At 70.6% G+C, this 57,383-nt stretch carries 53 protein-coding genes, 1 pseudogene and 1 riboswitch (2 of these 55 only partly in view); of the genes and pseudogenes, 33 read left to right on the forward strand and 21 right to left on the reverse strand.

Annotated elements, in window-relative coordinates; all coding sequences use genetic code 11:
- Positions 1-1,334: the 5' portion of a transglycosylase family protein gene (locus ACH4XV_RS36630; protein WP_395796894.1), read on the reverse strand. Its footprint begins 16 nt before the window's first position; the window shows 1,334 of its 1,350 coding nt (coding positions 1-1,334); its start codon is at positions 1,332-1,334; its stop codon lies off the left edge, out of view.
- Positions 1,335-1,338: 4 nt separating this feature from the next.
- Positions 1,339-1,560, reverse strand: a riboswitch (cyclic di-AMP (ydaO/yuaA leader).
- Between the two features lie 520 nt (positions 1,561-2,080).
- Complete coding sequence (gene galE, locus ACH4XV_RS36635; protein ID WP_395796896.1) at positions 2,081-3,049, reverse strand: UDP-glucose 4-epimerase GalE; 969 nt, start codon at positions 3,047-3,049, stop codon at positions 2,081-2,083.
- A gap of 212 nt (positions 3,050-3,261) precedes the next feature.
- Between galE and ACH4XV_RS36640 the strand changes: the two genes are divergently transcribed.
- The gene (locus ACH4XV_RS36640; protein WP_395796898.1) at positions 3,262-4,524 is read left to right on the forward strand and encodes an acyltransferase family protein; all 1,263 of its coding nucleotides are present in this window, start codon (positions 3,262-3,264) and stop codon (positions 4,522-4,524) included.
- A 28-nt stretch (positions 4,525-4,552) separates the two neighbouring features.
- Here the strand turns inward: ACH4XV_RS36640 and ACH4XV_RS36645 are convergent, their stop codons facing one another.
- From ACH4XV_RS36645 to rfbA, 3 genes are all read right to left on the reverse strand, one after another.
- Complete coding sequence (locus tag ACH4XV_RS36645; protein WP_395796900.1) at positions 4,553-6,268, reverse strand: hypothetical protein; 1,716 nt, start codon at positions 6,266-6,268, stop codon at positions 4,553-4,555.
- Positions 6,269-6,398: 130 nt separating this feature from the next.
- Positions 6,399-7,004, reverse strand: a complete 606-nt coding sequence (locus tag ACH4XV_RS36650) for a dTDP-4-dehydrorhamnose 3,5-epimerase family protein (protein WP_395796902.1) — start codon at positions 7,002-7,004, stop codon at positions 6,399-6,401.
- 10 nt (positions 7,005-7,014) lie between these two features.
- Positions 7,015-7,914: a glucose-1-phosphate thymidylyltransferase RfbA gene (gene rfbA, locus ACH4XV_RS36655; RefSeq protein WP_395796904.1), complete on the reverse strand. Its 900-nt coding sequence runs from the start codon at positions 7,912-7,914 to the stop codon at positions 7,015-7,017.
- A 108-nt stretch (positions 7,915-8,022) separates the two neighbouring features.
- Between rfbA and rfbB the strand changes: the two genes are divergently transcribed.
- From rfbB to ACH4XV_RS36670, 3 genes are all read left to right on the forward strand, one after another.
- Complete coding sequence (gene rfbB, locus ACH4XV_RS36660) at positions 8,023-9,000, forward strand: dTDP-glucose 4,6-dehydratase (RefSeq protein ID WP_395796906.1); 978 nt, start codon at positions 8,023-8,025, stop codon at positions 8,998-9,000.
- Between the two features lie 62 nt (positions 9,001-9,062).
- Positions 9,063-9,965 carry a glycosyltransferase family 2 protein gene (locus ACH4XV_RS36665; RefSeq protein WP_395796908.1) on the forward strand — a complete coding sequence of 301 codons (903 nt, stop codon included), beginning with the start codon at positions 9,063-9,065 and terminating at the stop codon, positions 9,963-9,965.
- A 57-nt stretch (positions 9,966-10,022) separates the two neighbouring features.
- Positions 10,023-11,018: an NAD-dependent epimerase/dehydratase family protein gene (locus ACH4XV_RS36670; RefSeq protein WP_395796910.1), complete on the forward strand. Its 996-nt coding sequence runs from the start codon at positions 10,023-10,025 to the stop codon at positions 11,016-11,018.
- 24 nt (positions 11,019-11,042) lie between these two features.
- Here the strand turns inward: ACH4XV_RS36670 and ACH4XV_RS36675 are convergent, their stop codons facing one another.
- Positions 11,043-11,942: a glycosyltransferase family 2 protein gene (locus tag ACH4XV_RS36675; protein WP_395796912.1), complete on the reverse strand. Its 900-nt coding sequence runs from the start codon at positions 11,940-11,942 to the stop codon at positions 11,043-11,045.
- A 37-nt stretch (positions 11,943-11,979) separates the two neighbouring features.
- Complete coding sequence (locus tag ACH4XV_RS36680) at positions 11,980-13,140, reverse strand: lipopolysaccharide biosynthesis protein (RefSeq protein ID WP_395796914.1); 1,161 nt, start codon at positions 13,138-13,140, stop codon at positions 11,980-11,982.
- A gap of 499 nt (positions 13,141-13,639) precedes the next feature.
- On the opposite strand from ACH4XV_RS36680, the gene ACH4XV_RS36685 reads away from it, so the two are divergent.
- The 5 genes from ACH4XV_RS36685 to ACH4XV_RS36705 all read left to right on the forward strand — a co-directional run bounded on the left by ACH4XV_RS36685 (position 13,640) and on the right by ACH4XV_RS36705 (position 20,022).
- A complete protein-coding gene (locus ACH4XV_RS36685) occupies positions 13,640-14,326 on the forward strand; it encodes a glycosyltransferase family 2 protein (RefSeq protein ID WP_395796916.1) in 687 nt (228 codons plus the stop codon).
- A gap of 4 nt (positions 14,327-14,330) precedes the next feature.
- Complete coding sequence (locus ACH4XV_RS36690; RefSeq protein WP_395796918.1) at positions 14,331-14,759, forward strand: DUF2304 domain-containing protein; 429 nt, start codon at positions 14,331-14,333, stop codon at positions 14,757-14,759.
- A 145-nt stretch (positions 14,760-14,904) separates the two neighbouring features.
- The gene (locus tag ACH4XV_RS36695) at positions 14,905-16,227 is read left to right on the forward strand and encodes a PIG-L family deacetylase (protein ID WP_395796920.1); all 1,323 of its coding nucleotides are present in this window, start codon (positions 14,905-14,907) and stop codon (positions 16,225-16,227) included.
- A gap of 74 nt (positions 16,228-16,301) precedes the next feature.
- The gene (locus ACH4XV_RS36700; protein ID WP_395796922.1) at positions 16,302-18,422 is read left to right on the forward strand and encodes a hypothetical protein; all 2,121 of its coding nucleotides are present in this window, start codon (positions 16,302-16,304) and stop codon (positions 18,420-18,422) included.
- A gap of 1 nt (position 18,423) precedes the next feature.
- A complete protein-coding gene (locus ACH4XV_RS36705; protein WP_395796924.1) occupies positions 18,424-20,022 on the forward strand; it encodes a glycosyltransferase family 2 protein in 1,599 nt (532 codons plus the stop codon).
- Between the two features lie 38 nt (positions 20,023-20,060).
- Here the strand turns inward: ACH4XV_RS36705 and ACH4XV_RS36710 are convergent, their stop codons facing one another.
- Both ACH4XV_RS36710 and ACH4XV_RS36715 read right to left on the reverse strand, forming a co-directional pair.
- Entirely contained in the window at positions 20,061-21,227 is a 1,167-nt protein-coding gene (locus tag ACH4XV_RS36710; RefSeq protein WP_395796926.1) for a glycosyltransferase, read from the reverse strand.
- Entirely contained in the window at positions 21,224-24,067 is a 2,844-nt protein-coding gene (locus ACH4XV_RS36715; protein WP_395796928.1) for a CDP-glycerol glycerophosphotransferase family protein, read from the reverse strand. Before ACH4XV_RS36715 ends, ACH4XV_RS36710 begins: the two co-directional genes overlap by 4 nt.
- A gap of 431 nt (positions 24,068-24,498) precedes the next feature.
- Between ACH4XV_RS36715 and ACH4XV_RS36720 the strand changes: the two genes are divergently transcribed.
- From ACH4XV_RS36720 to ACH4XV_RS36765, 10 genes are all read left to right on the forward strand, one after another.
- Positions 24,499-26,298, forward strand: a complete 1,800-nt coding sequence (locus ACH4XV_RS36720) for a DUF5941 domain-containing protein (protein ID WP_395796930.1) — start codon at positions 24,499-24,501, stop codon at positions 26,296-26,298.
- Positions 26,295-27,062 (forward strand): NTP transferase domain-containing protein, encoded by a 768-nt coding sequence (locus tag ACH4XV_RS36725; RefSeq protein ID WP_380008765.1) that lies wholly within the window; start codon positions 26,295-26,297, stop codon positions 27,060-27,062. Before ACH4XV_RS36720 ends, ACH4XV_RS36725 begins: the two co-directional genes overlap by 4 nt.
- Positions 27,050-28,120: an iron-containing alcohol dehydrogenase family protein gene (locus ACH4XV_RS36730; protein ID WP_395796932.1), complete on the forward strand. Its 1,071-nt coding sequence runs from the start codon at positions 27,050-27,052 to the stop codon at positions 28,118-28,120. Before ACH4XV_RS36725 ends, ACH4XV_RS36730 begins: the two co-directional genes overlap by 13 nt.
- The gene (locus ACH4XV_RS36735; RefSeq protein ID WP_395796934.1) at positions 28,098-28,880 is read left to right on the forward strand and encodes a CDP-alcohol phosphatidyltransferase family protein; all 783 of its coding nucleotides are present in this window, start codon (positions 28,098-28,100) and stop codon (positions 28,878-28,880) included. The genes ACH4XV_RS36730 and ACH4XV_RS36735 overlap by 23 nt, the downstream gene beginning before the upstream one ends.
- A gap of 53 nt (positions 28,881-28,933) precedes the next feature.
- Complete coding sequence (locus tag ACH4XV_RS36740; protein WP_395797067.1) at positions 28,934-29,797, forward strand: glycosyltransferase family 2 protein; 864 nt, start codon at positions 28,934-28,936, stop codon at positions 29,795-29,797.
- A gap of 58 nt (positions 29,798-29,855) precedes the next feature.
- Complete coding sequence (locus tag ACH4XV_RS36745) at positions 29,856-30,776, forward strand: ABC transporter permease (RefSeq protein ID WP_126636473.1); 921 nt, start codon at positions 29,856-29,858, stop codon at positions 30,774-30,776.
- A 112-nt stretch (positions 30,777-30,888) separates the two neighbouring features.
- On the forward strand, positions 30,889-31,641 hold the full coding sequence (locus tag ACH4XV_RS36750; RefSeq protein ID WP_395797069.1) for an ABC transporter ATP-binding protein: 753 nt from the start codon (positions 30,889-30,891) through the stop codon (positions 31,639-31,641).
- A 102-nt stretch (positions 31,642-31,743) separates the two neighbouring features.
- Positions 31,744-32,379, forward strand: coding sequence for a phosphatase PAP2 family protein (locus ACH4XV_RS36755; RefSeq protein WP_395796936.1), 636 nt, complete (start codon positions 31,744-31,746; stop codon positions 32,377-32,379).
- A gap of 28 nt (positions 32,380-32,407) precedes the next feature.
- Entirely contained in the window at positions 32,408-33,115 is a 708-nt protein-coding gene (locus ACH4XV_RS36760) for a GntR family transcriptional regulator (RefSeq protein ID WP_395796938.1), read from the forward strand.
- Between the two features lie 89 nt (positions 33,116-33,204).
- Positions 33,205-34,092 carry a hypothetical protein gene (locus ACH4XV_RS36765; RefSeq protein ID WP_395796940.1) on the forward strand — a complete coding sequence of 296 codons (888 nt, stop codon included), beginning with the start codon at positions 33,205-33,207 and terminating at the stop codon, positions 34,090-34,092.
- 374 nt (positions 34,093-34,466) lie between these two features.
- On the opposite strand, the gene ACH4XV_RS36770 is transcribed toward ACH4XV_RS36765, so the two are convergent.
- On the reverse strand, positions 34,467-34,871 hold the full coding sequence (locus tag ACH4XV_RS36770) for a metal-sensitive transcriptional regulator (RefSeq protein WP_395796942.1): 405 nt from the start codon (positions 34,869-34,871) through the stop codon (positions 34,467-34,469).
- A 386-nt stretch (positions 34,872-35,257) separates the two neighbouring features.
- Between ACH4XV_RS36770 and ACH4XV_RS36775 the strand changes: the two genes are divergently transcribed.
- On the forward strand, positions 35,258-35,878 hold the full coding sequence (locus ACH4XV_RS36775) for a DUF47 domain-containing protein (RefSeq protein ID WP_395796944.1): 621 nt from the start codon (positions 35,258-35,260) through the stop codon (positions 35,876-35,878).
- Between the two features lie 4 nt (positions 35,879-35,882).
- Entirely contained in the window at positions 35,883-36,878 is a 996-nt protein-coding gene (locus ACH4XV_RS36780; protein ID WP_380008791.1) for an anion permease, read from the forward strand.
- A 193-nt stretch (positions 36,879-37,071) separates the two neighbouring features.
- On the opposite strand, the gene pstB is transcribed toward ACH4XV_RS36780, so the two are convergent.
- The 10 genes and pseudogenes from pstB to ACH4XV_RS36830 all read right to left on the reverse strand — a co-directional run.
- Positions 37,072-37,848 (reverse strand): phosphate ABC transporter ATP-binding protein PstB, encoded by a 777-nt coding sequence (pstB, locus tag ACH4XV_RS36785; RefSeq protein ID WP_078976006.1) that lies wholly within the window; start codon positions 37,846-37,848, stop codon positions 37,072-37,074.
- A gap of 65 nt (positions 37,849-37,913) precedes the next feature.
- Positions 37,914-39,023, reverse strand: a complete 1,110-nt coding sequence (pstA, locus tag ACH4XV_RS36790; RefSeq protein ID WP_395796946.1) for a phosphate ABC transporter permease PstA — start codon at positions 39,021-39,023, stop codon at positions 37,914-37,916.
- Positions 39,020-40,015, reverse strand: coding sequence for a phosphate ABC transporter permease subunit PstC (gene pstC / locus ACH4XV_RS36795; RefSeq protein WP_395796948.1), 996 nt, complete (start codon positions 40,013-40,015; stop codon positions 39,020-39,022). Before pstC ends, pstA begins: the two co-directional genes overlap by 4 nt.
- A 37-nt stretch (positions 40,016-40,052) precedes the next feature.
- Positions 40,053-41,198, reverse strand: a complete 1,146-nt coding sequence (gene pstS / locus ACH4XV_RS36800; protein WP_395796950.1) for a phosphate ABC transporter substrate-binding protein PstS — start codon at positions 41,196-41,198, stop codon at positions 40,053-40,055.
- Positions 41,199-41,487: 289 nt separating this feature from the next.
- Positions 41,488-42,300, reverse strand: a complete 813-nt coding sequence (locus tag ACH4XV_RS36805; RefSeq protein WP_395796952.1) for an NUDIX hydrolase — start codon at positions 42,298-42,300, stop codon at positions 41,488-41,490.
- Complete coding sequence (locus tag ACH4XV_RS36810; RefSeq protein ID WP_395796954.1) at positions 42,293-43,285, reverse strand: CHAD domain-containing protein; 993 nt, start codon at positions 43,283-43,285, stop codon at positions 42,293-42,295. The genes ACH4XV_RS36805 and ACH4XV_RS36810 overlap by 8 nt, the downstream gene beginning before the upstream one ends.
- Entirely contained in the window at positions 43,272-45,446 is a 2,175-nt protein-coding gene (locus ACH4XV_RS36815) for an RNA degradosome polyphosphate kinase (protein WP_395796956.1), read from the reverse strand. Before ACH4XV_RS36815 ends, ACH4XV_RS36810 begins: the two co-directional genes overlap by 14 nt.
- An 84-nt stretch (positions 45,447-45,530) precedes the next feature.
- Entirely contained in the window at positions 45,531-46,472 is a 942-nt protein-coding gene (mshD, locus tag ACH4XV_RS36820; protein ID WP_395796958.1) for a mycothiol synthase, read from the reverse strand.
- Positions 46,473-46,541: 69 nt separating this feature from the next.
- Entirely contained in the window at positions 46,542-47,561 is a 1,020-nt protein-coding gene (locus ACH4XV_RS36825; protein ID WP_078976000.1) for a LacI family DNA-binding transcriptional regulator, read from the reverse strand.
- A gap of 268 nt (positions 47,562-47,829) precedes the next feature.
- Positions 47,830-48,507, reverse strand: a pseudogene (locus ACH4XV_RS36830) (winged helix-turn-helix domain-containing protein); the annotation flags it as partial.
- Positions 48,508-48,763: 256 nt separating this feature from the next.
- Here ACH4XV_RS36830 and ACH4XV_RS36835 point away from each other — a divergent pair.
- The 9 genes from ACH4XV_RS36835 to ACH4XV_RS36875 all read left to right on the forward strand — a co-directional run bounded on the left by ACH4XV_RS36835 (position 48,764) and on the right by ACH4XV_RS36875 (position 55,399).
- Positions 48,764-49,546: an alpha/beta hydrolase gene (locus ACH4XV_RS36835; protein ID WP_395797070.1), complete on the forward strand. Its 783-nt coding sequence runs from the start codon at positions 48,764-48,766 to the stop codon at positions 49,544-49,546.
- A 186-nt stretch (positions 49,547-49,732) separates the two neighbouring features.
- A complete protein-coding gene (locus tag ACH4XV_RS36840) occupies positions 49,733-49,993 on the forward strand; it encodes a MoaD/ThiS family protein (protein WP_078975997.1) in 261 nt (86 codons plus the stop codon).
- Positions 49,990-51,555, forward strand: a complete 1,566-nt coding sequence (locus ACH4XV_RS36845) for a hypothetical protein (RefSeq protein ID WP_395796960.1) — start codon at positions 49,990-49,992, stop codon at positions 51,553-51,555. The genes ACH4XV_RS36840 and ACH4XV_RS36845 overlap by 4 nt, the downstream gene beginning before the upstream one ends.
- Before the next feature lie 116 nt (positions 51,556-51,671).
- Positions 51,672-52,394, forward strand: coding sequence for a sigma-70 family RNA polymerase sigma factor (locus ACH4XV_RS36850; RefSeq protein WP_395796962.1), 723 nt, complete (start codon positions 51,672-51,674; stop codon positions 52,392-52,394).
- On the forward strand, positions 52,391-53,242 hold the full coding sequence (locus ACH4XV_RS36855) for an anti-sigma factor family protein (protein WP_395796964.1): 852 nt from the start codon (positions 52,391-52,393) through the stop codon (positions 53,240-53,242). Before ACH4XV_RS36850 ends, ACH4XV_RS36855 begins: the two co-directional genes overlap by 4 nt.
- Positions 53,243-53,309: 67 nt before the next feature.
- Positions 53,310-53,429, forward strand: a complete 120-nt coding sequence (locus tag ACH4XV_RS36860; protein WP_395796966.1) for a putative leader peptide — start codon at positions 53,310-53,312, stop codon at positions 53,427-53,429.
- A gap of 246 nt (positions 53,430-53,675) precedes the next feature.
- Entirely contained in the window at positions 53,676-54,515 is an 840-nt protein-coding gene (locus tag ACH4XV_RS36865; RefSeq protein ID WP_395796968.1) for a sulfurtransferase, read from the forward strand.
- Positions 54,516-54,554: 39 nt separating this feature from the next.
- Positions 54,555-54,848, forward strand: coding sequence for a DUF1416 domain-containing protein (locus ACH4XV_RS36870; protein WP_020552259.1), 294 nt, complete (start codon positions 54,555-54,557; stop codon positions 54,846-54,848).
- A gap of 227 nt (positions 54,849-55,075) precedes the next feature.
- Positions 55,076-55,399 (forward strand): DMT family transporter, encoded by a 324-nt coding sequence (locus tag ACH4XV_RS36875; protein ID WP_380008830.1) that lies wholly within the window; start codon positions 55,076-55,078, stop codon positions 55,397-55,399.
- A 25-nt stretch (positions 55,400-55,424) separates the two neighbouring features.
- Here ACH4XV_RS36875 and ACH4XV_RS36880 read toward each other — a convergent pair whose 3' ends face one another.
- A complete protein-coding gene (locus ACH4XV_RS36880) occupies positions 55,425-55,787 on the reverse strand; it encodes a DsrE family protein (protein WP_380030116.1) in 363 nt (120 codons plus the stop codon).
- Positions 55,788-56,030: 243 nt separating this feature from the next.
- Between ACH4XV_RS36880 and ACH4XV_RS36885 the strand changes: the two genes are divergently transcribed.
- The 3 genes in view from ACH4XV_RS36885 to ACH4XV_RS36895 are tightly spaced (at most 51 nt apart) and all read left to right on the forward strand, a layout consistent with a single transcriptional unit that may run on beyond the window.
- On the forward strand, positions 56,031-56,546 hold the full coding sequence (locus ACH4XV_RS36885; RefSeq protein WP_078975990.1) for an FABP family protein: 516 nt from the start codon (positions 56,031-56,033) through the stop codon (positions 56,544-56,546).
- A 51-nt stretch (positions 56,547-56,597) separates the two neighbouring features.
- Complete coding sequence (locus ACH4XV_RS36890) at positions 56,598-57,023, forward strand: Fur family transcriptional regulator (protein WP_078975989.1); 426 nt, start codon at positions 56,598-56,600, stop codon at positions 57,021-57,023.
- Positions 57,024-57,055: 32 nt separating this feature from the next.
- On the forward strand, positions 57,056-57,383 hold the start of the coding sequence (locus ACH4XV_RS36895) for a YgfZ/GcvT domain-containing protein (protein ID WP_395796971.1). Its footprint extends 617 nt past the window's final position; 328 of the gene's 945 nt are visible here — the first part of the coding sequence; the start codon lies at positions 57,056-57,058; its stop codon lies off the right edge, out of view.

Genomic DNA, 57,383 nt, shown 5'->3' on the forward strand with positions numbered 1-57,383 from the left:
TGGCTGCGCAGCCACGTCATCGGGTTGACCGCGGAGCCGTAGTTCGGCGTGGTGCGGACCTCGAAGTGCAGGTGCGGGCCGGTGACGTTGCCGGTCGCGCCGGAGAGCGCGATCTTCTGGCCGGTCTGCACCTTCATCCCGGCCTTGACCGAGATCGAGGACAGGTGCGCGTACTGGGTGTACTTGCCGTCCGCGTGCCGGATCACGACCTCGTTGCCGTACGCGCCGCCCCAGCCGGCCGAGACGACCGTGCCGGAGGTGACCGCGCGCACCGTGGTGCCGGTCGAGACGGCGAAGTCCTGGCCGGTGTGGTGGCCGCTGGACCAGCGCGACCCGCCCGAGCCGAAGCTCGCGGTCAGGGTGGCGCCGGAGACCGGGGCGACATACGAACCGGAGGCCTGCTCGGAGCCCTTGGCCGAGGAGTCGGCCTTGGTGCTCTCGGACTTGACCGTGGTCTTCGGCGCGGCGGCCGGCTTGACCTCGGTCTTGGTCTCGGCCTTGGGCGTCTCCGCCTTCGGCGCCTCGGCCTTGGGGTCGGTCTTGGTTTCGGTCTTGGTCTCGGCGGCCGGCGCGGCCTTGCCGTCGACCGTGAGCTGCTGGCCCGGGAAGATCAGGTCCGGGTTCTCGCCGACCACGCTCTTGTTGGCCTCGTACAGCTTCGGCCAACCGCCTGGCACGTTCCGGGCGTTCGCGATCTGCGACAGCGTGTCGCCGGCGACCACGACGTAGGAGCCGCCCGTCGCGTCCGTCTTGGCGGTCGTCTCGGCCTTGGGCGCCTCGGTCTTGGGAGTCTCGTCCTTGGGCGCCTCGGTCTTCGGCGCCTCGCTCTTGACCTCGATCTTCGGCTTGGCGGTCTCGGTCTTCGGCGCCGGCTTGGCGCTCTCCGTCTTCGGGGCCGTCTTCGGCGCGGTCTTGCCGCCCGCCGAGCCCGTGTCGAGGTCCGGAGCGGCACCGCCGCGGGTCAGGCCCGCCTTGACCGAGCAGACCGGCCAGGCGCCGGGGCCCTGGCTCTTGAGCACCTTCTCGGCGATCGCGATCTGCTGGCTCTTGGTCGCCTGGTCGGCGCGCGCGGCGTACTGCGAGCCGCCGAACTCGTTCCAGGTGCTCTGGGTGAACTGGAGGCCGCCGTAGAAGCCATTACCGGTGTTGATCTTCCAGTTGCCCGTGCTCTCGCACTGGGCGACCTTGTCCCAGGTGCTCACGGACGCGGCCTGAGCCGTGCCCGCCCCGATGATCGGCATGGCGACGCCGACACCGGCGACGCCGGCCGCGGCGATCAGACGCGTGGTCCTGCTGGTGCTGCGACGGCGATGACGCCCGGTTCCGGACAGCATGGCTGGATCCTCTCCCACGCCTACGAGGTGAGCTGTCGGATTCGGGCCGGAGATCGATAGCCCGGTCACGTTCCGAAGAACGTGGCTTCACCCCAAGCCGTTCACGGCCGCCGACCGTCTCGATCGGTGCCGTGCGCGGCGGTTCACCTGTGGTTCCCCCGCTCCTGTCGTGTGGTGCTCGTCAGCCTCCCGAACGGCCGGCGACAGGATTCGGCGTACCGGCGATCGGGGTCCGTGTGGGATACGGACGGATCGAACGCTAAGCAGGCCCCGCCGAAGATCACAAGTCTGTGTCGGATAGAAGCCGATTATCCGTTTTGCGGTTGAGCGCAATGTAGATGATCCCTTACGGAAAGGACCGTAGTTGGCGTTCCGTGGTGGATTCGGCCGGATCGGGTGACAAAGAACCTTGATCAAGCCTCGTATGGATCACCCGGGAATGATCACCGAAACCCCGTTCGTCACAGGCGCATCGCGCGTCTCGGGTCCGGAATGGCGTCGTTACCCATCGCCGTACCCGTCTGCACCCGCAGCCGTAGTGATTCGGCCCACAGGACAAAAGCCCCAAGTCCGATTCATCCCGGCGCACTTCACTCCACGCACTCCCCGCGACGCCGACCGGGCAGCCGGCGTCGCATCGAGGCGTTCGGAGCACACGAAGGCGCTCGGGGTGATTCGGGAGCACAGGACGCGCGGCACACGTTCGGCCGGCCCGGCGCTCACCCCGTGGCGCGTCCCGCGCCCGTCTACCCGCGCCGCGCCTGCCACCCCGCCCACGCGCTCTCCACCATGTCGGAGACGTCCAGGCGGGCCTTCCAGCCCAGTTCGGCCGCGATGCGCTCGGCACTCGCGACCACCCGGGCCGGGTCGCCGGCGCGCCGGGGCAGCGTCTGGGGCGCGAACTCGCGCAAACCGGTGACCTCGCGGATGAGTTCCACCATCTCGCGGACCGAGGTACCCCGACTGCGGCCGACGTTGAGCACCAGGCGTGTGTCCGGGTCGGCGGCGAGCCGGCGGGCGGCGGCCACGTGCGCCTCGGCCAGGTCCACCACGTGGATGAAGTCGCGCACACAGGTGCCGTCGGGGGTGGCGTAGTCGTCCCCGTAGATCACCGGCGCCCGGTCGGCCGTCAACTTCTCCAGCACCATCGGCACGAGGTTGGACACGCCCGCGTCCGCGAGCTCCGGCGCGCCGGCGCCCGCGACGTTGAAGTAGCGCAGCGAGGCGTAGGAGATCCCGTGCGCCCGCGCGGTGGCCCGGATCAGCCACTCGCCGACCAGCTTGCTCTCGCCGTACGGGTTGATCGGCAGACACGGGGTGTCCTCGTCGACCAGGTCCACGTCGGGCATGCCGTAGACGGCGGCGCTGGAGGAGAACACGATCCGGGGCACCTCGGCCGCGACCATCGCCGCGAGCAGCGTGCGCAGGCCCTCCACGTTCTCCTCGTAGTAGTAGAGGGGACGCGCGACCGACTCGGGCACCTGCTTCTTGGCCGCGATGTGCACCACGCCGTCGACCCGGTGCGTCCGGAACGTCTCGTCGAGGAGTGCCCGATCCAGGACCGACCCGACGATCAGCGGCACCCCGTCGGGCACCCGCTTCCGCTCGCCCGAGGAGAAGTCGTCGACGACGACCACGTCCTCACCGGCCGCGAGCAACACTCGCACGACATGCGTCCCGATGTACCCGGCACCGCCGGTGACAAGCCACTTCATGACGCGAGCCTATCCGGCATCCCGAACGTGCGGCGGACCCGCGACGGGGGCTCGGACCCGGCGGCGCGGAGATGCCCGACCCGGGGGCGGTGCGACCGTTACCATGCACGGGATTTCGTGTACAGAGTTCATACATCGCACGGAAAAGCTCCCACGTTGCTGTGCGGTAATCGCATCGGAAGGGCGTGGAACGCGTGCGACGCGTTTTCTCAATGGGCCGACAGGGGACGTTGGCCGATCGTTTCTCGGGCCGGGACAACAGCATCGGGCTGATCCGACTGCTGCTGGCCACGGCCGTCGTGGTGGCGCACGCACACATCCTGGGTGGCTTCGGCAAGCGTGAGCCGGGCAACGGCTTCACCGGTCAGCAGGTCGGCCTCGGTCGGATGTCCGTCTACGGCTTCTTCGTCCTGTCCGGCTTCCTGATCACCCGCAGCGGCATGCGCACCACGACCGGGCGCTACCTCTGGCATCGCCTGTTGCGGATCCTGCCCGCCCTGTGGGTGTGTGTGCTGTTCACCGCGTTCGTGGCGGCGCCGATCATGTTTCGGCACCAGCAGGGCTCTCTGGACGGCTTCTGGCGGCACGGGGAAGGGCCGTTCGACTACGTCCGCGCCAACTGGTGGACGGGTCTGCGCCAGTTGGACATCTCGAACATCCTCGCGTCCGGCAAGAAGTCGGGGCAGGCGTTCGATCCCGGATTCGACGGCGCGCTGTGGTCGCTGAGCTACGAGATGACCTGCTACCTCGTCGTCGCGGCGATGGCCTGGTCGGGCGTCCTGCGCGGATCCCGCCGATTCGTACTGCTGCTGACCGCCCTGCTCTACGGCTGGATCGTGATGGACCTGGTGCACGCCCCCGGCTGGCGCGGCCCGCAGAACACCGACGGCGTCGACATCCACGTCCCGGTCCTGAGCGGGTTCATCGGCCCGCTGTACAGCCAATACCTGATCTATCTGAGCTTCCTGTTCTGCGTCGGCATGCTCTTCCAGCTCTACCGGGAGCGGATCCCGGTCAGCGACGTGCTCGGTGTCGTCTCGCTCCTCGTGCTGGTCGCGAGCATGCGCTTCGGCGGCTTCTTCGTGTTCGGCTTCCCCGCCTTCGCCTACGCGCTGATGTGGCTCGTGGTGCGCCTGCCGAAGCCCTTCCGATCGGTCGGCCGCAAGCGCGACCTCTCCTACGGCATCTACATCTACGGCTTCGTGGTCGAGCAGTTCCTGGTGGTGCTCGGGTACAACCGGCACGGCTTCCTCGGCTATCTCGGGCTGTCGCTGCTCGGCACCCTCGTGCTCGCCGCCGCCTCGTGGTACCTGGTGGAGAAGCCCGCCATGCGGCTCAAGGACTGGACCCCGGGCCTGTTCCGCTCCCGGCTGCCCGAGCCGGTCCCGGGGGAGCCCGCCGAGGACGCCGCGGACACGCCGAGGGCGGCGCCGGACTCCCCGACGCCGCCCTCGACCGTGACGATGCACCGCTGACCCCCGGCCCGAGGGTCGGCGGCCCCGATCAGCCGCTCTTCGCCCCGGGGGTGCCGTGCACGGGGGACTTCCACGGCGGGGTGCCCAGCCGCTGGCACTTGTGGTTCTTGGCGTACCTCGGGCACTCGCCGTTGGTCTTCTGGAGCTGGTGCGAGCGGAACGTCAGCGAACCGATGCTCGTGTCGTCGACCGGCATGATGTCGTCGGACACCGACGACGCCGCGATACCGAACAGCAGCGCCATCGCGGCCAGCGCCCCGATCGTGGTCGACATGCCGGGAGTGGTGCGCCAGCGCGCGCCCACGTGCATCGGCTCGACCTCGGTGGCCGGGTCCGCGCGATGCACGACGAACCGGTTCCACAACGAACGCATGCGTTGCGCGGACAGGTGCACGGCCACGCCGACCAGCAGCAGCATCACGTAGGCCAGCTCGATCGAGGTGCGCGGGTACAGCTGCACCGCGTCGTTCTGGAACATGTGCGACGCGAACCAGAACCGCATCAGCCACGAGCTGGCCAGGCAGGCCACCAGCGCCAGGACCAGCGAGCGCCGCATGCCGAGGGCGAGCGCGACCGCGAGCCCCACCAGCAGGATCAGCATGAACACGCCGACACCGCCGAGTTCGCCCGGCGGCGGCCACATGCCCACCTCGCCCGGTGTGTCGCTGCGCCACATGAGGAAGTAGGCGGGGTCGACCTTGGTGTCGAAGTAGAAGTAGGAGTCCTTCTCGCCGCCGCCCTTGAGCAGCAGGTCCTTCAGGTACAGACCGCTGATCAGCAGGAACGGGACGAGCGTCGCGCCGAGGAAGACCAGCGCCGACTTGAAGCCGCGCCGCCAGGGCAACACGAGCAGACACGTCACGAGCACACCCGCCGCCGACCAGACGAACCAGCCGGAGTAGGCGATCATCATCACGCCCAGCATCACCCCGAAGGCCGCGCCGGTGACGAGCCGATCGCGCTGCGACATCTGCGGGGATCTGCGCAGCACCTGGATGAACTTGGCGATCACCGGCACGAACACGACCAGCACGATCGTCGTGTAGGGCTTGATCGGTTCGTACAGCGGAATCGAGCTGGTCACCCCGATGGCCAGGGCCCACAGCGGCTGGAACCACAACCGCCAGGCGAGGTAGGCGGCCGGGCCGATCATCGCCATCAGCAGGATCTGCATGTCCTGGAGGGCGTACGAGGTGTTGCCGCCTCGGAGCACCTTCGCCCACAGGGCCAGGAACTCCGGGAACAGCGGCGGGTACACGCCGGACGGGATCGACTCGCCCCGGTTGATCGCCCCCGCCCAGTTGGCGAGGGTGCCCACGTCACCGCCGACCCCGTTGATGGGCCACGGCGTGCCGCGCAGGCCGATCGTGGTGCCGCCCGCCACGAAGCCGGTGGCCAGTCCCGCCACGACGGCACACGAGAGGCGCACCACCAGCGCCTGCAGGGTCGGACCGAACCGCCGGTAGGCGATCACCAGTGCCGCGATGACCAGCAGCGAGATCAGCGTCATCCGCAACTGGAGCGTCGCCAGGCCGCTGACCTGACCGATCCGGTTGATCGGGTTGACCCGGATGTTGCGCGCCCAGATGGCGAACACCAGCGCGGTGAACATCGCCACGGCGCCCTCCGCACAGACCAACAGCGGGCGCCGCCACCACGGAGCCGCGGTCGCGGCCGCGCTCTTGGGCACCGTCTCCGGTGGGGGTGAGGACGTAGGGAGTTCGGGCGACGGGGCGCACTCCACCTGGTTTCTCCTTCAATGGGCCGGGCAAGGTCCTGCCGGTCGACCCGCGGGGGGTCGACCGGCAGGACAGCAGTCGAGACGTTGGCGGCCCCGTCGCGGGTTGCGCCACGGGACGTTCTCGGTGCCGGCGTCAGGTGCCGACGAGACCGAGCGAGTCGGTGAAGTCCTTACAGATCGTGTACTGCGGGAGCAGACCCGTGCGGGCCGCCTCCTCCAGCGACGGGGCCTCCGCGTCCCGCGCGGACAGCACCGGCTCGTCCGTCTGCCAGTCGATCGCCAATCGGGCATCCAGGGGATGCACCGCGTGTTCGCGTTCGGGGGCATACACGGCCGAGCACATGTAGACCAGTGTCGCGTCCTCGGACCGTGCGCAGAATCCGTGCCCCAGGCCCTCGGAGATGTACAGCGCCTTGCGCTCGACATCGTCCAGCAGGACGCTCTCCCAGCGACCGAACGTCGGCGAGCCGACCCGCAGATCCACCACCACGTCGAGCAGGGCACCGCGCGAACAGGTCAGATACTTCGCCTGACCCGGCGGGACATCGGCGAAGTGCACGCCCCGGACCACGCCGCGGGCGGACACCGAGATGTTGGCCTGGGCGAGGTTCAGCGGGTGTCCGACCGCCTGTGCGAGGTGATCGAATCGATACCATTCCGTGAACATGCCACGTGGGTCGCCGTGCAGACGGGGCGTGACCTCCCAGGCCCCGTCGATGCCGAGCGGGCGGATATCCATGCGGGCTTCCTCAGTCGGCGGGGGTCGGGTGGGGGGCCAAGCCCTCACCGTATGCGAGCAGGTCGATCAGGTATTTTCCGTAGCCGCTCTTGAGCAGGGGAGTCGCGATCGCGCGCACCGCCTCGTCGTCGATGAACCCGGCCCGCCAGGCGGCTTCCTCGACACAGCCGATCTTGAGCCCCTGACGCTGCTCGATCACCCGGACGAACTCGGCGGCCTGGACCATCGAGTCGAAGGTGCCGGTGTCCAGCCAGGCCGTGCCGCGGTCGAGCAGGGTCACGTTCAGTCGGTCCGCGCGCAGGTAGGCGGCGATGACCTCGGTGATCTCCAACTCGCCGCGCGCGCTGGGGGTGAGCCCACGGGCGATCTCCACGACCTGGTTGTCGAAGAAGTACAGCCCGGGCACCGCGTAGCGGGACTTGGGCCGTGCCGGCTTCTCCTCGATCGAGAGGGCGCGACCGTCGGCGTCGAACTCCACCACGCCGTAGGCGCTCGGGTCGGCGACCGGGCAGGCGAAGACCCGGGCGCCCTTCAGATCCGTGTGACCACGCAACTGTCGACCGAGGCCGACGCCGTGGAAGATGTTGTCGCCCAGTACGAGCGCGACGGATTCGTCGCCGATGAAGTCGGCACCGAGGACGAATGCCTGGGCGATTCCCTCGGGTCGCTCCTGGGCCGCGTATTCGATGCTCAGTCCCAACCGCGATCCGTCGCCGAGCAGGCGTCGGAACTGCGGCTGGTCGTGGGGGGTGGTGATGACCAGGATCTCGCGGATTCCGGACATGATCAGTGTGGACAGCGGATAGTAGATCATCGGCTTGTCGAAGACAGGCATGAGCTGCTTCGAGACGGCCTGGGTCAAAGGCCACAGTCGGGAGCCGGTGCCACCCGCGAGAAGAATGCCGCGCATGGCGCACACCCTACGTGGTGTGGGTGAATCCCAGGTTGCGGCGGATCCTCCCGTCCACCGGCGCGGGAGCCGATACCGCTCGGGCAGAACGTGTAAAATGCCGTTTCCATGCGGATCTTGGTCACAGGCGGAGCCGGTTTCGTCGGCTCGGAGTTCGTACGGGGTCTGTTGTCCCGTTCGAGCGTGTCCGACTCGATCACAGTGTTGGACAAGCTGTCCTACTCGGGAAGTACCGCGAATCTGGCGGGTGTGGAGAGACACCCGCGATACACGTTCGTCCGCGGCGACATCACAGACATCGAACTGGTCGATCAGGTCGTGCCGGGCCACGACGTGATCGTGCACTTCGCGGCCGAATCGCACGTGGACCGCTCGATCTCCGGCGCGATGGAATTCGTGACGACCAATGTCGTCGGCACCCAGACCCTGCTCGACGCCGCCCGGAAGCATCGACTCGGGCGTTTCGTCCAGGTGTCCACCGACGAGGTCTACGGCTCGATCAGCGAGGGCTCGTGGACCGAGGATTGGCCGCTCGCGCCCAATTCCCCCTACTCGGCGAGCAAGGCGGGGGCGGATCTGTTGGCCCTGGCGGCCTTTCGCACCCATGGCCTGGACGTGGTGCTCACCCGCTGCTCCAACAACTACGGGCCCTACCAGTTCCCCGAGAAGATGATCCCCCTCTTCCTGACCAACCTGTTCGACGGCAGGCCGGTCCCGCTGTACGGCGACGGCGGGAACGTACGGGACTGGTTGCACGTGAAGGACCACTGCGCGGGCATCGAGAAGGTGATGCGTCAAGGCCGCGCCGGCGAGACGTACCACATCGGCGGCGGTGTCGAGATGTCCAACCGGGAGTTGACCGGGATGCTCCTGGAGGCGTGCGGGGCGGATTGGAAGATGGTGCGGCCGGTCGAGGATCGTAAGGGCCACGACCTGCGCTACTCGTTGTCGATCCGCAAGATCCAGGACGAACTCGGCTACGCCCCGGTCGTACCTTTCGAGCGGGGACTCGCGGACACCGTAGCCTGGTACCGGGACAACCGATCCTGGTGGGAACCCTTGAAGGCGCGGGCGACGGGCACCTGATCCGGTGGGACGCTCGACGCGTCACCGACATCCGTTGCCGAGCACTTAGGTGTATTGATCGCATGACGACGTTCGACATCATGTTGCCCTACTACGGCCCCGTTCCGCTGATGCAGGCCGCGGTGCGCAGCGTCATGACGCAATCCGACCGCGACTGGCGACTCACCGTCGTCGACGACGGTCGCGAGGAGGGCGTCGCGGAGTGGTTCGACTCGCTGGGGGACACGCGTGTGCGCTACCTGCGCAACGAGCGCAATCTCGGAGTGTCCGGCAACTACCGCAAGTGCATCGACCTGGTCGAGTTCGACCGGGTGGTCCTGATGGGGACCGACGACATCATGCTGCCGAACTATCTCGAACGTATGCGTGAATCGCTCGCGCTGGCGCCGGACGTGGCGATGATCCAGCCGGGCGTCGAGGTCATCGACGGCCTCGGACAACCGGTGAAGACCCTGGTGGACGGGACCAAACGGCGGATCTACGCGCCCAAGGTGGACGGCCACCGCCTGATGGGCGGTCAGGAGTTGGCCACCGGCCTGGTCCGCGGCAACTGGCTCTACTTCCCGTCCGTGTGCTGGCGCGCCGACGCGCTCAAGGCGGTGCCGTTCCGGGAGGACCTCCGGGTCACCCAGGATCTCGCTCTGGTTCTGGAACTGCTGTTTCGGGGGGAGGAGTTGCTCGTCTCCAGCCCGATCAGCTTCCAGTATCGCCGGCACGCGGCGAGCATCTCGTCGGCCACCGCCGTCAACGGCGCCCGCTTCGCCGAGGAGCGGGACTTCTTCCGGGAGTTGGCCGTGGTGGCCCAGGAGCACGGCTGGCCGCGGACGGCCAGGGCCGCGCGTTTCCACGTCGCGTCGCGACTGCACGCGCTGACCCTGCTGCCCGGTGCGGTACGGACCGGGCGGATGGAAAGTGTGACCAACATCGTCTCGCACGCGTTCGGCTCGGTGCGCCGGGCGCGATGACCCGCGTTGCGGCGACCCCGAGGGGGTTCGCCGGTCTCCATGGAAAGAGAGCGGCACATGGCCGAATCGCTGTCCGCCGCGCCGGGTGGGCCGGCCACCCCCGCGCGGGTGGCCGTCCTGGGCGGTAGCGGGTTCATCGGCCGCCCGCTGTGCGCGGCCCTGGCCGGGCGCGGCCACGCGGTGGTGGCGATCGGACGGCGGGAGCCGGCAACCCCGGTCGCCGCGACGTTCGTGCGCCTGGACGTGGAGCAGGCGCCCCCGAAGGTGACGGCCGAGGTGTTCGCCGAGCACCGGGTGACCCACGTGATCAACGCGGCCGGCGGCATGTGGGGCCTGACCGACGAGGAACTGGTCGGCGCGAACCTGACGTTGGTCGAGAACGTGATCGCGGCGATCGGCCGGTCGGATCGGGCCCCCCGCCTGGTGCACCTGGGCACCGTGCACGAATACGGTCTGGTCCCGGTCGGCACGATCCTGCACGAGGACTCGCCGGCACGCCCGGTCGCCGCGTACGGCACGGCGAAGCTGCGCTGCACCGAGCGGATCGGCGCGGCCGCCGAGGACGCGGGCCTGGACGCGATCGTGCTGCGCGTGGGCAACGTGGTCGGCGCCGGCCAGCCCGGCCACAGCCTGCTGGGCGGGGTGGCCGCGAGGTTGTCACGCGGCGCCGGATCCGATGGGCCGGTGCGCTTGGCCTTCGCGTCGCTGGGTGCGCGTCGCGACTTCGTCGACCTCGACGACGTGGTGGCCGCGGTGGTCCTCGCCGCGGAATCGACCGCGCGGGGGGTGGTCAACATCGGCGCCGGGGCGGCGGTGCCCGCCCGCGATCTGGTTCGCCTGCTCGTCGAGGCCGGCGGCGTCCCGGCCGAGGTGATCGAGGAGTTCCCCGACCCGGATCCGGACGAGCAGTGGCAGTGCATGTCGGTGGCGCGCGCCGAGGAGCTGCTGAGCTGGCGCCCGGTTCACCCGCTCGGGCACGCGATGCGGCGCCTGTGGGCCCGGCACGCGGCGGAGCGCGTCGGTCGGGACGGCGAGGAGGCCCCCGACGCGTGACGCGTCGGGGGCCTCCTCCCCGTGTCAGTGGGTGCTCGTGTTCCCGAAGGCGTGCCGGGTCAGGTTGCGCACCGAGCTCTTGTCCCCGCGACGGACCGCCTTGGGGACGAGCGTGAGCGCGTGCAGGCGCGACCCGACGTGGTTGCGCGCGGCGGCGGCCGCGCGGTGCCACCCCAGGGCCTCGAAGCGCTCGATCATGCCGGTGAAGTAGGTGCGCTCGGTGACGAAGCGGCGGCCGCTCGCGGCCGCGGCCGAGGAGTGGCTGACCGCGTGCCGCCGGTAGCGGAAGCAGACGGTGTCGTCGACCACCATCGTCGCGTGCAGGCACAGCGCGTCGATCACCATGGCGAGGTCGTGCACCTCGTCCAGGTCGTCGGGGAAGCCCACCTTCTTGGCGATGTCGCTGCGCCACGCCAGCGAGGGGAAGTACAGCCAGTTGCCGCGGATCAGGCCGACCGCGAGGTCCTCGCCGCCGAAGAGCCGGCGACCCTGCACCTTGGGCGCGAACAGGTGCCGCTTGACCTGATCGACGAAGGGCATCGCCGGGTTCCCGGCGGTGTCGATGACCTGCACCCCCGGCTGCACGATCTTGGCGTCGGGGTACTGCTCGAAGCAGGCCCGCACGGTGGCGAAGTAGTGGGGGAGCATCACGTCGTCCCCGCCCATGAAGACCAGGAGCGGGTTCTCGACCAGCGAGAGCACCTTCTGGTAGTTCTTCGTGACGCCCAGGCGGTGTTCGTTGCGCTGGTACTCGATGCGACTGTCCTGGAGGCTCTCGAACCACTCCGGTACGCCGGGTTCGGAGCCGTCGTCGGTGACGATGAGCCGCCAGTTCTGGTCGGTCTGGGCGATGACGCTACGGACGGCTTGTTGCATCATGCCCACGTCGCCGTAGTAGGGCATCGCGACGTCGATCGTTTCCAACACAGTCTCCGGTTGCGAGTCGAGTGAACGTGGTGCTTCAGGCTTGCACGACGCTGTCGGTCGGAGTGCCCCGAAGGGCATCCTCCGCCCGGGCGTCGCTCACATGGTGCCCTGGTCGGCGCTTGCCCAGACTCCACAGCAGGAAGGCCATGACCAGCGCGGTGATCAGCGATCCGGTCAGGTAGGCCGCCTCGACCCGGATCTGGATGGAACCCGGCGACGCGGTCACGGCGGCGAGCGCGGCGACGCCGATCACCCAGGACCACATCTGGTGCCGGTGCCCGCCCTGGGCCATCAGCGCCTGCCCGAGTACGAGGGCGAGCATGTAGCACAGCGTGCCCAGCGAGAACCAGGCGAAGTCCCCGGTGCCGAGCACCTCGGGCGAGCCGAACAGGGTCGGCACCAGCCAGGGACCGAGGATCGTGGCCACCGCTCCGCCGCTGAGGCCGAGCACCGCGACGATGCCGCAACTGCGCAGTACGAGCTGGCGGAACGCGGCGCGATCACCGGCGGCGTGCGCGCTCGCCAGCCCCGGCAGCAGCGAGGTCTGCAACGAACTGAAGACGAACAGCGGCACCCGGGCCAGCACGATCGCCGACAGCAGCGCGCTGACCAGTTCGACCTCGCCGGGTTCGAGCAGCTTGACGTTGATGACCGCGATGTTCACCACGATCTGGGACAACATCGTGGAGACGATGAGCAGGGCCAGGCCCCGATACATCGCCTTCCACGGCACCGTGGTTCCCGGCAGCGCGTGCCGCAGCACCGGGCGCAGGGTGACCAGGACCGACAGGAGCGGGGCCGCGGTCAGGATCAGACTGAACATCAGCGCCGACTCGACCTTGGCGATGCCGAGGCCGAACGCGAAGGCGATCCGCAGGCCGCCGTCGATCGCCAACTGCGCGCCGTACTCCCGGAACAGGCCGAGTCCGGCGAGGATGCCGCGGGTCACCGCGGTCGCCGCCAACCCGACGAACGCGCCGGCGAGGGCGATCAGCATCGAGCGCTGCCCGGCGAACAGCCGGTCGGCGATGGGTACGGCGCCGGCCGCGACCACGATCAGCACCGCCGCCAGGATGGCGCCGGCCAGGACCATGCCCCTGCGCAATACCGGAGCCGCGCCCTCGCCGCCGATTTTGCGGGCGGCGACGATTCGAGTGATCTCCTGTTCGACCGGGGTATAAAATCCATACCCCACGGAAAAGGCGATGGTCCACAAAACCGACACATTCGCCATGCCGTCGGACGACAGTGTGTGGCCGGCGAGCGCAAGATGCACATATGAGGCGGCGCCCAGAACGACGACGCCGATGCCGACTCGGAGCGTGCCCGGGGGTAGAGCCCGGACGGCGCGTACTACGAGATTCACGGAGACCCGGCCGATGCGAAGTTGGGATGGAGTGAGGCGGCGTGGAGATCGGGCCCGCCCGCGTCGCCCACCGATCTGATCGCTCGGGCCCTCAGCACAGGACCGTACAGGCGATCATGGGCGACCCACCAGGCAGCCGATCGGTTAGGATCCTCTGAGGTGATGGGCCCATAGCTTCGCGAGTCTACTGGACATACGAGGCGACAGGTTCGGCCGATGATCGACCGGAGGCCGCGTGGCCGGGCCGAGTGCGCGTCGGTTCGTCTCTTCGGATTGTTGCTCGAAACAATCAGACGCGGTAGCGAAAACTCTCATCTTGGAGTGTCTGGTGCGGGACTACAGCGACGTATGGTTGGTGATCCCTGTCTTCAATGAAGACCAGGTCATCGCCCAAGTCGTCACGGATGCATCTCTAGTATTCCCGAACATTGTTTGTGTGGATGACGGCAGCTCCGACAATTCGGCCCGTGAAATTTTCGGGACCGTTGCGCACCTCGTGAAGCACCCGGTCAATCTCGGCCAGGGTGCGTCCTTGCAAACCGGAATCACCTACGCGCTCGCCCAGCCGGGCGCTCGGTATTTCGTCACCTTCGACGCCGACGGGCAACACCGGGTCGAAGACGCCGAGGCGATGGTCGAACGCATCCGCATGGGTGATGTCGACGTCGTGCTCGGTTCGCGCTTCCTGGAAGCCAGCACGGAGATTCCCAAAATAAAGCGAATCGTGCTGCGAACCGTTGCAGCGGTGAGCCTCACGTCCCGCAAGCTGCACTTGACGGACGCGCACAACGGGTTGCGGGTCTTCAATCGGGAGACCGCGGCGCGGTTGCGCATCAACATGAACGGCATGGCACACGCATCCGAGATCGTCGGTTTCCTGGCGCGTTCGGGTCTGCGCATCAAGGAGATGCCCGTGTCCGTCCGTTACACCGAATACTCGAAAGCCAAGGGCCAGTCGCTCATCAATGGCGTGAACATCCTCTTTGACATGTCGGTTCGGCAGCGGGGTAAATGATCGTATGTTGATCCAGGCAATTCTCCTCCTCGGCGCCGCGGGCCTGCTGGCCCTCTTCGTCCTGCAGTGGGACCAGGTGCGCACCCGGGCCTGGAAGCGCATCGCGTTCCTGCTGTTCGTCGGCGTCAACGCCTACGCGGTGATCCGTCCCTCCGACACCACGTGGCTCGCGCACAAGGTCGGCGTCGGTCGTGGAACCGACTTGATCCTCTACGGACTCGTAGTAGGTGTCGCCTTCATGGCGATGAACACCTTCATGCGGTTCCGGTCCCTGGAGAAGAAGATCACCGACCTCGCGCGCAGCGTGGCCATCCGCGAGGCGCAGCTGCTCAACGCGAACCGGCCGGAGGCGCCGGCTCGGGTCGCGGAGAACGGCGGCCGGCCCGCACAGGTCGCCGAGGTTCCCGCGTCGGAGCACATCTCGACGAGCTGATCCGGTTCTCGAGCGGACGACCGGGCCGTGCCGCCACCGCACGTACACGGAAGTGGACTCGGGTTCGAAGATGGTCGTATCGCGCAGGAGCGTACTTGTCGGTGGTTGTGGCCTCGCCCTCGCCGGCGCGGGTGTGGTCACAGCGGTGGAATTGCTCGATCGGGGCGACGGGTCCGCGCCGTCGCGGGCCGTCGCCCGTCCGGCGTCGGCGCCCGTCGTCTCGTCGACGACGCGCGTGCTCAACGTGGTCGCGCACCACGACGACGATCTGCTCTTCCTCAGCCCGGAATTGTTGGACAACCTGACCGCAGGGGCGTTCCTGCGGTCGGTCTACTTCAACGCGTCGGATTACCAGGGCTACCCGAAGTACATGACGGATCGGGAGCAGGGCCTGCGCGACGCCTATGCGCGTACGTTGGGCGCCGAACTTCGGGACTGGAAGTCGCAGCCCTACGAGTCGGGCGGCGTGCGGGCGACGTTGTGGACCCTGGGCGAACGGGTCTCGATACTGGAGACCCGAATTCCCGACGGGTACATGCGGACCCCGCTCGGCGCGAAACGCCTCTGGGGTCTGTACGCGGACAACACCCGGGTCACCACGCGGCCCGGTGACACTTTTCCCGCGCAGGACCTCGACCGGGACCGCTTGGTCGCGTTCCTGCGCGGGTTGCGGGACGAATTCAAGCCGGATCGGGTCAATACCCTGGATCCGACGTCCGACCTTCAGGGCGACCCGGATCCGGTCGGCGGTTTCCACCAGGACCACGTGGCCGTGTCCCGCCTGGTCAAGTACGCGCTCGAGCAGGACACCAAGCCCTGCTCCGTCACATATCACCGGGATTACACGATCGAGCGGGAGCCGGTGAATCTCACCGGCGAACAGGCGGCGCGGAAGAAGAAGGCCTTCGGCGTATACACCGACTACGATCCGGACGCCAAACGCAGCAAGGTGTACGGGCCCTGGCTCCGCAAATCCTATGAGGTGGACGCCGCCTGGCGCCGGGATCTGGTGCTCCCGATGCCGGTTCCCGACCGCGTCGAGCCGGTTGCCGCACATCCGTATCTGGGACCGCATTACCGCATCCGCAATCGGGGCAACGGTCTCGAGTTGAGCGCGCGGCCCGAGCCCGACGCCCCGGTGACCACCACGGCGGCCAGGGACCAACCGGGCAGCGCGTTCCGCCTGGCCGGCATCCGGTACGGCTGGGGGCTGATCCCGGTGGGCGGCGAGGTCATCGTGGCGGTCCCGGGCGCGAGCACCGCCGCCGAGTGCGGGGCCCGGCTGGTCGCGCGGGCCCTCGACCCAGCCCAGGCGGTACGCGCGCACGGCGACGTCGCGACCGGATTCAGCCTGATCTTCGCCCATTCCGGCATGGCGCTCACCGGTGCCCACGCGCCCGGTGGAGATGTATTCCAGGCGCCTCTCGGCAGTGGTGACGTCCAAAAATGGGACTTCATCAAGGTCTGAATTCGATCGCTTTATACCATGCGATATCGTGGGCCCGCCCAGTTCGTATGTTTCACCGGACCGAACGAGGAATCGTGACCGTCTCAGACAGCGCGCGGGCGACCGCGTCACCGTTCGGTCCGGTCGCCTCGCCGGGACCGTCGCCCGCCCGCGGTTCCCGCCTCGGCCGGAGCCTGCTGATCCTGCTCGCGGCGCTGGCGATGTCCTGGCTGGTGCCGATCGTGGCCTACGCGGCCCACGCGGCGGTCGTGTTGCCCGTGTTGTTCATCGGCTTGGTGGCCTCCCTGCTGCGCTCGGGGCGAACCGTCCTCGACCGCCTGGTCTTCGCGTTCTCGCTGGCAGTGGGCGCGACCTGCCTGGCCGGGCTGGTGTTCTCGGTCTGGCCCTGGGGGCTGCACCCGGTGCCGGTGGCCGGGGTGGGCTTCACCGCGGTGTCGATCGGGGCGGTGGTCGCCGGGCGGCGGCCCGCGTTGCCCCGGACGGTGAACCTCCCCGATCTGGTGACCGTGGCATTGACCGCCGCGGTCACCATCGGAACGGTGTTTCCCTATCTCGGCCGCGGACTGGTCGGCCGGCTTTCCCTGGTGGTGGTGGCGGAGGATCTCGGCCGACACTTCGCGCTCTACGACACGATCAGGACCGCCGGTGGTTACACGTTCTTGAATCGTTCGGAAACGCGTACCGGACTGACGAATGAACTTTTCGGTTATCCGCAGGGCAGTCACTTCGGGATGAGTCTGTTCGACAACTTCCTGCGTTCGAGTACCGCCGCCGGTTCCGCGACCACCGCGTTGGATCACTTCGTCTACTTCTACGCGGCCACGCTCGTCTTTCTCGTCTTCGCCGTGTTGTGGTCGATGCGCTGGATCGCCGGAACGGCACTGTCGACATGGCGCTACGTCGCCGTCGGTACGGCGGCCATGGCATATCTGTACTTCGGCGACGGTATGGCGATGTTCCTGCGCGGCTTCCCGAGCGAATTCGTCGGCCTCGGCCTGCTGGCGCTGCTGGTCGCGGTCACCAGCCGGCCGCTGCCCCGGTTGCGGGAGCAGATGTGCGTACTGGCCGCGCTGACCGTCGGGTTGTCCTTCACCTACTACCTGTTCCTCCCCCTGGCCGGAGTGCTGCTCCTGGTCTGGATGTTCGGCAATCGCAAGCGACTGTTCGGGCAGCCGCTGTGGACCGTCGGCGCGGTCGTGGTGACCGCGTTCGGCGCGCTCTACCTGCCGATCCTCAACAGCGAGTCGGTGAAGTCGGATTCGCTGAACGCGGGGGGCGGAATCAGTCCCACCATCCGGCACCTGCTCGCGCTCCTGGTCCTGGTCGTCGCGCTCGGCCTGCTGTCTCGATCGGCCTGGCGCAACCCGGTGCGCCGGATGGCGATCCTGTGGATGGTCTGCGCGGGCGGGGTCGTCGCGCTGATGTTCGTCTACCAGAGCGCGATCATCGGCGAGACCTCGTACTACTACGAGAAGTTGCTGCATCAACTCATCGTGGTCGCCCTCGTCTGCCTCGGCGCGACCTGGTTCGTGGCACCGCGCTGGCGACCCGGGCACTTCGCGGGCCGGGCCCGCCGATCGGCCCCGTTCACCCGCCCCGTTCCGGCGTTGGTGTTGGCGATGGCGCTGTTCGCCGCCCTCGCCCTGAACGCGAACCCGGACCGCGACGTGTGGCGCAAGCCGCCGCGCGATCTCAGTTGGGGTGTGGGCTACTTCACGAAGAAGATGGACCACCCCCGGCTCGCCCAACTGGTCCTGAAAACGATCCGGGCCCAGCCCGACCCCCGGGGCCACGCGACGATAGTGCAGATGAAGAACGACTGGCAGGCCAACTACTACGGGACGTTGTGGGTCGACGTGCTCTCGCGCAACCTGGGCACCGCGTGGCAGGCCAAGCCGTACTACGGCACCCAGGAGACGCCGGAACAACTGACCAAGCGGATCGTGGTCAAGTTCCCCAAGCTGCCGATCCGGGTGGTCACCGACGATCCGGAGATACTGGCGACCGTGCAGACCCTGCGCCGGGATCGCCCCGACCTGGGCCTCGAAGTGTTGTTCAGCAACCCCAGCCGATGCACCTACGACTTCAAGGCGCAACCCGCGCCGAAGCCCGGCGAGCGGGTGGCGCCGGTGCCGAGGATCCCGTTCCCGGCCAACGGGTGCAAGAGCCCCCAAGACGCGCCCGACAGGAAGTGACATGAGCGAGCCCATCGACCCCCGGGTCGGCGTGGTGGTGATCGTGTACAACGACGCCGACCGACTCGCCGACGCCGTGCGTTCGGCGCTCGCCCAGGGCGAGGTCGTCGGCGAGGTCGTGGTCGTGGACGACGCCTCGACCGACGACACCCCGGCCGTCTGCGCGCGGCTGGCGGCCGAGGATCCGCGCGTGCGGATCGTGCGCCGCGCGGACAACAGCGGTGGGTGTGGCACCCCCCGCAACGACGGGATGTCGGCCGCGCGCGCGGCTCGGATCGTCTTCCTGGACAGCGACGACGTGCTCCCGCCCGGCGCGGTCGACGCCCTGGCCGCCGCGGCCGATCGGCACGACGCCCACGTGGTCGCCGGCCTGTGTGTACGGCGGGAGCTGCCGCGCACCCGCGATGTGCCGTGGCAGCCGCACCTGTTCACCGCCGAGGTCGGCTACGCGAATGTGGCCGAGCGGCCCGAGACGGTGTGGGACACCCTGTCGGTCAACAAGCTCTACGACCGGGCGTTCCTGCTCGGGCACGACATCCGCTTCCCCGACGGCGCCGGGCACTACGAGGACTTCGTGTTCACCGCCCGGGTGTACGCGGCCGGCCCGCGCTTCGCGGTGATCCCCGAGCACGTCTACACCTGGCACGTGCGTCGCGAGGCCGGCGATCCGTCGATCTCGCTGCGTCGGGATCGGATCGGCAACTGGCTGGATCGCCTCGACGCGCACCGTCAGGTCGTGGACATCCTCACCGAGGCGGACGAACCCGCGCTGCGGGCGGCGGCGCAGACCAAGTTCGTCGAGCACGACCTGCGGCTCTACCTGCGCGACCTGCACAAGCGCCCGGCCGAATACCGGGATCCGTGGTGGGACGCGGCCCGTAGGCACCTCGCGGGCCTGGACCCCGACGCGGTACGGGCCGCGTTCCCGGCCGCGCGCTGGGCCGCCGCCGTGCTCGCCGCCCGACCGGAGCCGACCGACCTGGCGCGGTTGTCCGAACTGGCCGCCGAGCCGCCGCGGTTGACCGGTCCGTACACCACTCGCGAGGGTGTCGCGGTGTGGGACGACACAGCGCCCGAGGTGGTGCTGACGGGCCTGGCCGACCTCGCGCCGGCCGAATTGCCGGTGGTGGTCGAGGCGGATGTGATCGGCCCGCGCGGCAACGTCCTGGACCTCACCGTGCACAACCTCCACGGGCGGTTGACCGAGGTCGAACCGAGCCGGATCGACGTGGAGTTGCGCGATCGCCACGGCGACGAGGTCCGGGTCCTCGGCGTCCGGGAGGGCCGACTGCGCGCGGTGCCCGGCGCCGACGCGTGGACCGGCCGGGTCACGGTCGAGGCGCTGCACGTGGCGGGCCTGGAGCCGTTCGCGGTCTGGGACGTGTGGGTCCGGGTGCATCACGCGGCCGGCGCCCCGATCGTCACCAAGGCGCGCGCCGGGCGGGGCCTGGGCCGGCGGATGCGGCCCGATCTGCGCAACGGGCTCGCGTTCGTGCAGTTCCACGCGACCGCGAGCCGGTCGCTGGCGATCCGCTACGCCGGCGGCGGTGCGGGCATCCGCGAGGTCCTGGGTGCCCGACTGCGTCGCCGGCGAGGGTGATTTCGGGGCGGGCAGGGCCTGCCCGCCCCGAACACGCGCTAGCGGTAGACGTATCCGAAGATCTGTTCCCAGCGCTCCAGGACGGCCTCCGGTGCGAACCGGGTGACGTCCTTGAGGCCCTGTTCGCCGAGACGGTCGCGCAACTCCCGGTCCGTGATCAGCCGCTCCAACGCGGCGGTGAACTCCCGGGTGTTGCCGCGCGGTACCAGCAGGCCGTTCTGTTCGTGCGCGATGATCTCGCGGACACCGGGTGCGCAGTCGAACGCGACGCTGGGCACGCCCATGGCCATCGCCTCCATCAGCGAGATCGGAAAACCCTCGGCGCGCGAGGGTGCCGCGAACACCGAGGCATCGCGCAACGCGCCCTCGACGTCGGCGGTGCGGCCCGCGAACTCGACGCCGTCGGCCAACCCCAGCTCGCTCGCCCGGGCGCGCAACCGTCCCTCCTCCGGCCCCGACCCGTACAGCCGCAGCCGCCAGTCGGGCCGGCGCCGCGCCACATCGACCCACGCCTCCAGGAGCAGGTCGTAGCCCTTCTCGAAGGAGAGCCGACCCAGCGCGACCACCAGCGGAGCGGTTCGCTCCGAGGTCGTCTCGGGCTTGATCGGCAGCGGGTTCGGCAGCACGTCGACGTTGTTGAGCCCGTCCCGGCTCCACGCGTCCGCGTCCTCGACGGTCAGCAGCAGCAGCCGGTCCACGTCGGCGAACCAGCGGCGCACCCGGCGGGCCCGCGAGGAGTTCGCCGACGCCTCGAACGACTCGTGGCTCATCCCGATCACCCGCAGCCCGGAGGTGTCGGCCGCGGCGACCCACTCCATCGCCCACACCTGCGGGACGATCACGATCGCCCCGGGCCGCGCCGCGCGGAACAGCGCGGTGAGCCGGTCGGCCGCCTGCCGCACCGACGCCTTGCGCAGCGCCTCCCGACGCCGGGCGACCACGTCGAGCCGATCGCGGACCGTGCGCGGGCCCCAGGCCGACGGCGGATGCACCCGATGCAGGACACTCGTGCGGTACGGCAGATCGCGGCCGTAGTCGTGCACGCTCTCGGGGTGCACGACACCGATCAGGTGCACCGAGTGGCCGCTCGCCTCCAGCATCCCGGCGGTGTGGTGCGCCCAGCGCTGGAGTCCGCCGAGCTCCTCGATGTTGTTGCAGACGATGAAGATGTCGCGCGGTGTGCGCGTCACACTGGTCCCGCTCACTGCGCGCCCCCCGTCGGGAAGAAGCGTTCGACGATCTGCCTGGCCGCGGTGCCGCGGTCGTACTCGCCGTAGGACTTCACGAACGCCCGGCGCAGGTCCGCGTAGCGCCCGTGTTCGGCGCCCGACTCGCGCACCGCGGCGAACAACGCGTCCTGATCCGCCGCCAGCGGACCGGGCGCCCGGTCGGCCAGCTCGAAGTAGGCTCCGCGCGACTGCCGCGTGTAGGCCTCGTAGTCGTAGGTGTAGAACACCATCGGCCGGTCCAGGAGCGCGTAGTCGAACATCAGCGACGAGTAGTCGGTGATCAGGACGTCGGCCAGCCGCAGCAGCGGCGTGACGTCGTGCGTGGCGGACGCGTCGCGCACGTCCTTCGCCAACGACGGCGGCAGGTCCACGGTGTCGAGGTAGTGCGTGCGCACGAGCAGCACGAACTCTTCGCCCAACTCCCGCACCCAGCGCTCGAGATCGAACGGCATCTCGAACTCCTCGTCCTCCTCGCGAGGCCGGAACGTCGGTGCGTACAACACGATCCGGCGCGGATCGCCGACCAGGCCCAACTCGGCCCGCAACGCCTCCACGTCGGCGGTCGGGGCGTCCGCGTCGGCCAGCGCGTCGTTGCGCGGATAGCCGGTGCGCAGCGGCTCGGCCCGCAGCCGGTAGGCGGCCATCAGCGTGTCCACGTCGTGCTCGGACCGGACCACGAAGTAGTCGAAGCGGTCCACGCCCTTTTGCAACCGGGCCTGCGCGGCCGCGTCGGACTGCTTGACCGAGGGCATGTCGAAGCCCATGCGCTTGAGCGCGGAGCCGTGCCAGGTCTGGATGTAGGTGGTGCCGGGGTTCTTCACCGCGTCGCCGAGCACACCCTGGTTGTCGATCCAGAACTCGGCCTGGGCGAGCGCCTTGTAGTGCGCCCACGAGCCGCGCTTGACCAAAGTGGCTTCCTTGGGGAAGCCCGCCCGGCTCTCCGCGTACACCCACACCGCCTCGAACCGGGCCCCGGAGCGCCGCAGTTCCTCGTATATGTAGCGCGGGTTGTCGCTGTACTGGAGGCCGAGGTGGCTTTCGAAGACGACCAGGCCCTTGCGCACCGGCAGCTTGGCCAGCGCGGTCCGCGCCAGCCGGAACGCCTCCCGCTTGCGGGCGCCCGTACGGGTCATCTGCTTGCGGGCGGTCGCGACCAGTTTGTGGCCGAAGGTGCTGTCGGCCGTGCGCAGCACCAGTTCGCGGCCCTTGCGGGCGATCGCCCCCTCGTGCGTGACGGTGAAGGACAGATGGCCCTTGTCCGTGATGAACGGGAGCACGTGGTCGCCGACCGCCTTGCCCAGCCGGGGCCGGATCGGGATCGAACGGGCATCCTCCGGCAGCGAGGTGGCGAAGATGCGACTGGTGCTGACCACGCCGTCGACGGTCAGGTCCATCCAGACGTCCCACACCGGGTCGAGCACGCCGACCGGATGCAGCATGCGGGTGAGGTCCACAGTGGTTTCCCAGGCCAGCCCCTCGGGGGTGTGCCGGATCGAGTCCACCGGCACGTGCACCGCGGTCATCGCCAGCTTCTTGCGCCGGGAGCGGAACTCCAGGCGGGCCGAGAGCCGCGCGGTCGGTTCGATGCGGTCGAGCGGATTGACGATCAGGCCCGCCAGCCGCACCGAACCGCCGGTCGACGAGTAGTGCACGAGGTCGTTGCCGAGCCAGACCTGGTCCAGCGGCTTCGCCCAGGTCACCAGGTCGGTGACGTCCAGGATCGCGCGGCCGAGTTCGTCGTCCAGGTGCTCCGCGCACCAGTAGACCCGGCCGTCCCGTCGGTGCAGCGGCGCCGCCACCTTGCTCCGGTTCAACACGAGGTCGATCGCGGTCAGCAGGTTCGGCCAGTCGTCGCGCAGCACCAGGTAGGCGGCAAGCGCCGGGATGTGCTTGGCCTCGCGGAAGGCCCGAGGGTCGAGCGTGGCCAGGTATTCCTGGGCCAGCGGGAGGAACTCCCGGCGGAATTCCTCGGTTTGGAACGGCAGGCCCCACAGGTAGAGGACCAGGTCGTGCTGGAGGAACTTGACGTCCTTCAGCAGCTTCAGCGACCGCAGTTCCTCGGTCCGCAACTCCTCGTCGATCCGGCGGTGGATCGCGAGCCGATCGGTGAAGTTGCGCAACTCCCCGCGTCGGTTGGAGATCGAACGCACCTTCGCGTCCTTGACCACCCGCCACTGGTAGACGGTGTTCGGGATCAGCGTGATCCGGCTCGCCGCCAGATACGCGCGCGCCGAGAACAGCAGGTCCTCGTAGTGCAGGCCCTCGGGGAACCGCAGTTCGTGTTCGTTCAGGAAGGTCCGGCGGTAACACTTGTTCGTCGACAACGTGTCGTAGAGCAGCTCCGGCCGCTCGCTCGCCGACTCCAGGACCGCGCGCTCCGCGTAGAGCTCGGGATACCACGGGGTGACCTTGCCGTTGCGGCCCTCGTGCAGGCGCACACACAGCCCGGAGATCAGGTCCGCCCCGGTCTCCTCGGCGGCCACCAGCATGTTCTTGCACGCGTGCCGGTCGAGGGTGTCGTCGCTGTCGAGGAACATCACGAACGTGCCGCGGGCCTGGTCGATGCCCTCGTTGCGGGGCCGGCTGCACCCACCGCTGTTGTGCTCCAGCCGAATCGCGCGCACCTTGCCCGGATGCTCGGCCGCGAACCGCTCCGCCACCGCGAAACTGTCGTCGGTGCTGGCGTCGTCCACGATCAGGATCTCGAGGTTGTCCAGGGTCTGCCGCAGGACCGAGTCCACCGCGCGGGGCAGCCGTGTCGCGTCGTTGTAGACGATCACGATCACGCTCACGTCGGGTGCGCGGGACACACTCATGCGACCACCTCCGTGGGCGGGACTCGAAACGGTGCCTCGAGCTTAGCCAGGCGGCCGATCGGCGGGCCAATTCCCGCCGGGTACGGGCATCCGGCGACCGTCGGGAGCATACGGACGCGAAACGGGCGGTCGGCGGTTCCGCGGGCCCGGGTTCGCGAGCGGGGTCGCAAACGATCCCCGTCGCAGGTGGCGGACGACGCCGGGTGATCCGTTAACCTGTCTCGTTGTTTCGGGGAATCCCCCATACCCTCCGTCGGATCGGCTCGAACCCGATCGGCGTTGCCGCGGCGATCGCCTCACGAGGCGAGCACGCAAAGGAGTGATGGCGCCTGTCCACCGCCCTGGTCGTCACAGCGCCCGCTGCCCCCGGTTCGACGGCTCGGGTCGATCCGGCCCCGCTGCTCGCCGAGTTGTCGGCGCTCGATCGCACTGTGCCGGAGATCGAGGTGGCGGCCCCTGACGCGCTGCGGGCCGCGTTGGCCGCGGGGGAGGACCGGATCACCCTCGTCGACGCGCGGTTCGTCGGCCACCGGCACGCGCTGCGCCTGGTGATCGCCGACACCCGCTTCCCGGCCGCACACGTACCCGGCGTGCTCGCCGTCGAGGGCGAGGCCAGGGCCGAGGCGGCCCGGATCGCGGCCGGCCTCGACCGGCCCGCCGCCGACGACTGCGTGCCCGACCTGATCGCCGAGCGGCTGGCCGCGGCGGGTGTCTCGGCGCGCGAGGTCCCGCTGGGCGAACTGGTCGCCGAGGTGCCGCGCGACGAGGACGCGCGCGTCCGGGCGGTGTCCGCGGTGGCCGCGGTCGACGACGAGCGCATCCGGCTCACCTCGGCGGTCAAGGCGCGGGACGGTTTCTTCACCACGTTCGCGGTCAGCACCTGGTCGCGCTACCTGGCCCGCTGGTGCGCGCGCCGGGGCCTGACGCCCAATCAGGTCACCGTCGCCTCGTTGTTCGTCGCGCTCGCCGCGGCGGCGGGCGCGGCCACCGGCACCCGCGCCGGCTACATCGGCGCGGCCCTGGGCCTGTACTTCTCCTTCGTGCTCGACTGCACCGACGGCCAACTCGCCCGCTACGCGGTGAGCTATTCGCGGATCGGCTCGTGGCTGGACGCCACCTTCGACCGGGCCAAGGAGTACGCCGTCTACGCGGGCCTGGCGCTCGGCGCCGCCCGGCACGACGACGACGTGTGGACCCTCGCGCTGGTCGCGATGGTGGTGATGACCACCCGGCACATCGTCGACTTCGCGTTCAACGAGACCCGGCGCGGCATTGGTGGTGGAGACCAGGACGACGCAGCGAACGCCGACGGCGGCGCGGGCGCCAAACTGTCCGGCAAGCTGAACGCGGTCGGCTGGACCGTGTGGGCCCGGCGGATGATCATCCTGCCGATCGGCGAGCGCTGGGCCCTGATCGCCGTGCTCACCGCGACCACGACGCCGCGGATCACCTTCGTCGTGCTGATCACCGGCTGCGTGCTCGCCGCCTGCTACACCTCGCTCGGCCGCGTCCTGCGCTCGCTGCCGCGCCGCACGCCGGCCGCCGCGCAGGTCGGCGAGCACCTGGCCGCGCTCGCCGACAGCGGCCCGCTCGCCGAACTCGTCGCCCGGCTGCGGCTGCGCGTGCCCGCCCCCGCGGCCGCGCTCCTGGGCACCGCCGCCCTGCTCGCCGTGCTGCTCGCGGGCGGCGCGGGCGAGTGGTGGGGCCTGGCCGGCGCGGGCGCCTACGCGCTGTGCGCCGGGGTCGCGATCGGCCGCCCGCTGGTGCGCCGGCTCGACTGGGTGGTGCCGCCGATCTTCCGGGCCGCCGAATACGCCGCGATCACCGTCCTGGCCGCGCAGGTGGTGCCCACCGCGGTGGCCGCGGCATTCGGTTTGGTCGCGGCCACCGCCTACCATCACTACGACACGGTGTATCGCCTGCGCGGCGGCTACGGGGCCCCGCCCCGGGCGCTGGTGTGGGCGGTGCTCGGTCACGAGGGACGTGTGCTCTTGGTGACCGTGCTGGCCGCGGCGGGTTCGGACACCCTGCGCACCGGTCTGATCGTCACGGCCGGCGTGTTGGCGGCGATCGTGCTCGCCGAGAGTGTCGCCTTCTGGGTGCGCGGCGCGCGCCCGGACATCGACGACGCCACCCCGGTGGGCCCCGCCCCCTCGGCCTCCACACCGTCGTACCGCCCCCTGGAGGCCGTCGTCGCGGCGGCCCCCGATCGAACTGGAGACCTTTCATGATCGGCCTCGTTCTCGCAGCCGGCGCCGGCCGCCGGCTGCGCCCGCACACCGACACGCTGCCCAAGGCCCTGGTGCCGGTGGGCGCGCCCGGTGCGCCGGACAGCGAGCGGTCGATCCTGGAGGTCACGCTCTCCCACTACGCCGCGGTCGGCCTGACCGAGGCCGCGATCGTGATCGGCTACTGCGGCGACGCGATCCGCGAGCGGCAGGACCTGCTGGAGCGCCGGTACGGCCTCAAGCTGCACCTGGTCGACAACGACAAGGCCGAGGAGTGGAACAACGCCTACTCGCTGTGGTGCGCCCGCGACCACCTCGCCGACGGTGTACTGCTCGCCAACGGCGACACGCTGCACCCCCTCTCGGTACAGGAGACCATGCTGGCCGCGCGGGGCGGCGACAAGGGCATCATCCTGGCCCTGGACACCGCCAAGCCGCTCGCCGACGAGGAGATGAAGGTCACCCTCGGCGACGACGGCCGGATGCGCCGGATCACCAAACTGATGGACCCGGCCGAGGCGGCCGGCGAGTACATCGGCGTCACGCTGATCGAGGGCCACGCCGCGCCCGCGCTGGTCGACGCGCTCCGGGCCACCTTCGAACGCGACCCGCAGCTGTACTACGAGGACGGCTACCAGGAACTGGTGAACCGCGGCGGCCGGGTCGACGTGCAGCCGATCGGCGCGCCCGACATCCGGGTGCCGTGGACCGAGATCGACACCACCGAGGACCTGACGGTCGCCCGGGAGATCGCGTGCCGGTACTGACCCGACTGGTCCCCACACCGCTCACCGTCGACATTCGCGCGGGCGCGGTCGCCGACCTGGCCGGCATCCTGGCCGACCGTCGGGTCTCCACCTCGGGCCGGATCGCGGTCGTGGTCAGCGAGGGCTCCGGCGCCGGGCTGCGCGAGCGGTTCGCCCCGCAACTGCCGGGCGCCGAGTGGTATTCGGTGGGCGGCGGCACGCTGACCGCGGCGGTCGACCTGGCCGACCGCATGCGCGGCGGGGCCTACGACGCGGTGGTCGGCCTCGGCGGCGGCCGGGTCCTGGACGCCACCAAATACGCCGCCGCGCGCGTGGGCCTGCCCATGGTCGCGGTAGCCACCAACCTCGCCCACGACGGCATCGCCTCGCCGGTGAGCATCCTCGACAACGACGCGGGCCGCGGCTCCTACGGCGTGCCCACGCCGATCGCGCTGGTGGTCGACCTGGACCTGATCCGCGCCGCGCCGCAGCGCTTCGTGCGCTCCGGCATCGGCGAGTCGTTGTCGAACCTGTGCGCGGTGGCCGACTGGGAGCTGTCCCACCGGGTGACCGGCGAGCCGTTGGACGGCCTCGCGGTCGCGCTGGCCCGCACCTCCGGCGACTCGATGCTGCACCGCCCGGGCGGCATCGAGGACGACGACTTCCTCGTCGCGCTGACCGAGGGCCTGGTGCTCTCCGGCATCGCGATGTCGGTGGCCGGCACCACCCGCCCGTGCAGCGGGGCCTGCCACGAGATCTCGCACGCCATCGACCTGCTCTACGGCGAGCGCGACGGCCACGACGGGCTGCACGGCGAACAGGTCGGCCTGGGCGCCGCGTTCGCCACCCACCTGCGCGGTGACAAGGCGCTGACCAGGCTCTTGACGAGCGCCCTCGAGCGGCACAAGCTGCCGGTCGTGCCGGAGCATCTCGGCCTGACCATCGACGAGTTCACGGCGGTGGTGACTCACGCGCCGCAGACCCGCCCGGGACGTTTCACCATCCTCGAACATCTCGACCTCGACCACGACGCCATCCGGGATTCGGTGACCGAATATGTCCACACCTACGGCGGCTGAGCTTCGCTCGGTCGTACACCCCGAGGGTCTGCTCGACCGGCGCAGTGGCGAACACTGGGCCGGGCGCATCTACATGCGCCGGATCTCCCTCCAGGTGACCCGACGCATCGTCGGGACCCGGGTGACGCCCAACGGGCTCACCTACATGATGATCCTCGCGGGCATCGCCGCCGGCGCCGCGCTGATCCTGCCCGGGATCGCCGGACCGCTCGCCGCGCTGATCCTGGTGCAGCTCTACCTGCTGCTCGACTGCGTCGACGGCGAGGTGGCCCGCTGGCGCCGGCAGACCTCGGTCACCGGGGTCTACCTCGACCGGGTCGGCCACTACCTGTCCGAGGCCGCGCTGCTCTCCGGCGCCGGCCTGCACGCGGCGGGCGTCCTGGACGGCGGCGGCTTCAACGGTTACGCCACGCTCGGCGTGGTCGCGGCCCTGGGCGCGATCCTGATCAAGTCCGAGACCGACCTGGTCGACGGCGCCCGCGCGAAGAGCGGCCTGCCGCCCGTCCAGGACGCCGCCGCCGTACCGCGCTCCTCGGGCGCGGCGAGTGCGCGCAAGATCGTCGCCTCGCTCAAGTTCCACCGTCTGGTCGGCGCCGTCGAGGCGTCGATCTTCCTGCTTCTGGCGGGCGCGCTCGACCTGGTGGCCGACGACGGCGGCCTGCTCTACAGCCGGATCGCGGTCAGCGCGCTGGCCGCCATCGCCCTCCTGCAGACCGTGCTGCACCTGGTCAGCGTGCTCATGTCGAGCAGGCTCCGGTGACCGCCGAGGCTGCCGAGGGGCAGCGGGCCGACGGCGGCGCCGACGCCGAACACATGGTGCTCGGCGCGGTGGTGCTGACCATGGGCGACCGCCCACGGGAGCTGGAGCGCCTGCTGCGCTCGGTCGCCGACCAGGACGGCGAGCGGATGGCGGTGGTCGTGGTCGCCAACGGCGGGCCGCTGCCGGAGCTGCCCGAGGGTGCGGTGGGCATCGCCCTGCCGAAGAACGTGGGCATCCCCGCCGGCCGCAACGTCGGCGCCGAGGGCCTGCCCGCCGACACCGACGTGGTGCTCTTCCTCGACGACGACGGCCGGCTCGGCGGCACCGACGCCGGCCGCCTGCTGCGCGAGGCGTTCGCGGCCAACCCGCGCCTGGGCATCGTCTCCTTCCGGATCGTGGACCCGGAGAGCGGCGAGACCCAGCGCCGGCACGTGCCCCGGATCCGGGTCGGCGACCCGCTGTGCTCGGGCCCGGTGACGACGTTCCTGGGCGGCGCCAGCGCGGTGCGCGCGGCGGTGCTGCGCGAGGTCGGCGGGCTGCCCGACGACTTCTTCTACGCACACGAGGAGACCGATCTGGCCTGGCGCGCGCTCGACGCGGGCTGGGAGATCGAGTATCGCGCCGACATCGTGCTCGAGCACCCCAAGACCAGCCCGGCCCGGCACGCGGCCTTCTTCCGGATGAACGCGCGCAACCGCGTCTACCTGGCCCGACGCAATCTGCCCTGGCCGATCGTGCCCGCCTACCTGGGCACCTGGGTGGTACTCACGGCCGCCCGTCGCCCGTCCAAGGAAAACGCCAAGGCCTGGGCGGCCGGCTTCCGCGAGGGCTGGCGGACCCCCGCCGGCCCGCGTCGACCGATGTCCTGGCGAACGGTCTGGCGGATGACCAGGCTCGGCCGTCCGCCCGTGATCTGACAGGCTGGAATTCCCCGTACCGTATCGATTTCGACCCGACGCACATGAAAGTGTCAACGTGGCCAACAGCGTGCAGGCCGACACCCTTAGCCCACAGGGGACGTCGGCACCCCCCGGTTCCAGCGAACCACTGGCGGACCTCGCCGCCCGCTACAAGCTGACGGTCAGTGGTGCCCGCCCCGGGCTGTTCGCGTACAGCGGGCAGCTCTGGGCCCGGCGCCACTTCATCGTGGCCTTCGCCAACGCCAAGACCCGGGCCACCTACAGCACGGCCAAGCTCGGCCAGGTGTGGCAGGTGCTCACGCCGCTGATGAACGCGGCCGTGTACTACCTGATCTTCGGCTACCTGGTGCAGACAAAGGAGGGCATCGACAACTACGTCGCCTTCCTGGTCACCGGCGTCTTCGTGTTCACCTTCACGCAGAGCGCGGTGCTCGCGGGCAGCCGGGCGATCAGCGATCAGCTCAATCTGATCCGGGCACTGCACTTCCCCCGCGCGTGCCTGCCGATCTCGTTCACCATCGTGCAGCTCCAGCAGCTGCTGTTCTCGATGGTCGTGCTGTGCGCGATCGTGCTGGGCACCGGTGAGCCGCTCACCCTGAAGTGGCTCCTGGTGGTGCCCGCGCTGGTGCTGCAGTTCGTCTTCAACGTCGGCCTGAGCCTGGTCCTGGCCCGGATCGGCGCGGTGCTGGTGGACATCAAGCAGCTCCTGCCGTTCGTGCTGCGCACCTGGCTGTACCTCAGCGGCGTGTTCTACAGCCTGGACTCCTACACCGACAAGGCGCCCGGCTGGGTGGCCCGGGTGCTGGAGGCGAACCCGGGAGCGGTCTACATCGAGGTGATCCGCGACTCGCTCATCGACAGCCACCACACGCTCCCGCTGCACGTGTGGGGTTACGCGGTGGGCTGGGCGCTGGTGATGGGCATCGGCGGATACGTGTACTTCTGGAAGGCGGAAGAGAGGTACGGCAGTGGCTGAGCAGCCCGCGATCATGAGTTTGGCCGAGGCCGGCGCGACGTCCGGCGCGAAGTCCGAGGTCGACGTGCCCGAGCAAAGTGCCGCGCAGCCGGCGCAGCAGCCGCAGGAGGAGATGCCGCCGACCGTGGTGGTCGACGACGTGCACCTGATCTACCGGGTGCACGGCGCCGCCGCGGGCAAGGGCAGCGCCACCTCCGCGCTGTCCCGGCTCGCGCTGCGCAAGAAGGCGGCGGGCATCACCGAGGTGCACGCCGTGCGCGGCGTCAGCTTCGTCGCCTACAAGGGCCAGGCGATCGGCCTGATCGGGCGCAACGGTTCGGGCAAGAGCACGATCCTGCGCTGCATCGCCGGCCTGCTGCCGCCCACCACCGGCAAGATCTACAGCGACGGCCAGCCGTCGCTCCTGGGCGTCAACGCCGCGATGATGAACGACCTCACCGGTGAGCGGAACATCATCCTGGGCTGCCTGGCGATGGGCATGACCCAGCGCGAGGCCGACGCCAAGTACGACGACATCGCCACGTTCTCCGGGCTGAACAACTACAACGGCAAGGACTTCCTCAGGCTGCCCATGCGGACCTACTCGTCCGGCATGGCCTCCCGCCTGCGGTTCTCCATCGCGGCCGCCCGTACGCACGACGTACTGATGATCGACGAGGCGCTGGCCACCGGCGACCGCGATTTCCAGCTCAAGAGCGAGGCGCGGATCCGCCGGCTCCGTGAGGAGGCGGGCACGGTGTTCCTGGTCAGCCACAGCATGAAGTCGATCCGGGACACCTGCGATCGGGTCATCTGGCTCGACCAGGGCGTGATCAAGATGGACGGCCCGACGACGGAGGTCGTCGACGCCTACGAGGGCAAGTAGCACCCGGCCCCACATGGGCCGAGGCGGCACCGGCACCACGGCGGCAACGTCGGCACGACACGCACCACAAGCACCACAAGCACCACGCAAAGGGGTTCACCGGTGTCCTTGCAGGTCCTGGCGGAGAGTACCGACGACAACCTCGACATCGAGGTCCTGCGGGACGTCAACGGACTCACCGAACACACCTCCTGGGCGCACGGCGGCATGGAGTTCATGGGCGAGTACGGCATGTTCGCCGTACTCGCCGTGCTCGGCCTGCTCACGTGGTGGCGGGTACGCTCCCGGCCGGACCACGTGGCGGCCGTGGCCGGCCTCGTGTGGGCCCCGCTCGCGGCCCTGGTGGCGGAGCTGGCGAACGCGCCGCTGCGCGACTGGGTGGACCGGCCGCGCCCCTTCCTGAGCCACGACGGGCTGCACGTGCTCGTGCAGGGCAAGACCGACCCGTCCTTCGCCTCCGACCACGCGCTGACCACGATGGCGCTAGCGGTCGGGATCCTGCTGGTGGACCGCCGGATCGGTGTGCTCGCGGTGCTCGCCGCGGTGTTCACCGGCTTCGCCCGGCTCTATGTGGGGGTGCACTACCCGACCGACGTGCTCGCCGGATTCGCGCTCGGCGCGCTGGTCGCGCTGGTCGGCTCGATGTTCGTCGGCCGCCTCCTGGAACCGGTGGTGCGGATGGTCGAACGCGGACCGCTGCGGCCACTGGTCACGGCCGAGCCGCGTGCGGCGGGATGACGGCGGCGCGGCCGAGGGGGCGGACACGATGGGCAACGACACCGAGGGCGGCCGGGACGCGGGCCGACTGGGCGAGCGGCTGAGCCTGCGCGAACAGGTCGCGCGGGCGATCCGGGCGGCGCTGGTGACCGGCCGGATGAAGCCGGGGGTGGTCTACTCGGCGCCCGCGCTGGCCGGCCGGTTCGGGGTGTCCGCCACGCCGGTGCGCGAGGCACTGCTCGACCTGGCCAAGGACGGCCTGGTCGAACCGGTCCGCAACAAGGGCTTCCGGGTGCGCACGATGTGCGCCGCGGACCTGGCCGATGTGCACGACCTGCGCGAACTCCTGGAGATACCGACCGTCGCCCGGCTCGCCCGGGACGGCTGCGCGGACGAGATGCCGCGCCTGCGCGCGCTGGTCGACGACATCGCCGACGCGCCGGCGCGGGCCGACGCGGCGGACCTCGTGGACGCCGAGGACCGCTTCCACGCGCACCTGCTCGGCCTGGCCAAGAACGCGCGCCTGGTCAAGGTGGTCGCCGAGCTGCGGGCCCAGGCCCGGCTGTACGGTCCGCGCCCGGAGGAGGACGCGGCCGAACACGGCTCGATCGCCGCCGAGCTGCACCGATTGCTCGACCTGATCGAGGCCCGCGACGCGGCGGGCGCCGAGGAACTGACCCGCCGCCGGCTGGCCCGATCGCGCCCGTCCGCCCTCGCGGACGCCCCCGCCGCCCCGGTATCCCCCGAACGGCCGTAACCCGGCGTCGCCTCGCTCGTTGTCCCGTCGAGCCGACGCCGCGTGGCCGGCCGTCACGCGAGGATTCCGAGCATCCGGGAGAACCCCACATGTTGGTCCGCACCGCGCTCACGGGTGCCTGTTGCGCCCTGGTCCTGGCCGGGGTCGCCGGTTGTCAGGGCGACGACGTGCAACCGCAGGGAGCGCAGGTCAAGGGCAGTGGCGGGGCCGCGAGCGGCGGCCCGTCGGACGCGGTCGCCGCCGTGCGCAAGGCGGCCGACGTCACCACCGGCGCGAAGAGTTCGCGCACCCGCACCACGATGACGATGCAGAGCGACAACCGGGTCGTGAAGCTCACCGGCCAGGGCATGTTCGACTATGTCCGGCACATCGGTTCGCTCACGGTGGACGCGCCCAAGGACTCCGGCATCGCCGGGCCGCTCCAGGAGATCCTGACCCCCGACGCGCTCTACATGAAGAACGGCTCGCCCGGCATCCCCAAGGACAAGTGGGTGCGCCTCGCGATCGACGGGCTGGCCGACGGCAACCTGGTCAGCGGCGGCGGCACCGACCCCGGGACGTCCTTCGAGATACTGCGTGGGGTCAACGACGACGTGGTCCTGGTGGGCACCGAGAAGCTGGGCCCGGACACCGTGCGGCACTACAAGGGCACTTTGGACATCCGCAAGGCGCACGACCTGACCGCGCCGGAGGTGCGCGGCCCGTTGGCCGCCGCGCTGAAGACCTTCGACGGCGCGCCGATCCCGTTCGACGCCTACCTCGACGACGCCGGTCGACTGCGCAGGGTCGAGGAGTCGTTCGTGTTCGTGATGGGTCCGGACGAGGCCAAGTCCGCGCCGACGACGAAGGTGCTCTCCGCCGCGGAGCTGTACGACTTCGGCGTCGTGGTCGACGTCAAGCCGCCCGAGGCCAAGGACCTCTACGTGACGCCGGCTCCGCCCGCCGCCCCACCGAGCACCCCGGCGAAACGCGGTTAGACCCGGCGATCGGCCGGACCGGGCCTTCGCCCGGTCCGCCGGACGGCCCCGGTTCACCTCCGCGGCGCCGTTCCGGGCGGTTCCCAAATGACCCAGGCGTGTCATGGTCGCGCCGAGGAGCCGCCCCTACGCTGGATGGGCCGAAGGACCGTCCGAGGCGTGCCGCGAGGAGGCGATGGGAGTGTCACGATTCTCCGATCGCCGCGTGCACGACCACGTCGTCCTCGACGAGATCGAGCTCTACGGGGACCTGATGATCGCGGCCTCGGCAAGCGAGGGCCCGCTCACCCAGGCGCAGATCGACGCCGTGCTCGGCCTGGTCGGCGGCCGGGGGTCGGGCGCGCACGGCAGGGCCGGCCCCCGTCGCCGCGGCCTCAGGAGCGCACCAGGCGTGCGATCGCCTGGGACGCCTCCTTGACCTTCTCGTCCGCCTCCGGACCGCCCTTCTCCACCGCGTTCGCCACGCAGTGCCCGAGGTGTTCCTCCAGCAGGCTGAGGGCGAAGGACTGCAGCGCCTTGGTCGCCGCCGAGACCTGGGTGAGGATGTCGATGCAGTATTCGTCCTCGGAGACCATGCGCTGCAACCCGCGGATCTGCCCCTCGACCCGACGCAGCCGCTTCAGGTGCTCGTCCTTGCGCCCGCTGTAGCCGTGTCCCGACGCGCCGTGTCCCGAGGTTTCGTGCCCCGATGCGCCGGATGTCGCCTTCGTGTCCGGCGTCTGCGGATCCTGTTCCACCGTCGTCTCCCGTGTCCGTGCGGCCGTTTCCCAGCTGTCCATGGCCCGATCGGGTGACCGTCCACGTCTTCGAATTTACCCCCGGGGGGTATATCCGGCAAGCGCTCCGATCGCCCCGCCCACGGCCGACCGGCTCCGGCGGGCGTCGTGCCGGCCGATCCCCGGATTCGGTTCGTGTGATGTGGGCGACATGGATCGAGGGTAGGGCGCTCTGTCATTCGAATGGTGCGCGGACCCATACTCTGGCCGTGTGACGGGCGTCCTCGACGGCGGAACGGGCGGTTCCGCATGCCCGTTCGTCGCTGTGCGCGTGTGTCTCATTACCGCCGGGTACGGTCGGGGCTCGCGTCGACTCCCCGGTTTGCGTGCAGGACCGCAAGAGCGCCTAGCATCGACGCCGACCACCTTCATTATCCCGGAGACCTCAAGTGCGATTGCGTCTGACCCCCAGGGAGACGAGCTTCTACGACATGTTCGCCGCAGCGGCGAGCAACCTGGTCACCGCATCCAAGCTCCTGACGGAGTTGCTCGGCGCAGAGGTCTCCGCTCGTCCGGAGATCGCCGAACGGATGCGCGCGGCCGAGCATGCCGGTGACGACACCACGCATGCGATCATGCGCCAGCTCAACGCCTCCTTCATCACGCCGTTCGACCGCGAGGACATCTACGCGCTCGCCTCGCAACTCGACGACGTCATGGACTACATGGAAGAGGCGGTCGACATGGTCGTGCTCTACCAGCTCGACGAACTCCCGCCCCAGGTCGCGGACCAGATCGAGGTGCTCGTGCGGGCCTCGGAGCTGACCGCCGAGGCGATGCCGCGGCTGCGCACGATGAAGGACCTGACCGAGTACTGGATCGAGATCAACCGACTCGAGAACCAGGCCGACCAGATCCACCGCAAGTTGCTGGCGCACCTGTTCAGCGGGGCGTACGACGCGCTGACCGTGCTCAAGCTCAAGGGCATCGTCGACGTGCTCGAAGAGGCCGCCGACGGGTTCGAGCACGTGGCGAACACGGTCGAGACGATCGCCGTCAAGGAGTCCTGACCCAGTGGAACTCACTGGTCTGATCATCGTCATCGGCGTCGCGCTCTTCTTCACCTACACCAACGGCTTCCACGACTCGGCCAACGCCATCGCCACCTCGGTGTCCACCCGGGCACTGACCCCGCGGGCGGCGCTGGCCATGGCCGCGGTGATGAACCTCGCCGGCGCCTTCCTCGGCGAAGGCGTCGCGAAGACCGTCAGCGAAGGGCTGATCTCCACCCCCGAGGGCCATCAAGGTCTGGTCATCCTGTTCGCGGCGCTGGTCGGCGCGATCTTCTGGAATCTGCTGACCTGGTACTTCGGACTGCCCTCGTCCTCGTCGCACGCGCTGTTCGGCGGCCTCGTCGGCGCCGCGCTCGCGGGCTCCAGCACCGTCTACTGGGACGGCGTGCTGGAAAAGGTCGTCATCCCGATGTTCCTGTCGCCGGTGGTCGGTCTGGTGGCCGGCTATCTGGTGATGGTCGGGATCATATGGCTGTTCCGCAGGGCCAATCCGCACAAGGCCAAGCGCGGATTCCGGCTCGCGCAGACCGTCTCGGCGGCCGGCATGGCGCTCGGGCACGGCATCCAGGACGCCCAGAAGACCATGGGCATCGTGGTGATGGCGCTGGTGATCAGCGGCCACCACGAGGGCGACGGCATTCCGGTGTGGGTCAAGCTCGCCTGTGCCATCACGCTCTCGGCCGGCACCTACGCGGGCGGGTGGCGCATCATGCGCACCCTCGGTCGCAAGATCATCGAGCTGGACCCGCCGCAGGGCTTCGCCGCCGAGACCACGGCCGCGTCGATCCTGTACACCACGGCCTACGTCTTCAAGGCGCCGATCTCCACCACGCACATCATCACCTCGGCGATCATGGGCGTGGGCGCGACCAAGCGGGTCAAGGCGGTGCGCTGGGGTGTCGCCAAGAACATCCTGATCGGCTGGTTCACCACGATGCCGGCCGCGGGTCTGGTCGCGGCGGGTACCTACTGGATCGCCCATCTGATCGTGGGTTGACCCGGGGGCCGCGCGCCGCGCGCGTAATGCAGGACGCACGCGGCATCCGGCACGGACGGTACGGATGTCACAGCCGGCACGGTTGGCACAGGTGTCGCATAACGGACGAGAGGGCCCGCACCGAATCCGGTGCGGGCCCTCTCGCGTGTCCATGTCGGCGGTCCGTCGACTCGTCGCTCGGTGCGTCGATCCGTCAGCCGAACCGGCCGGCGATGTAGTCGGCGGTGGATTCCTCGGTCGGCGCGGAGAAGATCGTCTCGGTGTCGCCGATCTCCACCAGCTTGCCGGGCTGACCCGGACCGGCCAGGTTGAAGAACGCGGTCTTGTCCGAGACGCGGGCCGCCTGCTGCATGTTGTGCGTCACGATCACGATCGTGTAGCGCTCCTTGAGCAGCGCGATCAGGTCCTCGATCGCCAGCGTGGAGATCGGGTCCAGGGCCGAGCACGGCTCGTCCATCAGCAGCACCTGCGGCTCGACCGCGATCGCGCGCGCGATGCACAGTCGCTGCTGCTGGCCACCGGACAGGCCCGCGCCGGGCTTGTTCAGCCGGTCCTTGACCTCGGTCCACAGGTTGGCGCCGCGCAGCGACCGCTCGACGATCGCGTCCAGGTCGCCCTTGCGCTTGATCCCGGCGAGCTTGAGCCCGGCCGCGACGTTGTCGTAGATCGACATGGTCGGGAAGGGGTTGGGCCGCTGGAACACCATGCCGACCGTGCGGCGCACCGCCACCGGGTCGATGTCGCTGCCGTACAGGTCCTGCCCGTCGAGCGCGACCGAGCCGTCCACGGAGGCGCCCGGGATCAGCTCGTGCATGCGGTTCAGGGTGCGGATGAAGGTGGACTTGCCGCAGCCGGAGGGACCGATGAAGGCCGTGACCGAACGCGGCTCCATGGTCATCGAGATGTCCTCGACGGCCTTGTGCGAGCCGTAGTAGGCGTTGAGTCCGGCAACTTCGATGCGCTTGGTCATTCCTGCCTCTGGATCGGTGCGGATGTCGGTGCCGCGGTCGGCCGTACGGGTCCTCGTCGTGGCCTTCATCGGCCCGCCTTCGGTGCCTTCCAGCGGGCGATCAGCCGCGCCGCCAGGTTGAGGATCATCACGATGAGGATCAGCGTGAGTGCCGCGGCCCAGGCCCGTTCCTCGGCGAACTTGTTGCCGGCGTGGTTCTGGTCGAACACGTACAGCGGCAGCGCCGATTGCCACCCCGAGAAGGGGTCGGTGTTGATCGACTGGGTGAGCCCGACGAGCAGCAGCAACGGGGCGGTCTCGCCGATCACGCGGGCGATGGAGAGCATCACGCCGGTGACGATGCCGCCGAACGCGGTGGGCAGCACGACCTTGAGCACGGTGCGCCACTTCGGGATGCCGAGCGCCAGGCTGGCCTCGCGCAACTCGTTCGGGACGAGCTTGAGCATCTCCTCGGCGGAGCGCACCACCGTCGGCAACATCAGGATCATCAGCGCCAGCGACCCGGCGAAGCCGGAGGCCTCGAAGCCGAGCATCAGGATCCAGAAGGCGTAGATGAACAGACCCGCGACGATCGACGGCAGACCCGTCATCACGTCGACGAAGAAGGTCACCGTCTTGGCCAGCCGGCCGCGCCCGTACTCGACCAGGTAGATCGCGGTGAGCAGACCGATCGGGACCGCGATCAGGGTGGCCAGGCCGACCTGCTCCAGGGTGCCGATGATCGCGTGGTAGACGCCGCCGGTGTCGTCCCGGGCGCCCACGCCGCGCATCGAGTGGGACAGGAAGTACGGGGTGAGCTTGTCGATGCCGCGCTGGATCGTGTAGCCGAGCAGCGAGACCAGCGGCAGCACGGCGAGCACGAACGTGGTGGAGATCAGGCTGGTGGCGAACCGGTCCCGGGCCCGACGGGCGTCCTCGAAGCGCCACGAGACGGCGGAGAGCGCGACGATGAAGATCACGCCGGCGAGGAAGACCGCGAGCGCCCAGTTGTCCAGGGTCAGCTTGAACACGATCGTCAGCAGCACGCCGCCGCCGGCGATCGCCCACGGCACCTGACGCGGCAGGGTCCGCCGGGTCAGCGACGCCACGCGCGGATCGGCCGGACCCCCGCGACCGCTCTCGGCCGCGTCCGTACCGATGCCCGGGCGCTTGTCGCCCGTGTCCAGGACGGTCATGAGTTCGCTCCAGAGAACGCCTTGCGCCGGTTGATGACGACGCGCGCGGCGCCGTTGACGAGCAGCGTCATGATGAACAGGACCAGACCGGAGGCGATCAGCGCGCCGCGGCCGATGTCGTTGGATTCGCCGAACTGGTTCGCGATGTTCGCCGCGATCGTGGTGTTGCCCGGGTCCAGGATGTGGATCGAGAGGTCGAAGCTGGGCGAGAGCACCATCGCGACCGCGATGGTCTCGCCGACCGCGCGGCCGAGGCCGAGCATCGACGCGCTGATGATGCCGGGCTTGCCGTAGGGCAGCACCGCGACCCGGATCATCTCCCAGCGGGTGGCGCCGAGCGCGAGCGCGGCCTCCTCGTGGGCCCGGGGCACCTGGAGGAAGACCTCACGGGTGACCGCGGCGATGATCGGCAGGATCATGATGGCCAGCACGATGCCGACGGTGAACAGCGTGCGGGCGGTGGCGCCCGGCTGCTCCTTGTTGAAAATCGGGATCCAGCCGAGGTAGTCGGCCAGCCAGGTGTGCAGTCCGAGGAGCTTGGGGGCCAGGAAGATGTAGCCCCACAGGCCGTAGACCACGCTGGGCACCGCGGCCAGCAGGTCGACGATGTAACCGAGCGTCTGGGCGATCCGCCGGGGTGCGTAGTGCGTGATGAACAGCGCCACCCCCACCGCGACCGGCACCGCGATGACCATCGCGATGGTGGCGCTGACAACCGTGCCGAACACCAGGGTGACGACGCCGAACGCGGGCTTGGCCACGTTCGGGTCCCAACCCTGGTCGGTCAGGAAGCTGCCCTGGTTCTTCGACAGTGCGTCCGTCGCCTTGACCACGAGGAAGATCGCGATCGCGGCCATGATGGCGAGCAGGCTGATGCCGGCGCCGCGGGCGGCACCGGAGAAGATCCGGTCGCCTGGTCGGACCTTGACGCGCTTGGCCGCGGGGGCCTTGCGCTCGGGGTCCGCCGGTGCGGTGGGGGTGGTGGTGGACATCTCTCTCCGTACGAGTCGGTCGCTCAGCGGGCTCGGACTAGGACAGACCGGCCACGGCGGCGCGGACCTTGTCCGCGACGGTCGTCGGGAGCGGCGCGTAGCCGATGCCCGCGAGGACCTTCTGGCCTTCGGCGCTGGAGGTGTAGGTGAGGAAGGACTTCATCAGCGGGAGCTTGTCCGCCGCGGTGCCCTTCTCGCAGACGATCTCGTAGGTCACCAGGATGATCGGGTAGGCGCCCTCGGCCTTGGTCGCGTAGTCGACCGACAGCTTCAGGTCGTTGCCCTCGCCCGCGATCTTGGCCGCCTCGACGGCCTTGCCCGCGGCCTCGGGGGTGAGCTTGACCGGAGCCGACGCGCCCGTGTTGATCGCGGCGATGTTCAGGCCGGCGTTCTCCGCGTAGGACTGCTCCACGTAGGTGATCGCGCCCTGCGTCGACTTCACGATCTGCGCGACGCCCTCGCTGCCCTTGGCGCCCTGGCCGCCCGGGGCCTTCCAGTCCTGGGCCGAGTCGAAGGTCCAGTCGGCGCCGGCGGCGGCCTTGAGGTACTTGGTGAAGTTCTCGGTGGTGCCGGACGCCTCGGACCGGTGCACGGGCTGGATCGCGGTGCCGGGCAGCTGCGCGTTCGGGTTCAGCGCCTTGATCTCGGCGGCGTCCCACTTGGTGATCTTGCCGGAGAAGATGCCGGCGATCGTCTTCGCGTCCAGGACGAGGTCCTTGGCGCCGGAGACGTTGTACGCGACCGCGATCGGGCCGGTCACCATCGGGAGGTTGATCGCCTGGCCCGGCGCGCACGCGGCGGCGGCCTTGGCGACCTCTTCCGGCTTGAGCGCCGAGTCGGAGCCCGCGAAGGTGACCTGCTTGTCGAAGAACGACTGGCGGCCGGTGCCCGAACCCGAGGACGCGTAGTCGATCGTGGCACCCGAACACTTGGCCTGGTACGCCTTGATCCACTCGTCCATCGCGTTCTTCTGCGCGCTGGAGCCGGCGGCGGCGAGCTTGCCGGTGCCGCAGTCACCCTTGGGGGCCTCCGCGCCGGGGGCGGACGCAGCCTTCGTGGACGACTTCTTGTCGTCACCCGAGCTGTTGTCGTCGGAGCCACACGCGGCCAGCGTGAGCGCGCCGGCGAGTGCCAGGCCGGTGAAGCCGATACCGCGACGGACACTGCGGGGCCGAATGGTCACGGCGCTCCCTTTCGATCGAACTCTGCTCGTGGTCGCGACGACCCGAGCGGTCGCCGTCATGCACGAAGTTAGGCCGTGTGAATGAAGCGATCCGCCGCGGAAAGTGAACCGAGGGTGAACTCGAACGGTCGAGTCAGATAAGCCGACCGCTGGATGAATTGTCCGCTCATGTAGCCATTTACCACCCGCGAACTGCGGCTTTAGGGTGACGCCCGAGCGACGTTCATCCCGCGTTCAGATGGACGCCGAGTTACGTTCGGTAAACCGTGATCACGGCTTGACCAAGCGCTCAGCTTCCCGTCGGATAGGGGGCGTATCGGCCCACGGCCACCACCCGCCCCGCCCACGTGTGCAACACGGCGAATTCGCCGGGCAACAACGGCTCCGCCGGCAGCCGGGGCGAACCGGCCCCGGAGGCGATCGCCGGCAGGTCCGGGACGGGCGTACACAGCAGCGCGGGCCGACCCGCGCGCACCGCCTCGGCGGGCGACACGGCGGCCGTGCGCACCCGCGCCCCGGCCGCCGCCACATACGGCGCCACCGTCGCCGCGGCGTCCGGCTCCGCGCACCCGTACACCTCGACCGGCGCGAACGCGGCCAGCATCGGCACCAAGTCCGGGGCGAACGCCGGGCCCGCGCGCAACACCACGACCGGCACCGTCGCCGGCGGCGGCCCGGTGCGAAACGCCTCGGTCAACGACGCGGTGTAGTCCGGCGTCCCACTGCGCTCCGCGGCCTCCTCCGGCGCGCCCCACCACATCCGGTCCACCTCGTGATTGGGGGTGAACCCGCCCGACACCGCCTCCGCCACCCAGTAGCGGTTGATCTTGATCCGGTCGCGCGAGCGCATCGGATAGCTGCGCACCCCCAACTCCCGGCCCAGCACGGCCCGGAAACCGGTCTCCTCGGCGATCTCGCGCACCGCGGCCACCACCGCGGGCTCACCGGGCTCCAGCTTGCCCTTGGGGAAGGACCAGTCGTCGTAGCGCGGCCGGTGCACCAGCCCCACCTGCGTCCCGTCGGGGGTGCGCCGCCACAACACCCCACCCGCGGCGAGCACCGGATCGTGCGCGGGCTCCGCCGCCCCGGGCGGGTCATCCATCGAGCCACGACCTGACGTCGTGCGCGTAGGCTCCGGGCCAGACCCGGGTGAACGCGTGGCGCTGCGCCGTCGCCGCCCACCGCTCGCGGGCGTACAACTCGCCGAGCACGAACGAGGCGGGCCCGCCGATCCGGGGCGTGGCCGCCAGCTCGGCCACCGCGCCGGCCGCGATGCACGCGTCCTGGTGGATGCCCAGGACCTCGGTGACCGCCTTGAGCCGCCGGGCCAGCCGGGCGGCGGGCGCGCCGAACGCGGGCACGCACATGTCGGCGGCGTAGCGGGCCCGCTTGGCCAGGATCCGCACCCGGTGCCACGCCTCGTCGTCGGTGCCCGCGTACGGCGAGAAGCCGGGGGTGTCCACGGGATCCGGATACGGCACCCCCGCCGCGACCAGCGGCAGCGCGTCGGCGGCCCGGTCGAGTCGGCGCAGCGTGCGGGCCACCAGCTTCGGCACCACCTCGGTGCCCGGGTCCGCCGCCCGCTCGGTGAAGGTCAGCCCCAGGGCCGGCTCCACCAGTTCGGCGGACAGCGTGGTGAACAGTCCCGAGTCGAGCGCGGCCAGCGCCCGCGCCCGTCCGGAGCCCAGATCGCCGCGCAGTCGACGCCCGACCAGCGCCCGGGCCCGGACCGTCCCCGGGCGCTCGGGCAGCGCGTCCAGGTCCGCGAGCAGCCGTTCGAGCAATACCTCGGAGTCGCGCTCGCCGGCCAGCGCGTCCGCGGCCTGGCGCAGCCGGGTGCGCAGGCGGCCGGCGGGCTCCGGGTCGAGCAGCGGCGCGCAGGTGGCCAGCGCGCTGCGGATGCGTCTGGCGGCCACTCGCGCCTGGTGCGCGGCGTCCTCCTCGCCCGCGCCCAGGCGGGGCAGCTGGTCGATGAACGCGCCCGCCTCGCCGACCAGATGGGCGAGCAGGATCTCGCCGGCGGAGGTGTCCTCGGCCGCCGCACGCGGTCGGGGAATGGTCGTCGCCTGCTTGCTACTCCGGCCCACGTCTGCGCCTCCGGGTCTCGATGAGGTGCTCCTGCACGTCGCGAAGCCGGGTGCCGTCGGCCGCCGTCGCGTGCCTGGTCCAGGTACCGTCCCGGTCGAGGTGCCAGGACGCGGTCTCCGCGCTCATCCCCAGGTCCATGAAGGACGTCATCTCGTCGCGGTGTCGATCGCCGCGCAGCCGCACCGCCGCCTCGACCCTGCGGTCGAGATTGCGGTGCATCAGGTCGGCGCTGCCGATCCACACCTCGGGCTCGCCGCCGCCGGCGAAGACCCACACCCTCGAGTGTTCCAAAAATCGGCCGAGAATACTGCGCACTCGGATGGTCTCGGACAACCCGGGAACGCCCGGCCGCAGCGCGCAGATGCCCCGGATCCACAGGTCCACCGGGACGCCCGCCTGCGAGGCGCGGTACAGCGCGTCGATCACCAGCTCGTCCACCAGCGAGTTGGACTTCAGCCGAACGTAGGCGGGCAGGCCCGCCTCGTGGTTGGCCACCTCTCGCTCTATCCGCTCGACCAGTCCGTTGCGCAGCGAGTGCGGCGCGACCAGCAGGCGCCGGAACGACTGCGCGCGCGAGTAGCCGGAGAGCCGGTTGAACAGGTTCGACATGTCCTCGCCGACCTGCGGGTCGGCGGTCAGCAGGCCCAGGTCCTCGTACAGGCGGGCGGTCTTGGGGTTGTAGTTGCCGGTGCCGATGTGGCAGTAGCGGCGCAGCGCGTCGCCCTCCTGGCGCACCACCAGGCACAGCTTGGAGTGCGTCTTCAGGCCCACCACGCCGTGCACGACATGGCAGCCGGCCTGCTCCAGCTTGCGCGCCCAGGTGATGTTGGCGTGCTCGTCGAAGCGGGCCTTGAGCTCGACCAGGACCAGTACCTGCTTGCCCGATTCGGCCGCGTCCACCAGCGCGTCCACGATCGGCGAGTCGCCCGAGGTGCGGTACAGGGTCTGCTTGATCGCGAGCACGTTCGGATCGGCCGCGGCCTGCTCCAGGAAGGCCTGGACCGACGTCGCGAACGAGTCGTAGGGGTGGTGCACCAGGATGTCGCGCTTGCGCATCGCGGCGAACACGTCGGCGGCCTGCGCGGTCTCCACCTCGGCCAGGTCGCGGTGGGTGCCGGCGACGAAGCGGCCGAACTTCAGCTCCGGCCGGTCCAGGTCGGCGATCGCGTGCAGCCCGGTCAGGTCCAGCGGCCCCGGCAGCGGGTAGACCTCCTTCTCGCCCACGCCCAACTCGCGCACCAGCAGGTCGAGCACGTGCGGGTCGATGGTCTCCTCGACCTCCAGGCGCACCGGCGGGCCGAACCGGCGGCGCATCAGCTCCCGCTCCAGCGCCTGGAGCAGGTTCTCCGCGTCGTCCTCCTCCACCTCCAGGTCCTCGTTGCGGGTGACCCGGAACGCGTGGTGGCCGAGCACGTCCATGCCCGGGAACAGATCGCCCAGGAACTCGGCGATCACCTCCTCCAGCGGCACGAAGCGGGCCGGCGAGGTCTCCACGAAGCGCGGCAGCAGCGGCGGCACCTTGACCCGGGCGAAGTGCTCGTTGCCCGAGCGCGGGTTGCGCACGATCACGGCCAGGTTCAGCGACAGGCCGGAGATGTACGGGAAGGGGTGTGCCGGGTCGACCGCCAACGGGGTGAGCACCGGGAAGACCCGCTCGCGAAAGAGCGCGTAGAGCGACTGCCGCTCGCCGTCGGTGAGGTCGTCGAAGCGCAGCAGCTGGATGTCGGCCTCGCCCAGCGCGGGCAGCACGTCGTGGTGGAAGCAGGTGGAGTGGCGGGCCATCAGCGCGCGGCTGCGCGACCAGATGTTCTCCAGCACCTCGCGCGGCTGGAGTCCGCTCGCCGCGCGTACGGCCAGGCCGGTGGCGATCCGGCGCTTGAGGCCGGCCACCCGGACCATGAAGAACTCGTCGAGGTTGGACGCGAAGATGGCCAGATATCGAGCCCGCTCCAGGAGCGGGGTGCTCGGATCCTCGGCGAGTTCGAGCACCCGCTCGTTGAACGCCAGCCAGCTGCCCTCGCGGTCCAGGAACCGGTCCGGGGGCAGCTCGGACTCCGCGTGCACCGCAGCCGCGGTGACGGCGGTGCCGCCGTTCTTCGCCGGCGGCACGGCCACGGTGAGGTGTCGGGAGGTTCGTGCGGCGGGAGTCTCGGCGTTCATCAGACCATTGTCTTTTCGCGACGGTCTATGTGCACCTGTACGAAGGCGACCCGAAACAGTTGTTCGCCAGGTTTCACACGGTGTTCAACGTCGGTACATCACATCGACTGTATGCACGCGAAAGCCCAAACGGGTATAGACCTTGACCGCCGGCTCGTTGTCCGCGTCCACATACAGCAGTGTTTCGGCGAGCGGCACGCCGTCGACGGTGCGCTCGGCCAGGTGTCGCAGGCCCACCGCGGTCAGCAGCGCGCCCAGGCCGCGACCCTGCGCGGCGGGGTCGACGCCGACCACGTACACCTCGCCCAGCGGCCCCGAATCCGCCGTCGCGGGGTGCGTCTTCGTCCAGTGGAAGCCGAGCAATTCGCCGGAGTTCGCGTCCTCGGCGAGGAAGAAGCCGGCCGGGTCGAACCACGGCTCGGCGAACCGCCGGGTCAGATCCTCGGCCGTCCACGCGCCCTGCTCGGGGTGGTGGGCGAACGCCTTCGCGTTCAGCGCGAGCCAGGCCCGGTCGTCCACCCCCGGGCGGAAGGTGCGCAGCCGCACGTCGGCGGGCGTGGCGACCTCGGGCACCGGGGTGTCGGCCACCCGGCGCATCTGCCACAGCTCGCGGAACGCGGTGAAGTCCAGCGCCTCGGCCAGGCGCCCGGCCGCCGGCAGCTTGCCGTGCGCCCACACCCGCAACCGGCCCCGCTCGTCGACCCGCGCGGCCTCGGCGAGCACGGCTTCGAGCAGCGCCCGACCCAGGCCCGCGTCGCGCGCGGCCGGCACCACGAACAGTTCGGCGGCGGGCCCGTCCACCGGGTCCGCGCCGTCGAGGTGCGCGAAGCCGACGATCCCGGAGGCGTCGCGGGCCAGCAGCTCGCGCGCCGAGGGCGCGCCGTGGCGCAGCTCGAGGCGGGACTGCTCGGACAACGGCGCCGCGCCGTCGACGCCGGCCGCCGCCTCCGCCAGGGCCAGTACGGCGGCGGCGTCATCCGCCGAGGCCCGATTCACCGTCTCGATCGACACATCCGCGAGGTCCATGACCTCCACGGTACTGAGCGACGCCGGGAGGCGTCCCGGGGCCGTCGGCCGCGGCCGGGCCCGGGACGGTCAGCCGCAGCCGCAGCTGCGCCGGACCACCAACGTGGACGGGAAGGTACGCACCCGCGGGTCCCCGGCGGCGGCCGGTTCGCGCTCCAGGGCCAGCTCCACCGCGGCGCGGGCCATGCCCGGCCGGTCGGAGGTGACCGTGGTCAGCGGCGGGTCGGCGATGGCCGCCTCGGCGATGTCGTCGAAGCCGACCACCGCGAGGTCGTCCGGCACCCGCAGGCCCACCTCGCGCGCCGCGTGCAGCACGCCCATCGCCTGGTCGTCGGTCGAGCAGAACAGCGCCCGGGGCCGGTCCGGCCCGGACAGCAGGGACAGCGCGACCTGGTAGGCGCCGAAGCGGCCGAACGGCGCCTCGTGCAGCAGTCCCTCGGTGGGCAGACCGCGCTCGGCCAGCGCCCGCCGCCAGCCGGTGACGTGGTCGGTGACCGGGTCGCCGGAGTCGGGGGTGGTGGGCGGCCCGCCGAGGCAGTCCACCCGGGTGAAGCCGTGCGTGTCCACCAGGTGTCGGACCGCCGTGTAGGCGCCCTGGACGTCGTCCAGGATGACCGCGTCGCCGCCCAGCGCGTCGGGTTGGCGGTGCATCAGCACCACCCGCACGTCGCGGGTGGCGATCTCGCGCGCGGCGCGCTCGGAGGGGCCCTGGCTGACCAGCACGAGACCGGACACCTGCATGCCGAGGAACGCGCGCACGTAATGCAGTTCGCGGTCGTCCTCGTAGTCGGAGTTGCCGATCAACACCAGCCGGCCCTGCTCGAACGCGGCCTGCTCGACGGTGTGCGCGAGCTCGGCGAAGAACGGCTGCCGGGCGTCGGGCAGCACCAATCCGATCAGGTTCGTACGGCGGCTGGCCATCGCCTGGGCCACGCTGTCGGGGCGGTAGCCGAGCTTGTCTATGGCCGCGAGCACTCGCTCGCGCGTGGCCGGAGCGACCGGGCGCGGGCCGTTGTTGACGACGTAGGAGACCACCGCGGTGGAGGTCCCCGCGAGGCGGGCGACGTCGTCGCGGGTCACTTTGGGCACGCGGTCATTGTAGGGACGGGGACCGGCGCGGCTCACGGGAGTTCACAACCTGGACGCGGGGACGGGGCGGTCCTCCGCGTTCTTCCGGATAAGTCTGTTTTGTGGGCATGGGCGCCGGATGTTCCGCCGCGTCGGCCGACTGGGCGGGGTTCACTTGCCGACTCCGGCAGCCGGCGGTCGCCGAAGGCCGCTCGCCCGGGTGCGCGGACACGGGTCGTTCGGGTGTGCGGGCTCACACCCGCTCGGCGACCGCGACGTCCCCGACACCCCGGTCGGGTACCACGAACCGGTAGCCGACGTTGCGCACGGTGCCGATCAGCGACTCGTGCTCCGGCCCGAGTTTGGCCCGCAGCCGGCGCACGTGCACGTCCACCGTGCGGGTGCCGCCGAAGTAGTCGTATCCCCACACCTCCTGCAGCAGCTGGGCCCGGGTGAACACCCGGCCCGGGTGCTGCGCGAGGTACTTGATCAGCTCGAACTCCTTGAACGTCAGGTCGAGCACCCGCCCGCGCAGCTTCGCGCTGTAGGTGGCCTCGTCGATGCTCAGGTCGCCGTTGCGGATCTCGGTGGGCTCGTCCTCCGCGCCCTGGGCCGCCTGGAGTCGGCCGATCGCCAGCCGCAGGCGGGCCTCGACCTCCGCCGGCCCGGCGGTGTCCAGGAGCACGTCGTCGACGCCCCAGTCGGCGGTCAGCGCGGCCAGTCCGCCCTCGGTGGCCACCAGGACCAGGGGGGCGCCGACCCCGGTGGTTCGCAGGACCCGACACAGGCTGCGCACCTGGGGGAGGTCACGCCTGCCGTCGACCAGGATGACGTCGGCGGCGGGCGCGTCGACCAGGGCGGAGGCCTCGGCCGGGGCCACCCGTACCTGGTGCAGCAGCAGTCCGAGCGCGGGCAGCACCTCGGCAGACGGCTGGAGCGCGTTCGTGAGCAGCAGCAGGGCACTCAACGGGACACCTCCCAAAAACAGGCACAAAACACGAAAGGACCCGGGGCATCGTCGCCCGGATCCTTCATCGGTCGCCGACTCGTCCGATTCCGTAACCGTTGGGGAACCACTACCGGGGTCCTTGGGGCGTGCCCGTCATCGGAGGAGAGCCTGCGGGGCCAGGATAGCGAACATGTCTCGAGGAACCGACCCACCCGGGGATCTTCCCGCACTGCGGACACCCCACCCGACATTCGGCGACCCGCCGTTCACCGGAATGCCTGCACCCGAGCAGGCCGTGTTGTGCACCGACGACGACGTGCGGATCAGCGCGGTACACGGGCCGGCGGCCGATTCCGCGGCGGGTTCCGGGGTGGATTCCGGGGCACTCGATCGGGTCTTCGTGGTCGCCCACGGGTTCACCGGATCGTGGCGGCGACCGGCGGTTCGCACGGTGCTGCGCGGGTTGCGCCGGCACGGCGGGGTGATCGGGTTCGACTTTCGCGGACACGGCGCGTCCACCGGGCTGAGCACGGTCGGCGACCGCGAGGTGCGCGACCTGGAGGCGGCGATCGGCTGGGGTCGCCGGCTCGGCTACCGCCGCGTGGTCACCGTCGGCTTCTCGATGGGCGGCGGGGTCGTGCTGCGGCACGCGGCGCTGTACACCGGGCCCGCGGCGGTGGTCGCGGTCAGCGCGCCCGCCCGCTGGTACTACCGGGGGACCGCGCCGATGCGCCGGGTGCACTTCGCGATCGAGCGCCCGACCGGCCGGGTGCTCGCCCGGTTCGCGCTTCGCACCCGGATCTCCGCCGAGCCCTGGCACCCGGTCCCGCTCGCCCCGTTCGAGGCCGCCGCCGCGCTCGCGCCCACGCCGCTGCTCGTGGTGCACGGCGATCGCGACCCCTATTTCCCGCTCGACCACCCCCGGCAGATCCACGCCGCGGCCCGGCCGCCGAAGGAGTTGTGGATCGAACCCGGCCTCGGGCACGCCGAGAACGCGGTCGACGCCGAGCTGGTGGACCGGATCGGCCGGTGGGCCCGGGCGCACAGCGAAGGGTGATCCGCGCGCCGGGCGGACCGAAGGGCTCGTCCCGAGGCGTCATCATGGATGCTGCACGCCTCGGCGCCGGTAGGCACCGGGACGGCACACCGGGACACCGGGACACCGGGACACCGGGACACCGGGACACCGACACACCGGGACACCGGGACCCACACACGACGCAGACACACGGGAGGGCGCGCGATGGCGGTCGGCACCATGCGGTACTGGGCCGCGGCGAAGGAGGCCGCGGGCACGCCGGAGGAGCCGTACGACGCGGCCACCCTCGCCGAGGCGCTGCGCCGGGCCCGGGAGCTCCACGGCGGCTCGACCCGCTTCGAGGCGGTCGTCGCGAACTGCTCGTTCGTGGTGGACGGGGACCCGGTCGGCCGTCGCGACCACGCGGCGGTCGTCCTGACCGAGGGCGGCACCGTCGAGGTCCTGCCCCCCTTCGCCGGCGGATGAGCGGCCCCGACGGGCGCCCGACGGGCGACCGATACGACGAGCCGGGCGGCTACGACCCGGCCACCGGATACCCGGGGGAGCAGGTCGCCCACGGTTATCCGGGACACCCGGGCGATCCGGGGCAGCCGTACGGCGGGCAGCCCGTCGAGTCCTACGGCGCCGTTCCGGCGCAGGCGGGGCAGTACGGGCAGCCGCACCCGCAGCAGGCCGACCACGGGGCGTACGGCTATCAGGGGGAGCAGTATCCGCAGGGCTACCAGGACCCGATGGCGGGCCAGGCGGCCGGCGGCGGGTACGGCTACCCGGATCCGCAGGGTGTGCCGGCTCCGGGCGGCTACGGCTACGACGGCGCGACCGACGTACTGCCCGCGATCACCGAATCCGGATTCGGGGCCTACGGCGGCGACGGCTACGGCGGGGTGGCGCACCAGGGCGAGCCCCACCACGGCGAGCAGGGTCGGGGCGAGTACGCCGGCGCGACCGAGGTGATGCCGGCGATCGTGGACGACGCGGGTGGGCACGGCGGTGACCACGGGACCGGGTTCGAGCAGGAGTTCGAGCCGGGGGGCGACTACGCCGCCGAGTTCGGCGCGGGCACCGACTTCGCCGCCGGCACGGACTTCGCTGCCGACATCGACTTCGCTGCGGACATCGACTTCGATCCCGGCGCCGAGTTCGTTGCGGACGTCGACCACACGGCCGACCCCGACCACCGGGTCGGGACGGAGTCCGCCCCCGACCGGGCGTCGCTTCCGGTGCCCGCGCCCCGGCGCGGCGACTCGCCCACGCGCGCGTCGCGGTCGGCCAAGACGCTGATCTGGGATCCGCCCGGCCTGCTGCCGGGACTGTGCACGGTCGGGCTGGCCGGCGTGCTCGCGGTCACCGCGATCGCCGGGAAGCCCGCTCTCCTGCTGGGCGTCGTGTTCCTCCAGGTGCTCACCGCCGTCGGGTGGTTCCGGCTGAACGGCATGTGGCCGGCGCGCCAGGGCATCGCGCTGGTGGTGCTGGTCGCGTTGGGTACCGACGCGGCGGTCTACGCCAAGGGCGAGCAGGGGCTGGCGAGTGTGCCGGCGGTGCTCGCCGGCGCGTTGTTGGTGACGCTGGCCCTGCAGGCCCGGAGCGGGGCCCGGCCGGGGGAGTTGTTGCCGGCGCTGACGGTGACCACGTCCGCCGCGCTGATCACCGCCTTCGACGTGGCCTATCTGGTCGCGGGCGATCTGTCGGGCGGGCCGATCGACGCGGGCGCGGCGGTGGTGCCGGCGGTGCTGGCGGCGGGTGTCGCGACGCTGGTCCGGGCGGTTCCGCTGCCCCCGGCGATCGCGCCGATCCCGTCCTGGCTGCTCGGCTCCGCGGCGGGCGCCGCCGCGGCCGTCTCGCTCGGTGGCGAGGCGCCGTACGCCGCGCTGCTCGGGGCCGGCGCCGCGGCACTCGCGCTGCTCGGTCGGCGGGTGGCCGGCTACGACCATCCGTCACGGTTCGTGCACTTCACGGCCGGTGTGTCCCTGCCGCTCGCGCTCGCCGCGCCGGCCGCGTATCTGTTGGGCCGGGTCATGATCGGCTGATTAACCGTGCATCGGCGGCCTCGTCACGCAAGGATGCGGCCATGCCGTGGATACGCCGCCGGTCCCGTCCCGGGACGCGGGATGAACCGCCGGGCCCGCCCGCTCGTGAAGCGGGTGTGCTGCAACGTTCGGACGTGCTCGGCGCCGAGGCGCAGGCGGACCCGGCGGCCGCTCGCGCCTTCCTCGCGCGCACCGCCCCCGAGGACGATCGGCCCGCCACCGACCCGCCACCCGTCGGCGCCGCGCTGCACGTCGGCGACCCGCTCCAGGCCGCCGACCCGCTGCACACTGCCGATCCGCTGCACTCGGCGTCCCGAATATCCACCGCCGACGAGGCGGTCATCCGCACCCTTTACCTCGAACACGGCGGCCCGCTCCTGGGGTTCGCGCTGCGGCTGACCGGCGGCGACCGGGCCTGGGCAGAGGACGTGGTGCAGGAGACCCTGCTGCGGGCCTGGCGCCACCCCGAGGCCCTCGACCCCGGCCGGGGCTCGGTCCGCGGCTGGTTGTGCACCGTGGCCCGCAATGTGGTGATCGACGTCGGCCGCGCCCGCCGCGCCCGGCCGCCCGAGACCGGCGACGCGGTGCTCGCGACGGTGCCCGACGAGGGCGCGGAGGCGGAGTTCGACCGGGCCGTGCTCGCCTGGGACGTCGCCGACGCGATGGCCGCGCTGAGCCCCGAGCACCGCGCGGTGTTGCTGGAGACCTACTACCGGGGCAGTTCGGTGGCCGACGCGGCCAAGACCCTCGGCGTGCCGGAGGGCACGGTCAAATCACGGACGTACTACGCGCTGCGAGCGCTGCGCGTGGCCTTGGAGGAAAGGGGGTTGGTCCCGTGACGGACATCGGCGACGAGGGCACGACGACGAACGGCACCACTCCCGGCACGAACCCCCCGCCGCCCGCCCGGCCGCCGGGATCGCCCGCCCCGCTGAGCTGTGCGGTCGCGCGCCTGGACCTCGGGGCGTTCGTGGTCGGCGCGCTGGACGAGGACGAGGCCGCCCGGGTGCGCACCCACGTGGCCGGCTGCCCGCGCTGCCGGGCCGAGTACGAGGAACTGGCCGGCCTGCCCCGGATGCTCGCCCGGCTCAGCGAGCCGGAGGCGCGGGCCAGCGGCGCGGCGGCGCAGGGGGCGGCCCCCGCGCGGTTGTTGTCCGCCGCCGCCGAGCGGGCCGACCGGGGTCGGCGGCTGCGCTCGCTGGCCGCCGCGGCCGCGGCGGTGCTGGTGCTGCTTGCGGGCCTCACCGGCTGGGCGCTCGGCGACACCGGCCGCGACGGGGACACCGCGGCGGCGCCGACCGGCGCGGTCCCGGGCACGCCGACCGCGCCGGCCACCGCGCCCGGCACCGCGACGCCGCCCGCGCAATCGGGCGGCCGTACCGTGCGCGCGGGCGATCCACGCTCCGGCGCGGGCGCCGAACTGCGCTACGCGGCGACCGCGTGGGGCAGCAGCGTGGACCTGTCGCTGTCCGGGATCCGCCCCGGCACCCGCTGCCGGTTGGACGTCTACGGCACCAAGGGCCGGGTGGAGACCGCGTCCTCGTGGGTGGTGCCCGACGGCGAGTACCCCGCGGCCGATCCGATCCGGGGCGCGACCAGCATCCCCGTCGGCGAGATCGTCCGCTTCAGCGTCAGGACCGTCGGCGGCGGCGAACAACTCTTGGAGATTCCACCCGCACAACCCTGACAAATAAGGACTAATCCCACAGGAATCTCAAGGTGCGGACAGATTTGTCTCGCATGGTGGGACATGCATGACAGTGGCGGTCATCCGTCCCTACGATCGTGATGTGAAGCGACAGGCGGATGACCTCACCAAGCGGCGCGCAGTGGACCTGTGCCGCACGCAGACCTGCCTGTGTTGCGCTGACTGACTTGTCGACAGTCGTCGTTCGGCGATCCACCCGCGGTGGATCGCGACCGGCCGTCGGCCCCGGGCCCCGGGCCGTGTGACGACACGGCGGAACGGGCACCCGGCTCCCGCGTGAAACACCCCTGACACACGCACATCCCCGCATGCGGCGGCGCCGCGGCATGCCCGGGTGTATCGCGAACGTGTGTCGCGAACGTGCACCCCGACATCCGCGAGATCCCGCGCATTTCTGCACCGGAGGTATCCCATGAGCCGCTCCGACGTTCTGGTAGACGCCGACTGGGTCCAGGCCCACCTGGACGACCCGAAGGTCGTCCTCGTCGAGGTCGACGAGGACACCAGCGCCTACGTCAAGAACCACATCCGCGGTGCGGTGCGCATCGACTGGCGCGACGACCTGCAGGACCCGGTCAAGCGCGACTTCGTCGACGAGGCCGGCTTCTCGGCGCTGCTGTCCGCCAAGGGCATCGCCAACGACGACACCGTCGTGCTCTACGGCGGCAACAACAACTGGTTCGCGTCCTACGCCTACTGGTACTTCAAGCTCTACGGCCACAGCGACGTCAAGCTGCTCGACGGCGGTCGCAAGAAGTGGGAGCTCGACTCCCGCGAGCTGGTCGTCGAGGTGCCCGAGCGCGCCGCGACCACCTACACGGCCAAGCCGCAGGACACCTCGATCCGCGCCTGGCGCGACGACGTGCTCGCCGCCATCGGTTCGCTGAACCTGGTCGACGTGCGCTCGCCCGACGAGTTCTCCGGCAAGCTGCTCGCCCCGGCGCACCTGCCGCAGGAGCAGTCGCAGAAGGCCGGCCACGTGCCGACCGCGAAGAACATCCCGTGGTCGAAGGCCGCCAACGACGACGGCACCTTCAAGACCAACGAGGAGCTCACCGCGCTGTACGAGGGCGAGGGTGTGGACCTGGCGAAGGACACCATCGCCTACTGCCGGATCGGCGAGCGCTCCGCGCACACGTGGTTCGTCCTGCACGAGCTGCTGGAGCAGGGCAACGTGCGCAACTACGACGGCTCGTGGACCGAGTACGGCGCGCTGGTCGGCGTGCCGATCGAGCTCGGCGACGGCAAGTGACCGACGGCTACACCCACCCGAACGCAGGGAGCAGGAACGATGTGCGGTGCGAAGGCCGGCGGCCCGGATCTGGCAGGAGTTGACGTGGCGAAGGAAACCATCATCCAGGGGGCGGTGACCAAGGGCGGGCAGCCGATCAACGGTTACGTCCGCCTGCTCGACGCGGGTGGCGACTTCACCGCCGAGGTGCCCACGTCCGCGACCGGCCAGTTCCGGTTCTTCGCGGCACCCGGCAACTGGACCGTCCGGGCGCTCGTGCCCGGCGCGACCGTGGACCGCAGCGTGGTGGTGTCCGAGAAGGGCACCGTCGCCGAGGTCGAGATCGCGGTCTGACACGCCGACGGGGCGGATCTCCTTCGGACGTACACCCACGGAATCCGCCACCGCTCGGTGCGATACGGCCGCGCCCCTCCCCACGTGCTCGGGGGAGGGGCGCGGTCGTTCGGTCGTGCACCCGGTGTGTCCCGCCCGTCGGCGGGGCAGAAAGGTTTCCGTATCGTCGGAGGAACCGCCCGGCGCATCGGGGCACCGGAGCAAGGCGCGACGCCGGGAGGCAACACGTGGCATGGGCGATTGTGATCATCGCGGGGATTCTGGAGACCGGTTTCGCCATCATGCTCAAGCAGAGTCACGGGTTCACCCGGCTGTGGCCCACGATCGGCTTCGCCGCCTGCGCGCTGGGCAGCTTCGGGCTGCTCACCTACGCGCTCAAGTCCCTGGAGGTCGGCCCCGCCTACGCGGTGTGGACCGGGATCGGCGCGGCGGGCACCGCGCTCGTGGGCATCTGGCTGCTGAACGAGGACTCGTCCCCGCTCAAGCTGATCTCGATCGGTTTGGTCCTGCTCGGCGTGATCGGCCTGAACATCTCCGGAATCAGCCACTGACACCGGCGCGTCGGGGCCCGGCCGGTCAGTACACCAACGCCTGGGCCCCGTCGGCGAGCGCCTCCTGTACGAACACCTGGGCGCCCGCGATCCGCACCCCCGGCAGCACGTCGTCCCCGGTGATCTCGCGTCGCGCCGCACACTGCGTGCACAACGTCACCCGTCCGCCCGCGAGCAGCGCGTCGAGCAGATCCGGCAGCGGCGCGGCGTGCGGGAGTTCGAACTCCGCGGCCCGCCCGGGCAGCGCGAACCAGGACGACTCGCCGGTGAGCCACAGCGACACGTCGACCCCCGACGCGAGCGCCACCGACGCCACGGTGAACGCCTGGGAGCAGCGCTCCGGCGCGTCCTGACCTGCGGTGACCTTGACCACGAGAGATCGCTTCACGGCTCGCAGCCTATACACTGAGGCCGTTTGGCACCCGGCCGGGGCGATCCGGCCGCCCCGTACGAAGCACGAGGAGCACCCGGGCGATGCACATCTTCTTCATTGCGCTGCTGGCCGTGGTCGGCGTCCTCGTCGCGTGGTTCGCCGCGCTGACCGTGTCCAAGCTGTACAAGGGCCAGAACTGAGCCGACGCCCGGTAGGCTGACCGGCCGTACCCGACCCTCGGAAGCGGCTCTCCCCACCATGATCGAAATCCCGGACGACCTGCACTTCGACGCCGTCCCCCTCGCGTTCCTGCTCGGCACCTGGGAAGGCGCCGGTGTCGGCGACTACCCGACGATCGAGGCGTTCCGCTTCGGCCAGCAGGTCACCTTCGGCTATATCGCGAACAAGCCGTTCCTGACCTACACGTCGCGGACCTGGCTGCTCGACGACGCCGGGGAGCGGGTGCGCCCGCTGGCCACCGAGACCGGCTTCTGGCGCTCCAAGCTGGACGGTTCGGTCGACGTCACGCTTGCCCACCCGACCGGCATCGTGGAGATCTGGCTCGGCAAGGTGGAGGGCCCGCGCCTGGAGATGCGCACCGACGTGGTCGCGCGCACCGAGGACGCCAAGGAGTACACCGCCGGACACCGGCTCTACGGCCTGGTCAAGGGCGAGCTGATGTACGCCTACGACATGGCCGCCATGGGACACCCGCTCCAGGCACATGTCTCCGCGCAGCTCAAGCGGGTCGACGCGGAACTCGCGGCCGAGTAGTCGCCCGCTCGGCCCGCCCGGCGGGCGCCGCGCACTCGTAAACTTCCCTGCGTGAGCACTGACTGGAAGCACGAGCTTCGCGAGAAGGGCTACCGGCTCACGCCGCAGCGCCAACTCGTCCTCGAAGCGGTGAACGCGCTGGGCCACGCGACACCGGACGAGATCCTGGTGGAGGTGCACAAGACCGCCGGCGGGATCAACATCTCGACCGTCTACCGCACCCTCGAACTGCTCGAACAGCTCGACCTGGTCACCCACACCCACCTCGGGCACGGTGCGCCGACCTATCACCCGGCGGACGCCGGCGGCCATCTGCACCTGGTCTGCCGGGACTGCCGCCGGGTGATCGAGGTGGGTACGGAGGTCGCCGCCGGGATGGGCGAGCGGCTGCGCGTCGAGCACGGGTTCGACATCGACCTCGCGCACTTCGCGATCTTCGGCCGCTGCGCGGAGTGCACGGCGGCCCGGGCGAACTGAGGTTCCTTCGACGGGTCTCGTACTGTGGGGACATGCCCACGAGTCCTTTGTTGACCCTGCCCGGCGCGGTCGCCGCGGAAGCCCCCGACGCCGGCGTCGCCGCGCACTACGGCGACCCCCTGCGCGAACAACGTCGGCTGGAGGCGGGCGAGGGCTTCGTCGACCTGTCGCACCGCGACGTGATCCGGGTCATTGGCCCGGACCGGCTGAGCTGGCTGCACTCGCTGACCACGCAGCACCTGACCGAGCTGAAGCCGCACGAGGCCACGCTGACGCTGGTGCTGAGCCCGCACGGGCACATCGAGCACGCGCTGTACGGGGTGGACGACGGCGAGGCCTTCTGGGCTCACGTCGAGCCCG

The sequence above is a fragment of the Embleya sp. NPDC020630 genome (assembly GCF_044334985.1).
GTDB lineage: Bacteria > Actinomycetota > Actinomycetes > Streptomycetales > Streptomycetaceae > Embleya.

Excerpts from the sequence above, each read along its gene's own strand:
- ACH4XV_RS36740 (WP_395797067.1), top strand. The coding sequence starts at position 28,934 with ATGGTGCTCGGCGCGGTGGTGCTGACCATGGGCGACCGCCCACGGGAG.
- ACH4XV_RS36670 (WP_395796910.1), top strand. The coding sequence starts at position 10,023 with ATGGCCGAATCGCTGTCCGCCGCGCCGGGTGGGCCGGCCACCCCCGCG.
- ACH4XV_RS36750 (WP_395797069.1), top strand. The coding sequence starts at position 30,889 with ATGCCGCCGACCGTGGTGGTCGACGACGTGCACCTGATCTACCGGGTG.
- rfbB (WP_395796906.1), top strand. The coding sequence starts at position 8,023 with ATGCGGATCTTGGTCACAGGCGGAGCCGGTTTCGTCGGCTCGGAGTTC.
- ACH4XV_RS36640 (WP_395796898.1), top strand. The coding sequence starts at position 3,262 with ATGGGCCGACAGGGGACGTTGGCCGATCGTTTCTCGGGCCGGGACAAC.
- ACH4XV_RS36705 (WP_395796924.1), top strand. The coding sequence starts at position 18,424 with ATGAGCGAGCCCATCGACCCCCGGGTCGGCGTGGTGGTGATCGTGTAC.
- mshD (WP_395796958.1), bottom strand. The coding sequence starts at position 46,472 with ATGGACCTCGCGGATGTGTCGATCGAGACGGTGAATCGGGCCTCGGCG.
- ACH4XV_RS36870 (WP_020552259.1), top strand. The coding sequence starts at position 54,555 with ATGTGCGGTGCGAAGGCCGGCGGCCCGGATCTGGCAGGAGTTGACGTG.
- pstB (WP_078976006.1), bottom strand. The coding sequence starts at position 37,848 with ATGACCAAGCGCATCGAAGTTGCCGGACTCAACGCCTACTACGGCTCG.
- rfbA (WP_395796904.1), bottom strand. The coding sequence starts at position 7,914 with ATGCGCGGCATTCTTCTCGCGGGTGGCACCGGCTCCCGACTGTGGCCT.
- ACH4XV_RS36650 (WP_395796902.1), bottom strand. The coding sequence starts at position 7,004 with ATGGATATCCGCCCGCTCGGCATCGACGGGGCCTGGGAGGTCACGCCC.
- ACH4XV_RS36805 (WP_395796952.1), bottom strand. The coding sequence starts at position 42,300 with ATGGATGACCCGCCCGGGGCGGCGGAGCCCGCGCACGATCCGGTGCTC.
- ACH4XV_RS36840 (WP_078975997.1), top strand. The coding sequence starts at position 49,733 with ATGGCGGTCGGCACCATGCGGTACTGGGCCGCGGCGAAGGAGGCCGCG.
- ACH4XV_RS36735 (WP_395796934.1), top strand. The coding sequence starts at position 28,098 with ATGTCCACACCTACGGCGGCTGAGCTTCGCTCGGTCGTACACCCCGAG.
- ACH4XV_RS36665 (WP_395796908.1), top strand. The coding sequence starts at position 9,063 with ATGACGACGTTCGACATCATGTTGCCCTACTACGGCCCCGTTCCGCTG.
- ACH4XV_RS36765 (WP_395796940.1), top strand. The coding sequence starts at position 33,205 with ATGTTGGTCCGCACCGCGCTCACGGGTGCCTGTTGCGCCCTGGTCCTG.
- ACH4XV_RS36770 (WP_395796942.1), bottom strand. The coding sequence starts at position 34,871 with ATGGACAGCTGGGAAACGGCCGCACGGACACGGGAGACGACGGTGGAA.
- ACH4XV_RS36865 (WP_395796968.1), top strand. The coding sequence starts at position 53,676 with ATGAGCCGCTCCGACGTTCTGGTAGACGCCGACTGGGTCCAGGCCCAC.
- pstC (WP_395796948.1), bottom strand. The coding sequence starts at position 40,015 with ATGTCCACCACCACCCCCACCGCACCGGCGGACCCCGAGCGCAAGGCC.
- ACH4XV_RS36715 (WP_395796928.1), bottom strand. The coding sequence starts at position 24,067 with ATGAGTGTGTCCCGCGCACCCGACGTGAGCGTGATCGTGATCGTCTAC.
- ACH4XV_RS36760 (WP_395796938.1), top strand. The coding sequence starts at position 32,408 with ATGGGCAACGACACCGAGGGCGGCCGGGACGCGGGCCGACTGGGCGAG.
- ACH4XV_RS36845 (WP_395796960.1), top strand. The coding sequence starts at position 49,990 with ATGAGCGGCCCCGACGGGCGCCCGACGGGCGACCGATACGACGAGCCG.
- ACH4XV_RS36860 (WP_395796966.1), top strand. The coding sequence starts at position 53,310 with ATGACAGTGGCGGTCATCCGTCCCTACGATCGTGATGTGAAGCGACAG.
- galE (WP_395796896.1), bottom strand. The coding sequence starts at position 3,049 with ATGAAGTGGCTTGTCACCGGCGGTGCCGGGTACATCGGGACGCATGTC.
- pstA (WP_395796946.1), bottom strand. The coding sequence starts at position 39,023 with ATGACCGTCCTGGACACGGGCGACAAGCGCCCGGGCATCGGTACGGAC.
- ACH4XV_RS36835 (WP_395797070.1), top strand. The coding sequence starts at position 48,764 with ATGCCTGCACCCGAGCAGGCCGTGTTGTGCACCGACGACGACGTGCGG.
- ACH4XV_RS36885 (WP_078975990.1), top strand. The coding sequence starts at position 56,031 with ATGATCGAAATCCCGGACGACCTGCACTTCGACGCCGTCCCCCTCGCG.
- ACH4XV_RS36815 (WP_395796956.1), bottom strand. The coding sequence starts at position 45,446 with ATGAACGCCGAGACTCCCGCCGCACGAACCTCCCGACACCTCACCGTG.
- ACH4XV_RS36690 (WP_395796918.1), top strand. The coding sequence starts at position 14,331 with ATGTTGATCCAGGCAATTCTCCTCCTCGGCGCCGCGGGCCTGCTGGCC.
- ACH4XV_RS36725 (WP_380008765.1), top strand. The coding sequence starts at position 26,295 with ATGATCGGCCTCGTTCTCGCAGCCGGCGCCGGCCGCCGGCTGCGCCCG.